This is a genomic window from Amycolatopsis thermalba, assembly GCF_003385215.1.
Lineage (GTDB): Bacteria > Actinomycetota > Actinomycetes > Mycobacteriales > Pseudonocardiaceae > Amycolatopsis_E > Amycolatopsis_E thermalba.
In genome coordinates, this window is the sequence record NZ_PQHW01000041.1 from 1 (window position 1) to 54,578 (window position 54,578).

General features: G+C 73.1%; 52 protein-coding genes and 1 pseudogene. 24 read left to right on the plus strand and 29 right to left on the minus strand.

Going from position 1 to position 54,578, the window contains the following annotated elements; all coding sequences use genetic code 11:
* The first annotated feature begins 11 nt into the window (after positions 1–11).
* The gene (locus D0D15_RS17860; RefSeq protein ID WP_244214967.1) at positions 12–1,235 is read left to right on the plus strand and encodes a glycoside hydrolase family 3 C-terminal domain-containing protein; all 1,224 of its coding nucleotides are present in this window, start codon (positions 12–14) and stop codon (positions 1,233–1,235) included.
* Positions 1,236–1,282: 47 nt separating this feature from the next.
* On the opposite strand, the gene D0D15_RS17865 is transcribed toward D0D15_RS17860, so the two are convergent.
* From D0D15_RS17865 to D0D15_RS17885, 5 genes are all read right to left on the minus strand, one after another.
* Positions 1,283–2,407 (minus strand): NDMA-dependent alcohol dehydrogenase, encoded by a 1,125-nt coding sequence (locus D0D15_RS17865; protein WP_094005177.1) that lies wholly within the window; start codon positions 2,405–2,407, stop codon positions 1,283–1,285.
* Between the two features lie 29 nt (positions 2,408–2,436).
* The gene (gene styD / locus D0D15_RS17870; RefSeq protein ID WP_094005178.1) at positions 2,437–3,891 is read right to left on the minus strand and encodes a phenylacetaldehyde dehydrogenase StyD; all 1,455 of its coding nucleotides are present in this window, start codon (positions 3,889–3,891) and stop codon (positions 2,437–2,439) included.
* A 126-nt stretch (positions 3,892–4,017) separates the two neighbouring features.
* On the minus strand, positions 4,018–4,761 hold the full coding sequence (locus D0D15_RS17875) for an AAA family ATPase (protein WP_115944591.1): 744 nt from the start codon (positions 4,759–4,761) through the stop codon (positions 4,018–4,020).
* Positions 4,762–4,770: 9 nt separating this feature from the next.
* The gene (locus tag D0D15_RS17880) at positions 4,771–5,700 is read right to left on the minus strand and encodes an AraC-like ligand-binding domain-containing protein (protein ID WP_094005180.1); all 930 of its coding nucleotides are present in this window, start codon (positions 5,698–5,700) and stop codon (positions 4,771–4,773) included.
* 73 nt (positions 5,701–5,773) lie between these two features.
* Complete coding sequence (locus tag D0D15_RS17885) at positions 5,774–7,081, minus strand: MFS transporter (protein WP_094005181.1); 1,308 nt, start codon at positions 7,079–7,081, stop codon at positions 5,774–5,776.
* A gap of 110 nt (positions 7,082–7,191) precedes the next feature.
* Here D0D15_RS17885 and D0D15_RS17890 point away from each other — a divergent pair, with 110 nt between their 5' ends.
* The 6 genes from D0D15_RS17890 (at position 7,192) to D0D15_RS17915 (ending at position 13,934) form a co-directional block, all read left to right on the plus strand.
* Complete coding sequence (locus D0D15_RS17890; protein WP_094005182.1) at positions 7,192–8,097, plus strand: DUF6772 family protein; 906 nt, start codon at positions 7,192–7,194, stop codon at positions 8,095–8,097.
* A gap of 20 nt (positions 8,098–8,117) precedes the next feature.
* Complete coding sequence (locus D0D15_RS17895; RefSeq protein ID WP_233157227.1) at positions 8,118–8,429, plus strand: hypothetical protein; 312 nt, start codon at positions 8,118–8,120, stop codon at positions 8,427–8,429.
* 15 nt (positions 8,430–8,444) lie between these two features.
* Entirely contained in the window at positions 8,445–9,467 is a 1,023-nt protein-coding gene (locus D0D15_RS17900) for a LacI family DNA-binding transcriptional regulator (RefSeq protein WP_094005184.1), read from the plus strand.
* 63 nt (positions 9,468–9,530) lie between these two features.
* A complete protein-coding gene (locus D0D15_RS17905; protein ID WP_094005185.1) occupies positions 9,531–11,342 on the plus strand; it encodes a glycerophosphodiester phosphodiesterase in 1,812 nt (603 codons plus the stop codon).
* A gap of 60 nt (positions 11,343–11,402) precedes the next feature.
* Positions 11,403–12,200: a crotonase/enoyl-CoA hydratase family protein gene (locus D0D15_RS17910; RefSeq protein ID WP_115944592.1), complete on the plus strand. Its 798-nt coding sequence runs from the start codon at positions 11,403–11,405 to the stop codon at positions 12,198–12,200.
* Between the two features lie 138 nt (positions 12,201–12,338).
* Positions 12,339–13,934, plus strand: a complete 1,596-nt coding sequence (locus tag D0D15_RS17915) for a tannase/feruloyl esterase family alpha/beta hydrolase (protein WP_198958201.1) — start codon at positions 12,339–12,341, stop codon at positions 13,932–13,934.
* A gap of 729 nt (positions 13,935–14,663) precedes the next feature.
* On the opposite strand, the gene D0D15_RS17920 is transcribed toward D0D15_RS17915, so the two are convergent.
* The 6 genes from D0D15_RS17920 to glnT are packed head-to-tail and all read right to left on the minus strand — an operon-like array spanning position 14,664 to position 20,691.
* The gene (locus D0D15_RS17920; protein WP_094005206.1) at positions 14,664–15,308 is read right to left on the minus strand and encodes a helix-turn-helix domain-containing protein; all 645 of its coding nucleotides are present in this window, start codon (positions 15,306–15,308) and stop codon (positions 14,664–14,666) included.
* 27 nt (positions 15,309–15,335) lie between these two features.
* On the minus strand, positions 15,336–16,517 hold the full coding sequence (locus D0D15_RS17925) for an NAD(P)/FAD-dependent oxidoreductase (RefSeq protein WP_233157230.1): 1,182 nt from the start codon (positions 16,515–16,517) through the stop codon (positions 15,336–15,338).
* A complete protein-coding gene (locus D0D15_RS17930) occupies positions 16,514–17,827 on the minus strand; it encodes an FMN-binding glutamate synthase family protein (protein ID WP_094005207.1) in 1,314 nt (437 codons plus the stop codon). The genes D0D15_RS17925 and D0D15_RS17930 overlap by 4 nt, the downstream gene beginning before the upstream one ends.
* Positions 17,828–17,840: 13 nt before the next feature.
* Complete coding sequence (locus D0D15_RS17935) at positions 17,841–18,509, minus strand: GltB/FmdC/FwdC-like GXGXG domain-containing protein (RefSeq protein ID WP_094005208.1); 669 nt, start codon at positions 18,507–18,509, stop codon at positions 17,841–17,843.
* On the minus strand, positions 18,497–19,360 hold the full coding sequence (locus D0D15_RS17940) for a class II glutamine amidotransferase domain-containing protein (RefSeq protein ID WP_115944593.1): 864 nt from the start codon (positions 19,358–19,360) through the stop codon (positions 18,497–18,499). Before D0D15_RS17940 ends, D0D15_RS17935 begins: the two co-directional genes overlap by 13 nt.
* A 14-nt stretch (positions 19,361–19,374) precedes the next feature.
* Positions 19,375–20,691, minus strand: a complete 1,317-nt coding sequence (gene glnT, locus D0D15_RS17945) for a type III glutamate--ammonia ligase (RefSeq protein ID WP_094005210.1) — start codon at positions 20,689–20,691, stop codon at positions 19,375–19,377.
* Between the two features lie 151 nt (positions 20,692–20,842).
* On the opposite strand from glnT, the gene D0D15_RS17950 reads away from it, so the two are divergent.
* Genes D0D15_RS17950 through D0D15_RS17960 form a run of 3 tightly spaced genes read left to right on the plus strand, consistent with a single transcriptional unit; the run spans position 20,843 to position 22,541 of the window.
* Positions 20,843–21,298 carry a nuclear transport factor 2 family protein gene (locus D0D15_RS17950; protein WP_094005281.1) on the plus strand — a complete coding sequence of 152 codons (456 nt, stop codon included), beginning with the start codon at positions 20,843–20,845 and terminating at the stop codon, positions 21,296–21,298.
* Positions 21,295–22,101 (plus strand): Rossmann-fold NAD(P)-binding domain-containing protein, encoded by an 807-nt coding sequence (locus tag D0D15_RS17955; RefSeq protein ID WP_094005211.1) that lies wholly within the window; start codon positions 21,295–21,297, stop codon positions 22,099–22,101. The genes D0D15_RS17950 and D0D15_RS17955 overlap by 4 nt, the downstream gene beginning before the upstream one ends.
* 23 nt (positions 22,102–22,124) lie before the next feature.
* Positions 22,125–22,541, plus strand: coding sequence for a DUF6292 family protein (locus D0D15_RS17960; RefSeq protein ID WP_094005212.1), 417 nt, complete (start codon positions 22,125–22,127; stop codon positions 22,539–22,541).
* On the opposite strand, the gene D0D15_RS17965 is transcribed toward D0D15_RS17960, so the two are convergent.
* From D0D15_RS17965 to D0D15_RS17975, 3 genes are all read right to left on the minus strand, one after another.
* Positions 22,538–22,870, minus strand: coding sequence for a DUF5994 family protein (locus D0D15_RS17965; protein ID WP_233157231.1), 333 nt, complete (start codon positions 22,868–22,870; stop codon positions 22,538–22,540). The genes D0D15_RS17960 and D0D15_RS17965 overlap by 4 nt on opposite strands.
* 229 nt (positions 22,871–23,099) lie before the next feature.
* On the minus strand, positions 23,100–23,867 hold the full coding sequence (locus D0D15_RS17970; protein ID WP_115944594.1) for a DivIVA domain-containing protein: 768 nt from the start codon (positions 23,865–23,867) through the stop codon (positions 23,100–23,102).
* A 212-nt stretch (positions 23,868–24,079) separates the two neighbouring features.
* Entirely contained in the window at positions 24,080–24,784 is a 705-nt protein-coding gene (locus D0D15_RS17975) for a DUF998 domain-containing protein (RefSeq protein WP_094005214.1), read from the minus strand.
* A gap of 89 nt (positions 24,785–24,873) precedes the next feature.
* On the opposite strand from D0D15_RS17975, the gene D0D15_RS17980 reads away from it, so the two are divergent.
* Positions 24,874–25,575 carry a TetR/AcrR family transcriptional regulator gene (locus D0D15_RS17980; RefSeq protein ID WP_094005215.1) on the plus strand — a complete coding sequence of 234 codons (702 nt, stop codon included), beginning with the start codon at positions 24,874–24,876 and terminating at the stop codon, positions 25,573–25,575.
* A gap of 100 nt (positions 25,576–25,675) precedes the next feature.
* Here D0D15_RS17980 and D0D15_RS17985 read toward each other — a convergent pair whose 3' ends face one another.
* On the minus strand, positions 25,676–26,995 hold the full coding sequence (locus D0D15_RS17985) for an MFS transporter (protein ID WP_094005216.1): 1,320 nt from the start codon (positions 26,993–26,995) through the stop codon (positions 25,676–25,678).
* A 143-nt stretch (positions 26,996–27,138) separates the two neighbouring features.
* Between D0D15_RS17985 and D0D15_RS17990 the strand changes: the two genes are divergently transcribed.
* The 4 genes from D0D15_RS17990 to D0D15_RS18005 are packed head-to-tail and all read left to right on the plus strand — an operon-like array spanning position 27,139 to position 30,596.
* Positions 27,139–27,876, plus strand: a complete 738-nt coding sequence (locus D0D15_RS17990; RefSeq protein ID WP_094005217.1) for a PIG-L deacetylase family protein — start codon at positions 27,139–27,141, stop codon at positions 27,874–27,876.
* Positions 27,873–28,580 carry a 4-carboxy-4-hydroxy-2-oxoadipate aldolase/oxaloacetate decarboxylase gene (locus D0D15_RS17995; protein WP_094005218.1) on the plus strand — a complete coding sequence of 236 codons (708 nt, stop codon included), beginning with the start codon at positions 27,873–27,875 and terminating at the stop codon, positions 28,578–28,580. The genes D0D15_RS17990 and D0D15_RS17995 overlap by 4 nt, the downstream gene beginning before the upstream one ends.
* Positions 28,577–29,617: a 4-oxalomesaconate tautomerase gene (locus D0D15_RS18000; RefSeq protein ID WP_094005219.1), complete on the plus strand. Its 1,041-nt coding sequence runs from the start codon at positions 28,577–28,579 to the stop codon at positions 29,615–29,617. Before D0D15_RS17995 ends, D0D15_RS18000 begins: the two co-directional genes overlap by 4 nt.
* Before the next feature lie 19 nt (positions 29,618–29,636).
* Complete coding sequence (locus D0D15_RS18005; protein WP_094005220.1) at positions 29,637–30,596, plus strand: catechol 2,3-dioxygenase; 960 nt, start codon at positions 29,637–29,639, stop codon at positions 30,594–30,596.
* A gap of 125 nt (positions 30,597–30,721) precedes the next feature.
* Here the strand turns inward: D0D15_RS18005 and D0D15_RS18010 are convergent, their stop codons facing one another.
* Complete coding sequence (locus D0D15_RS18010) at positions 30,722–31,372, minus strand: TetR/AcrR family transcriptional regulator (RefSeq protein ID WP_094005282.1); 651 nt, start codon at positions 31,370–31,372, stop codon at positions 30,722–30,724.
* A 133-nt stretch (positions 31,373–31,505) separates the two neighbouring features.
* On the opposite strand from D0D15_RS18010, the gene D0D15_RS18015 reads away from it, so the two are divergent.
* Together D0D15_RS18015 and D0D15_RS18020 are read left to right on the plus strand one after the other, a co-directional pair.
* Positions 31,506–33,149 (plus strand): MFS transporter, encoded by a 1,644-nt coding sequence (locus D0D15_RS18015; protein WP_115944595.1) that lies wholly within the window; start codon positions 31,506–31,508, stop codon positions 33,147–33,149.
* The gene (locus D0D15_RS18020) at positions 33,146–33,904 is read left to right on the plus strand and encodes an MSCRAMM family protein (protein ID WP_094005222.1); all 759 of its coding nucleotides are present in this window, start codon (positions 33,146–33,148) and stop codon (positions 33,902–33,904) included. Before D0D15_RS18015 ends, D0D15_RS18020 begins: the two co-directional genes overlap by 4 nt.
* 281 nt (positions 33,905–34,185) lie before the next feature.
* On the opposite strand, the gene aztD is transcribed toward D0D15_RS18020, so the two are convergent.
* From aztD to aztB, 3 genes and pseudogenes are all read right to left on the minus strand, one after another.
* Positions 34,186–35,319 (minus strand): zinc metallochaperone AztD, encoded by a 1,134-nt coding sequence (aztD, locus tag D0D15_RS18025; RefSeq protein WP_369806795.1) that lies wholly within the window; start codon positions 35,317–35,319, stop codon positions 34,186–34,188.
* Positions 35,320–35,333: 14 nt separating this feature from the next.
* Positions 35,334–36,227: a zinc ABC transporter substrate-binding protein AztC gene (aztC, locus tag D0D15_RS18030; protein WP_094005224.1), complete on the minus strand. Its 894-nt coding sequence runs from the start codon at positions 36,225–36,227 to the stop codon at positions 35,334–35,336.
* Between the two features lie 1,079 nt (positions 36,228–37,306).
* A pseudogene (gene aztB / locus D0D15_RS37050) lies at positions 37,307–38,134 on the minus strand (zinc ABC transporter permease AztB); the annotation flags it as partial.
* 264 nt (positions 38,135–38,398) lie between these two features.
* Between aztB and aztA the strand changes: the two are divergent.
* From aztA to D0D15_RS18050, 3 genes are all read left to right on the plus strand, one after another.
* Positions 38,399–39,094, plus strand: a complete 696-nt coding sequence (aztA, locus tag D0D15_RS18040) for a zinc ABC transporter ATP-binding protein AztA (protein ID WP_094005226.1) — start codon at positions 38,399–38,401, stop codon at positions 39,092–39,094.
* A gap of 17 nt (positions 39,095–39,111) precedes the next feature.
* A complete protein-coding gene (locus D0D15_RS18045; RefSeq protein WP_115944597.1) occupies positions 39,112–39,927 on the plus strand; it encodes a class I SAM-dependent methyltransferase in 816 nt (271 codons plus the stop codon).
* Between the two features lie 164 nt (positions 39,928–40,091).
* Entirely contained in the window at positions 40,092–40,400 is a 309-nt protein-coding gene (locus D0D15_RS18050) for an STAS domain-containing protein (protein ID WP_094005228.1), read from the plus strand.
* A gap of 53 nt (positions 40,401–40,453) precedes the next feature.
* Here D0D15_RS18050 and D0D15_RS36345 read toward each other — a convergent pair whose 3' ends face one another.
* The 7 genes from D0D15_RS36345 to D0D15_RS18080 all read right to left on the minus strand — a co-directional run bounded on the left by D0D15_RS36345 (position 40,454) and on the right by D0D15_RS18080 (position 49,500).
* The gene (locus tag D0D15_RS36345; RefSeq protein ID WP_094005229.1) at positions 40,454–40,609 is read right to left on the minus strand and encodes a DUF6131 family protein; all 156 of its coding nucleotides are present in this window, start codon (positions 40,607–40,609) and stop codon (positions 40,454–40,456) included.
* Between the two features lie 164 nt (positions 40,610–40,773).
* Positions 40,774–42,354, minus strand: a complete 1,581-nt coding sequence (locus tag D0D15_RS18055; protein ID WP_115944598.1) for a gamma-glutamyltransferase — start codon at positions 42,352–42,354, stop codon at positions 40,774–40,776.
* The gene (locus tag D0D15_RS18060) at positions 42,354–43,679 is read right to left on the minus strand and encodes an MFS transporter (RefSeq protein WP_094005231.1); all 1,326 of its coding nucleotides are present in this window, start codon (positions 43,677–43,679) and stop codon (positions 42,354–42,356) included. Before D0D15_RS18060 ends, D0D15_RS18055 begins: the two co-directional genes overlap by 1 nt.
* A 16-nt stretch (positions 43,680–43,695) precedes the next feature.
* The gene (locus tag D0D15_RS18065; RefSeq protein ID WP_094005232.1) at positions 43,696–44,787 is read right to left on the minus strand and encodes an NAD(P)/FAD-dependent oxidoreductase; all 1,092 of its coding nucleotides are present in this window, start codon (positions 44,785–44,787) and stop codon (positions 43,696–43,698) included.
* Positions 44,784–45,809, minus strand: a complete 1,026-nt coding sequence (locus tag D0D15_RS18070) for a Gfo/Idh/MocA family protein (RefSeq protein ID WP_115944599.1) — start codon at positions 45,807–45,809, stop codon at positions 44,784–44,786. The genes D0D15_RS18065 and D0D15_RS18070 overlap by 4 nt, the downstream gene beginning before the upstream one ends.
* Complete coding sequence (locus D0D15_RS18075) at positions 45,806–47,458, minus strand: hydantoinase B/oxoprolinase family protein (RefSeq protein WP_094005234.1); 1,653 nt, start codon at positions 47,456–47,458, stop codon at positions 45,806–45,808. Before D0D15_RS18075 ends, D0D15_RS18070 begins: the two co-directional genes overlap by 4 nt.
* Positions 47,455–49,500 carry a hydantoinase/oxoprolinase family protein gene (locus D0D15_RS18080; protein WP_094005235.1) on the minus strand — a complete coding sequence of 682 codons (2,046 nt, stop codon included), beginning with the start codon at positions 49,498–49,500 and terminating at the stop codon, positions 47,455–47,457. The genes D0D15_RS18075 and D0D15_RS18080 overlap by 4 nt, the downstream gene beginning before the upstream one ends.
* A gap of 111 nt (positions 49,501–49,611) precedes the next feature.
* Here D0D15_RS18080 and D0D15_RS18085 point away from each other — a divergent pair, with 111 nt between their 5' ends.
* Positions 49,612–50,682 (plus strand): LacI family DNA-binding transcriptional regulator, encoded by a 1,071-nt coding sequence (locus tag D0D15_RS18085; RefSeq protein WP_244214968.1) that lies wholly within the window; start codon positions 49,612–49,614, stop codon positions 50,680–50,682.
* An 8-nt stretch (positions 50,683–50,690) separates the two neighbouring features.
* On the opposite strand, the gene D0D15_RS37055 is transcribed toward D0D15_RS18085, so the two are convergent.
* Positions 50,691–51,005, minus strand: a complete 315-nt coding sequence (locus tag D0D15_RS37055; protein WP_255407893.1) for a substrate-binding domain-containing protein — start codon at positions 51,003–51,005, stop codon at positions 50,691–50,693.
* Between D0D15_RS37055 and D0D15_RS37060 the strand changes: the two genes are divergently transcribed.
* Positions 50,961–51,155, plus strand: a complete 195-nt coding sequence (locus D0D15_RS37060) for a hypothetical protein (protein WP_233157234.1) — start codon at positions 50,961–50,963, stop codon at positions 51,153–51,155. The two genes, D0D15_RS37055 and D0D15_RS37060, sit on opposite strands and share 45 nt — an antisense overlap.
* Here D0D15_RS37060 and D0D15_RS18095 read toward each other — a convergent pair.
* Positions 51,152–52,690 (minus strand): serine/threonine-protein kinase, encoded by a 1,539-nt coding sequence (locus tag D0D15_RS18095; RefSeq protein WP_279630567.1) that lies wholly within the window; start codon positions 52,688–52,690, stop codon positions 51,152–51,154. The genes D0D15_RS37060 and D0D15_RS18095 overlap by 4 nt on opposite strands.
* A 104-nt stretch (positions 52,691–52,794) precedes the next feature.
* On the opposite strand from D0D15_RS18095, the gene D0D15_RS18100 reads away from it, so the two are divergent.
* The gene (locus D0D15_RS18100) at positions 52,795–53,331 is read left to right on the plus strand and encodes a MarR family winged helix-turn-helix transcriptional regulator (RefSeq protein WP_094005237.1); all 537 of its coding nucleotides are present in this window, start codon (positions 52,795–52,797) and stop codon (positions 53,329–53,331) included.
* A gap of 62 nt (positions 53,332–53,393) precedes the next feature.
* Entirely contained in the window at positions 53,394–53,918 is a 525-nt protein-coding gene (locus D0D15_RS18105) for a hypothetical protein (protein WP_094005238.1), read from the plus strand.
* 212 nt (positions 53,919–54,130) lie between these two features.
* Here the strand turns inward: D0D15_RS18105 and D0D15_RS18110 are convergent.
* A partial coding sequence (locus D0D15_RS18110; protein ID WP_208646181.1) for an aldehyde dehydrogenase family protein occupies positions 54,131–54,578 on the minus strand: 448 nt, incomplete at its 5' end.

The window sequence follows — 54,578 nt, forward strand, 5'->3', positions numbered from 1 at the left end:
GGTAGCGCGGGGTGCGGGCGAGCCAGTCGCTCGCGGTGCTCGGCGAGTTCGCCCGCACCCCGCGCTACCAGGGCGGTGGCAGCTCGCAGATCACGCCGACGCGGCTCGACGGCGCCCTCACCGCGCTCGCCGGATCGGCGCCGGTGCGCTTCGCCCCCGGCTACGGCGACGTGGACGAGGCGGTCGCGCTCGCCGCGGACAGCGATGTCGCGCTGGTCTTCGTGGGCAGCGAGCACGAAACCGAGGGCGCCGACCGGGAAAGCCTGGACCTGCCCGCGACGCACCGCGAACTGATCGAGCGCGTCGCGGCGGTGAATCCCCGCACGGTCGTGGTGCTGTCCAACGGCACCGTGGTGCTGACCCGCCCGTGGGAGGCCGCGGTGCCGGCGATCGTGGAGGGCTGGCTGCTCGGCCAGGCCGGCGGCAGCGCGATCGCGGACGTCCTCTTCGGACGCGTCAATCCGTCCGGACGGCTCGCCGAGACCATCCCGGTCCGGCTCGCCGACCATCCGTCCTTCCTGGACTTCCCCGGCGAGAACGGGCACGTGCGTTACGGCGAGGGGATCCACGTCGGCTACCGCGGCTTCGACGCCCGCGAGCTGGAGGTGGCCTACCCGTTCGGTTTCGGGCTGTCGTACACCACGTTCGAGTACGGCGAGGCGCGCGCGACCGCGACGGACGCGGGCATCGAGGTGCGGGTGCCGGTGACCAACACCGGCGACCGGGACGGGCGTGAAGTGGTGCAGGTGTACGTGAGCGTGCCGGGCTCGCGCGTGCGCCGCGCACCGCGGGAGCTGAAAGCGTTCGCCAGCGTGCCGATCGCGGCGGGTGAGACGGCCGAGGTGGTGCTGCACATCGCCCGCGAGGACCTGGCCTACTGGGACACGCGCCTGCACCGGTGGATCGTCGAGGGCGGCGAGTACCACTGCGCGGTCGGTTCGTCCTCACGCGACCTGCACACGACGGCGATGGCCGAGGTGACCGGCGACGACGTGCGGGTACCGCTGACCGGGGAGTCCACAGTGGCCGAATGGTTCGCCGACCCACGCGGCGCCGAACTGCTGGGACAGGCCTTCGCCGCGGCCGCGGGCAGCGGCCCGATCGGACGGCTGGTGGCCGACCCCGCGACGATCTCGCTGGTGGGCAGCCTGCCCCTGAGCCGGATGTCCGCCTTCCCGGGCAGCCCGCTGACCGCGGAAGCGCTGGCGAAACTGATCGCCGAAGTCAACGGGTGAACACGGACGGCCCGGCGCCCCCGTCGGGCGCCGGGCCGTCCGCCGTCTCAGTCGAAGACCACCAGGCCGCGGATGTTGCGGCCGGCGTGCATGTCCTCGTACGCCTGCGCCACCTCGTCGAGGCGGTACTCCGTCGTGATCAGCTCGTCGAGCTTGAGCTGGCCCGCCTGGTACATGCGCAGCAGGTTGGGGATGTCGCGGCGCGGGTTGGACTCGCCGAACAGCGAGCCCTGCAGCCGCTTCTGCATGAGCGTCAGGTCGCCCAGCGCGATCGGCGCCCCGGCCTCGGTGATGTTGCCCAGCCCGGTCAGCACGACCGTCCCGGCCTTGCGGATCGACGCCAGCGCCTGGCCCACGTGATCACCCTGCACGACACCGATGGTGACGATGGTGGCGTCCGCGCCCTGCCCGTTGGTCAGCGACCGAGCGAAGTCGGCCGCCTCCTCGATCGTGGCGAACGCGTGCGTCGCGCCGAACACCTTCGCCTTGTCGCGCTTGAACTGCACCGGGTCCACGGCGATGATCGTCTTCGCGCCGGCGTGCGCCGCGCCCTGCAGGGCGTTCGCGCCGATCCCGCCGATGCCCATCACGATCACCGTCGCGCCGGGCTTGATGTTCGCCGAGTTCACCGCCGAACCCCACCCGGTCGGCACGCCGCAGCCGACCAGCGCGGCGGCCTTGAGCGGGATGTCCTTGCCGATCTTGACCACCGAGTCGACCGACGCGGTGGTGTACTCGGCGAACGTCGAGATGCCGCACTGCTGCCCGACCGGGTTGCCGTTCTCGGTCATCCGGAAGCTCGCCGGGTCGTCCGCGCGCGCCCCGGTCAGCAGCGACGCGCCCAGGTCGCACAGGTTGGACAGCCCCTGCGCACAGAACTCGCACTTGCCGCACGCGGGCAGGAACGAGAACACGACGTGGTCGCCGACCTCGTAGCCGGGCGTGTTCGGCCCGACCGCGGTGACGACACCGGCGCCCTCGTGCCCGCCGACGTACGGGTAGACGGCGACCGGCACGTCACCGGTGGCGACGTGGTCGTCGGAGTGGCACAGGCCGGACGCGGCGAGCTTGACGGTGACCTCGCCCTGGCGCGGGTCGTCCAGCTCCACGGTGGCGGTCTCGTAGGTGCCGGGGGCCTGGCGGACCAGGGACACCTTGGTGGTGATGGGCATGCTTCGCTCCTCCTCGAGCCGAAGTGTCCTCAAAGGACTACGGTGACGACCTTTTCCTCGGTGTTGGCGAGGATTCCGCTCCAGCCCAGCTCGCGGCCGACGCCACTGGACTTCATGCCGCCCCACGGCAGGGCCGCGTCGATCGGCGCCCAGCCGTTCACGCCGACCGCACCGGCGCGGACCTGCCCGGCCAGGGTGTGCGCGGCGCTGACGTCACGCGTCCAGATGGTGGCGGCGAGGCCGTAGGTGGTGGTGTTGGCGATGCGGACGGCCTCTTCCGGGTCGTCGAACGGGATCACCGAGCCGACCGGGCCGAAGATCTCCTCGCGCGCGATCGTCATGTCGTTGTGCACGTCGGCGAAGATGGTCGGCTGGACGAAGAAGCCGGGCCGCTCGGGGCGGCCGCCGCCGGCGACGAGCCGGGCGCCCTCGGCGCGGCCCTTCTCGATGTAGCCGAGGACGCGCTCCTGCTGCTTCTTGTTGACCAGCGCGCCCATCGTGGTGGCCGGGTCGAGCGGGTCGCCGAGGACCTGCTGGTTGGCGGCGCCGGCGAGGGCGTCGACCACGTCGGAGTACAGCGAGCGGTGCACGAGCACGCGGGTGCCGGCCGCGCAGACCTGGCCCTGGTTGAAGAACAGGCCCATCGCGGTGCCGCCGATGGCCGCTTCGAGGTCGGCGTCGGCGAGGATGATCTGCGGTGACTTGCCGCCCAGCTCCAGGGTGATGCGCTTGAACGACCGGGCCGCGGCGACGCCGACGTGGCGGCCGACCTCGGGGCTGCCGGTGAAGCTGATCTTGTCGACGTCCGGGTGGTCGACGAGCGCCTGGCCGGTGACCTCGCCCAGGCCGGGCAGGACGCTGACCACGCCGTCGGGCAGGCCGGCCTCCTTCAGCAGCTTGGCCAGGTGCAGGATCGACAGCGGCGCGTCCTCCGGCGGCTTGACCACGACGGTGTTGCCGGCGGCCAGCGCGGGCGCGAGCTTCCACGCGGTGATCATCAGCGGGGTGTTCCACGGGATGATCGCGGCGATCACGCCGACGGGTTCGCGGCGGGTGTAGGAGTGGGTGGGGCGGCCCAGGTAGCCGTCGGTGGGGATGACCTGGCCGGTGATCTTGTCCGCCCAGCCGGCGAAGTGGCGGAACGTGCGGGCGGCGTTGGGCATGTCGAGCACGGCCGGCTGGCCGAGGGGCTTGCCGATGTCGAGGGCTTCGAGGCGGGCCAGCAGCTCGGCGTCGCGGTCGATCAGGTCGGCGACGCGGTTGAGGATCCGGCCGCGCTGCGAGCCGGGCAGGGCGGCCCACTCCCCCGACAGCTGGGCGCGGGCGGCGGCGACGGCGGCGTCCACGTCCTGCGGCGACGCGGCGGCGACGTCGGCCAGCTTCTCCTCGGTCGCCGGGTTGAGGTCGGCGAACGTGCCCCCGGTGCCGTCGCGCCACTGGCCGGCTAGGAAGAGCTGGCTGGGGAAGGTCTCGGTGGTGGTCACGGGCGGTGCTCCTCGGCGATCGGCGTCGATCACGACCCGGACGGGTCGCCTGCCCCGAGGATGCGGCACGTCACACCGGCCGGTCTTGCGTCTGCGCGCACGGCTCTTGTGCCTGCGCGCACCGGCTCACTCCCCGGCGAGGAGATACCGCAGGTACCGCTGCGGCGCGGCGAGGAAATCCCGCGTCAGGCGCACCGGCAGGGCGTCCTCGTAATCGACCTGCTCGATCTCCCCGCTGTCGCCGATCTCGTAGATCGTGGCACCGGGCAGCGCGAGCAGGATCGGGGAATGCGTGGCCGCCACGATCTGGCTGCCCTGCTCGGCGAGTTCCGCCAGCCGCGCCAGCACCGCCAGGCACCCGCGCACCGACAGCGCCGCCTCCGGCTCGTCCAGCAGGTACAGGCCGTGCGGACCGAACCGGTGCGTCACCAGGTCCAGGAACGACTCCCCGTGCGAGCGTTCGTGCGGCGAAACGCCCCCGTAGGCGGGCAGCAGGGGCGGCGATCCCGGGTCGCGGTCGAGGCGCTCGATCTCGGAGGCCACGTTGTAGTAGGACTCGGCGCGCAGGAAGAACCCGGTGCGCGGCTTGACGGCGCCCCAGGTCAGGACCAGGTGGTCGCCCAGGGTGGACTCGCTCGCGCGGGTCGCGAACCGGAAGTTCCGGCTGCCGCCCTCGGGGTTGAAGCCCGCGGCCACCGCCAGCGCCTCGACCAGGGTGGACTTGCCGCTGCCGTTCCCGCCGACCAGGAAGGTCACCCCGGGTGCCAGCGGCAGGCCGCCGGAGCGGGACAGGTGCGCCACCGCGGGCAGGGTGAACGGGTAGCGCCCGCCGTCCGCGTCCGGGGCCAGCCGGACCCGCTGCACGAACACCGGCGTCCGCTACCCCGCCACCAGCTGCGCCCGGTGCTCCCGCGGCGTGCGGCCGTACCGGGCGCGGAAGGTGCGGCTGAACTGCGCCGCGTCGACCAGGCCCCACGACGCCGCGATCGCCGCCACCGGGCGGGTCGCCAGGGCCGGGTCGGCCAGGTCGTGCCAGCACCGCTCCAGCCGGCGGTCCCGGATCCAGCCGGTGATCGTCGCGCCGCGGCGTTCGAACAGCTTCTGCAGCTGGCGCAGCGACACGTGCACCGCGGCGGCCACCTCGGCCGGGCACAGCCCCGGGTCGGACAGGTGCTCCTCGATGTAGCGCTGCGCGGCCGTCACCACCGTGTCCGCCGGTGGCTCGCCCTGCGCGGCGAAACACGCGGCCAGCATGTCCACCGCGGCATCGGACAGGAAAGCCGCCTCCGGCCCGGGCTGGGCCACCCGCGGATCCAGCCCCCGCAGCAACGCCGACGTCAGCGCGCCACTGCCACCCGAGCCGGGGATCGTCACGGCGGTCAGATCGTCCACCCGGGGCGCCCGCGGCTTCAGCCGGCGCCGCGGCACGACCAGCACCAGCATCTCGAAGTCGTCGTCGAAGACCAGGTCGTAGGGCCGGTTCGTGTCGTACACCGTCAGATCGCCGGGCGCCAGCCGCGCGGTGCGGCCGTCCTGCTGGACGACGCCGTGCCCGCGCAGCTGCAGCCCCACCTTGTAGAGGTCGCCGGCCCCGCGCCGGATCAGGCTCCGGGTCCGGCGGGTGACCTGGCGCGTCGAGCTGACGACGGACACCTGCAGGTCGGCCATCGGGCGGGCGGCCACCCGCCCGTGGAACCGGTTCCCGATCGCGACGACGTCCAGCGGCACGAACGCGCGGGCCAGCAGGTCGCGCCAGGACTCCAAGCTCGTCGTGGTGCCGGCGTCCAGCGTCATCGGGAACGCGCCCACCTCGGCCTCCTCGCCTCGAATTACCGAACGTCCGGTCGGGTTGGCGTCATGGTACGTGCCGGCGTGCCGGGCGTCACCCTCCCGCCGCAGTCGGCACCGGCGAGGCGTCGCGGCGGCGCAGGTGCTCCGGCTCGGCGATGAACCGCGCGCCCAGCACCGACAGCAGGCACAACAGCCCGCACACCAGCGCGATCGGCCAGGTCTGCCCGCCGGACGCCGAGGTCAGCGCGGCCGCCACGAACGGGATGCACCCGCCGACGAGCGCGCCCGCGATCTCGCGCGTGAACGTCACGCCGGTGTAGCGGTAGCCGACCGGGAACAGCTCGGACATCATCGTCGCCTGCGAGGCCAGCGTCAGGTCGTTGCACAGGGTGTAGAGCATCACCAGCGCCGCCCAGATCACCACCGGCGTGCCGGTGTCGAGCAGGAAGAAGAACGGGTAGAACAGCAGCGCCGCCGCGGTCGCGCCGGTCATCATCACCGGCCGCCGCCCGAACCGGTCGCACAGCCAGCCCGCGGTGGGCACGGTGACCACCTTGAGCGCGTTGGCGATGACGATGCCGAGCAGCCCCACCCACGCCGCGGTGCCGACCTCCTTCGACAGGTAGCTCAGCGCGTACACCGAGGGCAGGTAGCTGATCACGTTGGGCGCGACGGAGATCAGCATGCCGGGCAGGATCTTCCGCCCGGACGTGGCGAACAGCGCCCGCAGCGGCGCCCGCGTGCTGTGGCCCTCCTTCTTGGCGCGCTCGAACTCGGGGCTGTCCGGCACCTTGAGCCGCACGATCACGCCGGCGACGCCGACCAGGCAGCTGAGCAGGAACGGGATCCGCCAGCCCCAGCCGGTGAAGTCCGCATCGGACATCAGCGCCGAGGTCAGGAAGAACACGCCGGTCGCCACCAGCGAGCCGACCGCGTTGCCCAGCGTGGGCGCGCTGGCGTTGATGCCGCGTGCCCTGGTCTCGGCGTGCTCGGCGGACAGCAGCATCGCCCCCGCGTACTCGCCACCGGCGCCCAGGCCCTGCACCACCCGCAGCAGCACCAGCGCGACCGGCGCGAACACGCCGGCGGTGGCGTAGCTGGGCAGCAGGCCGATCAGCGTGGACGCCACGGCCATCACCATCAGGGTCACGAACAGCATCGTGCGGCGCCCGACGCGGTCGCCGAGGATGCCGATGATCACGCCGCCGACCGGGCGGGCGAAGAAGCCGACGGCGAACGTGGCCAGCGACGACAGGGTCGCGACGACCGGATCACCGGAGGGGAAGAACACCTGCGGCAGCACGAGGGCGGCGGCCGTGCCGTAGAGGGAGAAGTCGTACCACTCGAGTGCCGTGCCCACGGTCGAGCCCACCGTGGCCCGGCTGATCCGGAGTCTCATCGCCGACCCTTCGTTGCGTCTCGCGAACGTCTACATTAACGTTCATGGTGGCGACAGGCTACGAGTTCGCTTTCCCTGCGGTCAAGAGACAAGGAACCGCTTTGACTTACATGAACGTTAATGAGACGGCGCTGGCGAAGTACAACCCGCTGTCCCGGGTGCTGTGCTTCGACCGGTTCGACTCCACCACGCACGGCTGGACCGAGCTGCTCGGCAACTACGACGGGCGCGGCGACCTGGACACCGTGGACGACCACATGCGCGACTTCCGCCCGCCGCAGCTGTCCTCGTGCACGTTCTTCGACGTGGGCACGCACGGGACGCTGAGCGGCAACTACGCGCTCAAGCTCGCGACCCGCCCCTACCCCGGCCACACCGCGACCGGCATCCGCCGCCTGACGATGGCCGGCCGCGGCCGCGTGCGGATCGAGACCCACTTCGCGTTCAAGGCCGAGGCCACCGTGGGGCACGAGGCGCCCGCGTCGGTGCACTGGGACGGCAACCGGCACCCGTCGGAGTCGCAGTTCGGCGCGTTCACCGTCGCCACCGACATCTGCTCGGACGGCGGCCTGCGCTACCACAACGTCATCCGCTACCAGAACACCAACCTGGACGGCGAGATGACGAACCGCTGGATGTACCCGGTGGTGCCGGAGCCGACGCCGCGCGACCACCAGGAGGGCAAGTTCGCCCTGCCCTACGCCGCCGACTTCACCGCGCCGGACCCGGACGACTGGCGCACCTTCGGCGAGCCGCTGGAGATGTGCGTCAACGAGGTGCCGACCAAGATCAACTGGCACTACCTGCGGTGGGACATCGACACCAGCACGCGGTCCAATGTGGAGCTCCAGCTCAACGACCGCGTGATGGACATGCGCGACGTGCCGGTGCCGCCGTACCCGGACCGCTACGGCACGCTGGACAACCTGCTCAACTTCTACTTCTCGGTCCGCACGCACTGCGGCGTGCGCAACTTCCTGTTCCTGGACTCGGTCCTGATCTCGGTGGAGTGGTGAGGCACGACATGCGCTCGACGATGACGGCTGTGCTGGAACGCAACACCGTGGTGCGCGAGGACTTCGCGACCGAACCGTACGAACTCCCGTGGGCGGCCGAGGCCCGGTTCTTCGTGCAGGCGCTGGAGGCGGACGGCCCGCTGGTCTTCCGCACCGAGATCTCCCCGGACGGGCTGCACTGGTGCCCGCTGGACGAGGCCGAGCACCGCATCGACTCCCCCGGCCTGATCACCTGGCCGGTGAGCGGGTTCGGGCAGTGGCTGCGGGTGAGCTGCACCGTGGGTCCCGGCGCGACCGGGAAGCTGCGCATCTATCTTGTTGGCAAGGGTTGATCCGGAGGTCGGCTGGTGGTGCGCGCTCGGCGGGTCACGTTGCGTGACGTCGCGGACAGGGTCGGTCTGTCCGCGAACACGGTGTCGCGCGCGCTGTCGGGCAAGGACCAGGTCAGCGAGGCCACCCGGGAGATGATCGTGGCCGAGGCCCGGCGGCTGGGGTACGTGCCGAACAGCCACGCCCGGTCGCTGGTCTCGGGCACCACGATGGTGCTCGCGCTGGTGATCACCAACCCGTCGAACCCGTTCTACGCCGCGCTGATCTCCGCGGTGGAGCGGCAGTGCCGGGTGGCCGGGTACTCGGTGCTGCTGCTGGTCACCGAGGAGAACGAGGACAACGAGGAACGCGCGGTGCAGCAGCTGCTGCGCTTCGGCGTGGACGGGGTGCTGGCGGTGCCGATCCAGCACCGGCCCGGGGTGTGGGCGGAGCTGTCCGCGGCCGGGCTGCCGGTGGTGCTGCTCAGCCGCGACATCCCGGAGCTGGGGTTCGACTTCGTGGGCATCGACGTCGAGCAGGCGGTGGCGGACGCGGTGTCCCGGGTGGCCGGGCCGGGGCCGGCGTGGCTGTTCGAGGAGGACCTGGAGATCAGCACGGTGGCCGCGCGCATCGCCGGGTTCCGGCGGGCGCTCGGCGGTGATTCGCTGGTGCTGAAGGTGCCCGGGCACCGGACGCGGGACGCGGCGCTGCCGTGGCGCCCGGACGACGCCCACCGGCTCGCGGCCGGGCTGATCACCCGCGAGCACCACCCGGACCTGGTGGTCACCGGCAACGACTACTTCGCGCTCGGGGTCTACAAGGCGGTCCGGGAGTGCGGGCTGACCGTCGGCGAGGACGTGCGCGTGCTCGGCTACGGCGACCACCCGTTCGCCGCCTACCTGGAGCCGGGCCTGACCACGATCCGGCTGCCCGCCGACGACGTCGGCACGGCCGGGGTGGAGCTGCTGCTGCGGCGGATCGCGGACCCGGACCGGCCCCGGGAAACCGTGCGGTTGAGCGCGGAACTCATCGAGCGCGGCTCGGCCCGGGTCGTGCGCTGATCGTCGCCGGACGGCCAGCAAAGATCAACCATCCGGCCACAATCCGGACATAGCGTCCGGCGCATGAGACGCACTCCCCACCGTCCCCTGGCGGCCGCGCTGGCCCTCGGCCTCGCCGCCGCCCTCGTCCCCACGCTCGCTGCCGCCGCTCCCGGCGACGTCGTCGTCCGCGAGTCCTTCGATGGCGCCGCGCTGCCCGCCGGGTGGACCCCGGTCGCCGGCACCTGGCAGGTCAGCGGCGGGAAGCTGACCAACACCGCGCCCGGCACGCTGTCCCGGATCACCTTCGGCACCCACCTGGAGGACTTCCGCGCCGAGGCCACCATCCGGTTCGACGCGGTCACCAACTCCAGCCGCTGGGCCGGCCTCGTCCTCGACACCGCGCCGGACGGGACCGTGCCGTGGAGCCAGGCGATCATGCGGTCGGCCTCCACCGCCACCAACGGCATCGAGTTCGCGCAGCGCACCGAGGCCAGCACCTGGAACGTCACCGACACCGCCGCCGCGCCGCACGACGCCGGCACCGGGCGCGACATCCGCGTCGCGATCGAGGTGCACGGCAGCCGCGCCACCTGGAGCTTCGACGGCAAGACCGTGTTGAGCACCACCAAGCTGCGGCGCAGCGCGTCGGGCGTGTTCGGGTTCATCGCCGACGGCGCGAAGATCAGCGTCGACGACGTGACGGTCACCCGGCTCGACCCGCTGCCGGTGACCCAGCCGGACGGCGCGCTGCCGCTCACGGTCGCCCACCGCGGCTACTCCGCGGTGGCGCCGGAGAACACGCTCGCCGCGGTCGAGGCCGGGGTCCGCGCGGGCGCCGAGTACGTGGAGATCGACGCGCAGACCACGCGCGACGGCGTGCCGGTCGTCATGCACGACAACACCGTCGACCGGACCACCGAGGGCACCGGCGACATCTCGACGCTCACCGCCGCGCAGGTGACCGCGCTGGACGCCGGGGCGTGGTTCTCACCGGCGTTCGCCGGGCAGAAGGTGCCCACGCTCGGGCAGGTGCTGGACCTGATCCGCACCAGCGGATCGACGCTGCTGCTGGAGATCAAGGGCCCGGAGACCCGCGCCGAGACCGCGCGGATCCTGGACGAGGTGCGCAGCCGGGGCATGACGCGGCAGGTGCTGGTGCAGAGCTTCGACGAGCAGGTCCTGCGGGACGCTCGCGCGATCGCGCCGGAGATCCCGCTGGGCCTGCTGCGGGGTGCGGTGGACGCCGATCCGGTGGCGACGGCGAAGGCGTTCGGCGTGGTGACCTACAACCCGTCCGCCGCGGCGCTCCTGACCCGGCCGGACGCGGTGTCCCGGTTGAACGCGGCGGGAATCGCCGTCATGCCCTACACCGTGAACGACGCGGCGACCTGGCGGAAGCTGGCCGACGCCGGGGTGGACGCCATCATCACCGACCGGGCCGGGGAGCTGGCCGGGTGGCGCTCGGGCCAGGCCGCGCCCTCGGTGACGGTCTCGGTGCCGGGCCAGCTGCGGCGGTACGTGCCGGCGCCGGTCGCGGTGTCGGCGCGGGACGCTTCGGCCGTCTCGGTGACGCTGGACGGCGCGCGGATCGACCCGGCGGCGCCGCTGGACCCGCGGTCGCTGGCCGCGGGCACGCACGAACTCGTGGCGACGGCGACCGGTCCGGGTGGGACGGCGTCGGCGTCGGCGAAGTTCGAGGTCGTGGTCGACGTGACGGGGGTGCGGGTGCTGGTCGCGGAGGCCGGGGCGCGCCCCGAGCAAACGGCGACGATCCTGCGGCACCTGGACGCCGGGCACTTCGACCAGGCCGCGGACGCGGTGCGCCGGGCCGGGTTCGCGCCGGAGCTGGAGCGGATCCTGCTGGCGGACCTCGCGCTGATCGCGGGCCGCTGACCGCGGTGGGGTGGCGGGGTGATCTTGTCCCCGCCACCCCCTCCGGGTGAGACTGGCGCCATGGACCGCGTCAGCATCGAGATCAGCCAGGGCGTCGCCGATGTGCGGCTCAACCGTGCCGACAAGCGCAACGCCCTGGACCCCGCCATGTTCGCGGCCCTGGTGCGCGCCGGGGAGCGGCTGAAGTCCGAGCCGGGGCTGCGGGCTGTCGTACTGTCCGGCGAGGGGCCGGACTTCTGCGCGGGCCTGGACTTCGCCGCGTTCCAGGCGATGCGCTCCGGCGACCGGATCAGCGCGGACGTCGACCTGCCGCCGTCGGACGGGCCGGCCAAGGCGACCGGGCAGCGGGCGGCCCACGTGTGGACCGAGCTGCCGGTGCCGGTGATCGCCGCGATCACCGGGCACGCGCTGGGCGGCGGGCTGCAGGTCGCGCTGGGCGCGGACATGCGGATCGTCGCGCCGGACGCGAAGCTGTCGGTCCTGGAGATCAAGTGGGGGCTGATCCCGGACATGACCGGCACGCAGGTGCTGCCCGAGCTGGTCGGCCGGGACGTGGCGAAGGAGCTGACGTTCACCGGCCGCGTGGTGAGCGGGGAGGAGGCGGTCGCGCTGGGCCTGGCGACGCGCGTGGCCGGCGATCCCCGGGCGGAGGCGCTGGAGCTGGCCCGGTCGATCGCCGGACGCAGCCCGGACGCCATCCGCGCGGCCAAGCGCCTGCTGGACCTGCCGCGCGACCCCGAGGCCGGCTTCGCGGCCGAGCAGCGGGAGATCACGGCGCTGATCGGCAGCCCCAACCAGGTCGAGGCGGTGACGGCGTCGTTCGAGAAGCGGGCGCCGCGCTTCACGGATCCGGCCTGACGCGGAGCTACCAGCTCGTGGGCCCGCCGTGTCGATCAAGCACATGACGCCCTGACCGACGGTGTGGTGCGCCGACATGGTGAGTCGTCCCGCCCGCTGCCTACCCTGGCGATCTCGCAACGGTGGGAGGGGTCGTCGATGAGAAGGTCTGTTGCCGTGCTCGTTCCGGCGCTGGCGGCCGCGGCACTAGCGGCGCCGGCGCACGCGGATCCGGTGGCCCGGTGCACGGAGCTGGCCGGGCTGGCGATCCCGGCCGCCGCGATCGGCCTGCCGACCAGCGGCGGCACGGTGACCGCGGCGCAGGTCACCGGCGGGTACTGCCAGGTGGACGCGGCGCTGCACCCGGTGGATCCGGCGGCGCCGGACATCCGGATGCGGGTCGCGTTGCCGGCGGAGTGGAACGGCAAGGCGCTGATGTTCGGGGGCGGCGGGTACAACGGCACGATCCCGAACGTGGCCGGGAACGTCCCCTTTGGACCGGTGGGCGGGGCCACTCCGCTGGCCCGCGGCTACGCGACCTTCGCGAGCGATTCGGGCCACCAGGCCTCGCCCACGCACGTCCCGGCTCCTTCGCTCGACGGCTCGTTCGGGGTGAACGACGAGGCGGTGCGCAACTTCTCCGGCGACGCGCTCAAGAAGACCCGGGACGCGGCCGTGTTCGTGATCGCGCAGCGGTATTCGGCGCGCCCGTCGTACAGTTATTTCGCGGGCGGGTCGACCGGTGGCCGGGAGGCGCTGGCCGTGGCGCAACGGTGGCCGGCCGATTTCGACGGCGTGATCTCGGTGTACCCGGCGTGGAACGCGGCGAGCCTGGATTTGTTCTTCGGCTACCAGGCGCAGGTGTTGTCCCAGCCGGGCGCGTTCCCGAACCCGGCGAAGCAGGCTCTGTTGTACCGCAGCGTGATCCAGGCTTGTGACGGCCAGGATGGCCTGCGCGACGGCGTGGTCTCGGACGAGGCGGGGTGCCGGTTCGACCCGCGGGTGCTGCGTTGCCCCGGCGGGGCGGACACGGGTGACGCGTGTTTGTCGGACGTGCAGATCGGGGCGGTGAAGGCGCTTTCGGAGCCGCTGCGGTGGAAGTACCGCGTGGCGAGCGGCGAGCGCGGCTACCCCGGTTTCCCGTTCCTGTCCGGCGCCGCGATGACGACACCACTGCTCGGCATGGGCACGGTCGCCCCGGCCACCCCGATGCCGGCGGCCGCGGGGTACGGGGTGCAATTCTGGGACCAGTGGGCACGGTACTTCGTGACGCGGAACCCCGGTTTCGACGCGCTGACGCTGGACCCGCGCCGCCCGGGCCCGTGGCGGGAGCGGATCAGCGAGCTGACCGCGCTGCAGGACGTGAACAACGCGGACCTGGGCCCGTTCGCCCGGGCCGGCGGCAAACTCCTGCTGCTGCACGGCACGGCGGACGAGCTGGTGAGCCACCGGTCCACAGTGGACTACTTCCAGCGCGTGGAACGCACGCTGGGCAAGCGGGCAACGGATTCCTTCGCGCGGTTCTACCTCGTCCCCGGCGCGAACCACGCCAATGTGGGAGCCGCGTTCCCAGCCGCCTGGGACTCGCTGACCGCGTTGGAAACCTGGACCGAACACCAGGCGGCGCCCGTGACCCCGGTGGTGACCGACGCGGCAAGGGGCCGGACCCGCCCACTGTGCGAGTACCCGGCCTGGCCCCGCTACCGAGGCGGTGATCCAGCCACAGCGAGCAGCTTCAGCTGCGCCCGGCGCTGACGGCGCGCCAGCGCCGTGCAGTGCACCCACCGAAGCTGGGTGGTCATCCCGTCGCCTGACACTGGACGATCACCTTGAGCCAGGGCCGCAACCCAGGCCGCCAACCGGCGGCCGACGGTGCCAACCTTGCGGCCCTGGCTCAAGGTGATATGCACAAACCGGAAGGCGACGGGATGACCACCAGCGACCACCTGCTCGGGGTGAGACAACAACGGTCCCCCGTCATCCCGGAGCCTGCCTGTCCGGCGAGGACATCTCTTGATCTTTAGAGGTGGCTGGGGGCAGGCGAAGAGCCCGCCCTACGGGCGGGAAACGCCCTTCGGGCGGAAAGCGCCTCACGGCGCCGAACGGTCACCTTCCGACCACCCCCGCCCCCGCCCCTGAATGGTGTTTCAGTCGCCGAGCAGGCGTGTCAAGGCGGGAAAGAGTACCTTGACACGCCTGATCGGCGACCAAAGACCGGCTGTGGATCGGGGGCGGGGGAGGTCTGGTTGGGGTAGTCGGTGCTGTTGCGTTGCCGGCTTGCGGTTCGCAAGGCTGCCGCGCGGCCCCGGGGCGTAGTCGGGCCGCTTGTGTTGCCGGCCGCCGGTTCGCAGGGCTGCCGCACGGCCGGCCGACTGCCGGACCACTACCGTTGCCGGCCGCCGGCACTCGGCTGCCGCACGGCCGGCCGACTGCCGTGCCACTCCCGTTCCCGCCCGCCGGTTGTGTGTCACCACCGGACCGGGCTCACCCCTCCGGTGCCACCTCCCCATACGCCACCACCGACAGGAACCTGATCGGCAGCTTCACCAGCTCCCGCGGTCCGTGCACCCCTTCACCGTCCAGTTGCAGCGCATCGCCGGGGCGCATGGTGTAGCTGGCCTCTCCGTGGCCGTACAACATCTCCCCCTCCAGCATGTACAGCAGCTCCGTTCCGGGGTGCTGGAAGAGCGGGAACTCCTCACTCCGTTCGGTCAGCGTGACGATGTGCGCTTCCATCCGCTTGTGCGGCCCCCGCAGCGCACCGAGCAACGTGTAGTCGTGGCCCACCCGCGTTCCGCGTTGCACGATTCGCGCTCCGGCGCCCGCCGGGGTGTAGACCGCCTCGCGTTGGGTGTCGGCTGCCCGGAACAGCGCGGTGACCGGCACGTCGAACGCGTCGGCCAGGCGGTCGAGCGTCGTCAGGCTACAAGAAATCGTCGCGTTCTCGATTTTGGACAGCATCGCCACCGAGATGCCCGTGCGCGCCGCCAGCTCGGCCAGCGTGAGGCCGTGGGCGTGCCGCAGCTGGCGCACCTGCCCGGCGATCGCCCGCTCCAGCCTGCCCTGCCGCGGCGCCGGCTTGTCGACCTCGCGCGCGGCCGGCCCGGCCGGTGCCTCGTCCTTGCTCACGACTGCCCGCCCATCCACCGATGATACTCAGCGCATCTCCCCCGCCCCCACATACGGGTGCGGGCTGGTCAGCAACGCGCCCTCGGCGAACCGCGACAACCGGAAATCCGTCTCCGGCACGTCCGGGTCCCCGCTCTTCCCGTCCACCACCAGGTCCGCGACCAGCGCCCCCACCGCGGGCGAGATCTTGAACCCGTGCCCGCTGAACCCCGCCGCCACCACCAGCCCGCCGACCGGCGTCAGGGAGATCACCGGGTTGAAGTCCGGCGTCACGTCGTAACACCCCGCGTAGGTGCTCGCGATCGACGCGTCCGCCAGTCCCGGGAACCGCCGTGCCATCTTCTCCACCGCCAGCTCCAGGAAGTCCGCGTCGGCCCGGTTGGCGTAGCTGTCCGGGTCGGCCGGGTGCAGCCGGGCCAGGTCGCTGTTGCCGAACAGGATCTCCCCGGACACCTCGGGCCGCACGTACTGCAACGACACCAGATCGGAGAACACCGGCACCGCCCCCAGGTCCACCCCCGGGTCGACCAGCACGATCTGCTCCCGGTGCACGGTGATCGGCAGCTCGATCCCGTGCGCGGCCAGCAGCGGCACCGACCACGGCCCGGCCGCAACGACCACAGTGGACGCCCCGATCACCGACCCGTCGGCCAGCCGCACCCCCGTCACCCGCTCCCGGGACACCAGCACCTCGGCCACCGCCGCGCCCTGCCGGATCCGCGCACCGGCGGCACGAGCCGCCGCGGCAAACGCTTGCGCCGTCGAGTACGCATCCCCGTACCCGCCGCGCGGCTCCCAGGCGAACGCGGCGAAGTCGTCCAGATCCGCGGCCGGCCACAGCTTCGCGACCTCGTCCCGCCCGATCTCCTCCGTCTCCACCCCGACCGCGCGCTGGTCGGCCAGGCTCGCCCGCAGCGCCTCCACATTGGACTCCCCGACCCCCACGACGTACCCGGTCTGGTGGAACCCGATCTCCGTGCCCAGGACGTCGGAAGCGTTCTCGAACAGCTCCAGCCCCGTGCGCGCCATCGCCGCCAGCGACGACACGCCGTAGTGACAACGCACCACACCGCTGGACTTGCCCGTCCCACCCGACCCGACGGTGTCCCGTTCGCACACCACCACGTCCGTCACCCCGCGCTGCCCCAGCGCCCACGCCGCGGCCGTGCCCTCCAGACCACCGCCGACGATCACCACCTCGGCGTTCACCGCGACATCCCCGGAATCCAGTCGGTGCCGGCCAGCGGCACGCGGGCCATCGCGGCGGCCTCGATCGTGAGCGCGACCAGGTCCTCGGGCTCGAGGTTGCGCAGGTGCGCCTTCCCGCACGCGCGCGCGAGCGTCTGCGCCTCCATCGTGAGCACCCGCAGGTAGTTGGCGATCCGGCGGCCGCCCTCGACCGGGTCCAGGCGCGCGGCCAGCTCCTCGTCCTGGGTCGTGATGCCGGCCGGATCGCGACCGTCCTGGAAGTCGTCGTAGAACCCGGCCGCCGAGCCGATCTTCGCGTACTCCGCCGCGTAGCGCGGGTGGTTGTCGCCCAGCGCGATGAGCGCGGCGGTGCCGATCGCGACCGCGTCCGCCCCCAGGGCCATCGCCTTGGCGACGTCGGCGCCGGTGCGGATGCCGCCGGAGACGATCAGCTGGACCTTCCGGTGCAGCCCGAGTTCCAACAGCGCCTGCACGGCCTGCGGGATCGCGGCCAGCGTGGGGATGCCGACGTGCTCGATGAACACGTCCTGCGTCGCGGCGGTGCCGCCCTGCATGCCGTCCACCACCACGACGTCGGCGCCCGCGGCGACGGCCAGCTTCACGTCGTAGTAGGTGCGGGTGGCGCCGACCTTGACGTAGACCGGCTTCTCCCAGTCGGTGATCTCGCGCAGCTCCAGGATCTTGATGGCGAGGTCGTCCGGACCGGTCCAGTCCGGGTGGCGGCAGGCCGAGCGCTGGTCGATCCCGGCGGGCAGCGTGCGCATCCCGGCGACGCGCTCGGAGATCTTCTGCCCGAGCAGCATCCCGCCGCCGCCCGGTTTCGCCCCCTGGCCGAGCACGATCTCGATGGCGTCGCCCTTGCGCAGGTCGGCCGGGTTCATCCCGTACCGCGAGGGCAGGTACTGGTAGACGAGGTGCTTGGACTGGCCGCGCTCCTCGGGCGTCATGCCGCCGTCGCCGGTGGTGGTGGACGTGCCGACCTCGGACGCGCCGCGCCCGAGCGCCTCCTTCGCCTGCGCGGACAGCGCGCCGAAGCTCATCCCGGCGATGGTGACCGGGATGTCCAGGTGCAGCGGGTACCTGGCGTGGCGGTCGCCGAGGACGACGTCGGTGCCGCAGCGCTCGCGGTAGCCCTCCAGGGGGTAGCGGGACATCGACGCGCCCAGGAACAGCAGGTCGTCGAAGTGCGGCAGCGGGCGTTTCGCGCCCCAGCCGCGGATGTCGTAGACGCCGGTCTCGGCGGCGCGCTGGATGGCGGCGATGGTGGCGCGGTCGAACGTCGCGGACTCGCGCAGGGCGGGGTCGGTCATGTGCTGCTCCTGGTCAGTACGAGTTGTGCGCGGCGAAGTGGTAGAGCTTGCGGGCGGAGCCGTAGCGGCGGAACTCGGACGGGTCGTGCGCCAGGCCGGCGGCGGCGAGCAGGTCCTTCAGCTCGCCGAGGTGCTCCTCCCGCATCGGCTTTTCGACGCAGTCCGCGCCGAGCCCACCGACCGCGCCGCGCACGTAGATCCGGGCCTCGTAGATCGAGTCGCCGAGGCCGTCCCCGGCGTCGCCGCACACGACGAGCCGCCCGGCCTGCGCCATGAACGCGCTCATCGGGCCGATGTCGCCGCCCACCACGATGTCGATGCCCTTCATCGAGATGCCGCAGCGCATCGACGCCGAGCCCTCGATCACCAGCAGCCCGCCGTGCCCGGTCGCCCCGGCCGACTGGGACGCGTCGCCGGTGACCCGGACCAGCCCGGACATCATGTTCTCCGCCACCCCGGTGCCCGCGTTGCCGTGCACGGTGACGGTGCCGCCGTCGTTCATGCCCGCGCAGTAGTAGCCGGCGTGGCCGCGGACGTCGACGGTGATGTCGTCGCGGATCCCGGCGGCCAGCGCGTGCGCGCCCTGCGGGTGCAACACTTCGTACGCGCGCGCGGCCGGGGCGTGCAGCTCGGCGTTCAGCTCCCGCACGGTGGTGCGAGTGAGGTCGATCAGCGCTGCCATGCGTAGACCCTTTCCGGCTCGGGCTCGTAGATGCGGGCGGTCTCGATGCCCGGCAGGTCCGCCAGCGCGCGGAACTCCGAGGCCATCGCGACCCAGGCGGGCGTCTCGGCGATGATCGCGGGCTTGCAGGCGATCGCGTCGCGCACCACGGCGAACCCGTCGGCGCTGGTCACCAGCAGGGTGTAGAAGCCGTCGAAGCGCTCGCACAACGCACGCAGCGCCTTGTCCAGGTCCTCGCCCTGCGCCAGCCGCTGGGCGACGAACCGGGCGCCCACCTCGGAGTCGTTCTCGGAGTCGAACGACACGCCCTGCGCCCGCAGCTCGCGGCGGATGGTGGCGTGGTTGGCGAACGATCCGTTGTGGACCAGGCACTGGCCGGGCCCGACGGAGAACGGGTGGCAGCCCTCGGGCGTGACCGCGGACTCGGTGGCCATCCGGGTGTGCGCGAGGCCCTGCCAGCCCTGCGCGTTCGCCAGGTCGTAGGTGCCGGCCAGCTCCCGGGGGTGGCCGATTCCCTTGTAGACGGTCAGATCCGTGCCCGCGCCGACGATCCGCTCCCCCGGCAGCGCGGCCTCGACCTCGTCGACGGACATGGGCGCGGCGAGCACGGTGGTGTCCCCGGCCTCGGTCACCAGGGCGTCGGGAAAGCGCTTGCGCAGCTCCGCGGCGTCGGCGGACAGCAACGACACCGCGGCGTAGCCCTCGGGGCAGCGGCGGCGGTCCCCGTAGACGGCGACGCCCGCCGAGTCCGGGCCGCGCTCGACCACCTGGCACAGCATCCCCTCCAGCAGCCGCCCGAGCCGGGGGTAGAGCCCGGGGTCGCGCAGGTGCAGCCCCACGATTCCGCACATGGCGGGTCTCCTTCCTAGAACGCGGTCAGGTAGCGGTCGTGCTCCCAGGAGCCGACCGTGCCGTGCCAGTCGAAGAACTCCTCGCGCTTGAGCCCGGCGAAGTACTCGGCCACGCCCGGGCCGGCGGCGTCCAGCGCGGCGGTGACCACCGGGTCCGCGCCCAGCGCGTCGACCGCGTGCAGCAGCGTCGGGGGCAGCTCCGGGTGTCCGGCGGTGTCCGGGTCGAGCGCTCGCTCGATGCCGTCCAGGCCAGCCGCCAGCGCCGCGGCCAGGGCGAGGTAGGGGTTGGCCGAGCCGTCGCCGCCACGCAGCTCGACGCGGTTGCCGTCCGGGATGCGCACGTAGTGGGTGCGGTCGTTGCCGCCGTAGGTCGCGCGCCGCGGTGACCAGGTGGCGCCCGAGCGGGTCGAGGTCGCACCGGTGCGCTTGTAGGAGTTGACGGTCGGCGCGAGCACGGCCTGCAGAGCGGGTGCGTGCGCGAGGATTCCGGCCAGGAAGCGGCGGGCCACAGTGGACAGTCCGTGCGCCTGATCGCCGGGGAACAGCGGCGTGCCCTCGCGCCACAGCGACAGGTGCAGGTGCATGCCGGAGCCGGTCTGGTCGGCGAACGGCTTGGGCATGAACGTGGCGGTCATGCCGCGCCGCTCGGCCAGCGTGGAGATCAGGTACCGGGCGGTGATGACGCGGTCGGCGGTGGTGAGCGCGTCGGCGTAGGCGAAGTTCTGCTCGAACTGGCCGTTGGCGTCCTCGTGGTCGTTGGCGTAGTTGCCCCAGCCGAGGGCGTTCATGGCCGAGGAGACGCCGGTGAGGTGGTCGTACATGCGGGTCAGGCCGCGGGCGTCGTAGCAGGGGCGGGCCGCGTTGTCGTGGGCGTCGGCGGGGACGAGCCGGCCGTCGGAGCCGCGGCTGACCAGGAAGTACTCGACCTCCGCGCCGGCGAACAGCTCCAGCTGCCGGTCCGCGGCCCGCCGCAGGAGTTCCTTGAGGATCACGCGCGGCGCGAACGGCCACGGCCGCCCTTCGACGTGCGGGTCGCAGTGCACCAGCGCCAGGCCCTCGCGCACGGCGGGCAGGAGGGTGTAGCTGGCCGGGTCGGGGATCGCGATCAGGTCCGGGTCGGAGGGCTGCTGGCCCATCGCGCCGACCGCGTATCCGGCGAACCCGACGCCCTCGTCCTGCAGCTCGCGCGCGGCCTCGACCGGCACGAGCTTCGCGCAGGGCTTGCCGGTCAGGTCGACGAAGAGGGCCAACAGGAACCGCACACCGTCGGCACGGGCACGCGCGGCGAGGTCGGGCGCGGCCGCCGGCGCGGGTGGCAGGTCGAGCGTCATCTCGGTCTCCCTGTTCTGCGGTGGCTTATCGTTTCACGAAACTGATTGTCGCCACAAGAAAGGTGCCGATGGTTACCGGCGCGTGAACACGCGTTACAGGACGCGCTACTCTGGACGAGACGGTATCGTCTCGACCATTCGAGGAGTGTTCGTGAACCTCTCGACCGAGGACCGGCGCCGTCGCGCGCACGAGGCCGTGGACCGGCTGCAGGAGCGCGTGCTGGCGCACGACATGAACGGTTTCGCCGACGTCTTCGCGCCCGGCGGCGTGATGGAGTTCCCGTTCGCGCCGCCCGGCTGGCCCACGCTGCGGGGCCGGGAAGCGGTGCGCGAGTACGTGCGCGACTACACCGACCACGTCGACATCCGGGCGATTTCCGCGCAGACGCGGCACGAGACCGCCGACCCGGACGTGCTGATCGTGGAGTGGGAGGTCGACGGCACGGCGCTGCGGACGGGGCGGCCGTACCGGATCCGGTACGTCAACGTGGTCCGGGTGGGCGCCGAGGGCATCGAGTCGCTGCGCGACTACTGGAGCCCCCTGGCCGCCGGGCACGCGCTGGGCCGGCTCGACGAGCTGGTCGCGATGCAGGAGGGGGCGCGGTGAAGGTCCTGGTCACGGGCGCGACCGGGAACACCGGCCATCCCCTCACCCGGCTGCTCGCCGAGGCGGGCGCGACCGTGCGCGCGGCCAGCAGGCGCGCCGGTTTCGACTGGTCGGACCCCGCGACGCACGACGCGGTGCTCGACGGGGTGGAGCGGATGTACCTGGTCGCGCCGGTCGGGGTCGCCGAGCCGGAGCCCGTCGTGCGGCCGTTCCTCGAGCGCGCGCGGGACGCGGGCGTGCGCCGGGTCGTGCTGCTCAGCTCGTCGGCGGTGTCGTCCGGCGATCCGGGGCTGGGGCGGGTGGACCGGGCGGTGCGGGAGATCATGCCGGAGTTCGCCGTGCTGCGGCCGTCGTGGTTCATGCAGAACTTCACCGGTGACCATCCGGTGGCCGACGGCATCCGGACCCGCGGCGAGATCGTGACCGCGACCGGCGAGGGGCGGATCGCGTTCGTCGACGCGGCGGACATCGCGGCTTCGGCCGCGGCGCTGTTGCTGGCGGACGAGTGCGGCGGCGAGGAGCACGTGATCACCGGCCCGGAGGCGATCAGCTACGCCGAGGCGGCGGCGGTCTACACCGAGGTCACCGGCGTGCCGGTACGCCACACCAGTGTCAGTGCCGTGGAGCTGGCGGACCGGTTCGTGGCCGCGGGCTATCCGGCGGACTTCGCCGCCGCGCTGGCCGCCCTGGACGACGGCATCCGCCGTGGCAGCGAGGACCGGGTGACCGGCACGGTGCACCGGCTGACCGGCCGCCCGCCGAAGCCGCTGCGCCGCTTCCTGACCGAGCGGCTCAGGCGCTGAGTGCCTCCAACTAGGCTGGTCGCATGGATCCTCGCGCTGCCGGCCTGACCGAACTGAGCCGCGGGCTCGCCGGATACCTGCGGGCGGTGGCCGAGGCCGTCGGGGTGCCGGCGGAGGCGACCTCGTTCGAGATCAGCGACACGGCCACCGCGTACCTGGGCCTGACCCGGCGGTGGCCGACGCGGCCCGGCGAGGACCTGATGCTCGTGTGGAGCGAACGCAACGGCTGGGCGGTCGCGGTGGAGACCGATCCCGGCGAGACGCCGATGGTGCTGGCCTGGTTCGCCGGCGAGGACGTGGTCCCGGAGCCGGCGGAGGTGGCGCGGTTCGTGAGCGGGGTGATCGAGGCGGAGCGCTCCACCGAGCCGCGGCCGGTGTTCGCGGTGGACGTCGGCCGCACCGAGCTGGCCGCACGGCTGGCGCGGTACGTGGAGAACTAGACGCGGCCCGGCGGCACCACCACGAGGACGAGGCTGTCACCCGCGGTGGTCGTCACGGACACCGTGTCCGAACCCTGCCTCCGGTACCCCACGACGGGCGCCAGCGACCCGCGCTGGTCGAAGTGGCGCACGGCGGGATCCCAGGCGGTCGTGTGATAGGCGATCCGGTCGATCGGCCCGAGACGGGCTGCCAGCACCGCGCGCAGCGCCGGCAGCTCCGCGGACAGGTCTCGCGACCGGGGCCACCAAGCCCCGTCGACGTACCCCGGGGTGGGCGCCGTCGGGTTCTGACTCGCTCGGAGTTTCAGCCGCGGCGGCCCGGCGGCCATAGCGGCCTTCGGGGTGGTGGTTGCGAACGTGCGGGCCCGACGACATGCCGGTGCTCCTGCCCCCGGCCCATCATGAGCCGGCCTCTTCGGCCGGGAAAGGCACCGGCTTGACCACCGGTACGCGGGATGTTCCCGACACCTCCGACGCTACACCCACCCGGGCCGGATAGCGCCGTCCGCGAGCGAATTTTCCCGTGCCGGCAGCGAAAAAGCGCCGCCGGTTCGCTCGTCAGGCTTCGGCCACCGCGTCCTGCTTGGCCTGGCGGCGCGCCTTGGCCGCGAGCATCGCCGGGCTGATCTTGCCCGTCTCGGCGGGTTTGCGCGGCTCCGGCGCGTCCGGGATCTCGTCCGCCGGCTCCGCCGGCGTCTCGTCCACATCGGACTCGGCGGACTCCGCGGACTCAACGGTCTCGTCCGCATCGGACTCCGGCTCCTCGGTGTCCGTTCCGGTGTCCAGCAGGTCCAGCGCCGGCGGCTGAAGGTCCGGGGTGCGCGCGGCCGGCTCGGCCGCGGAGTCGATGATCTCGCCGATCCGCACCAGCTGGGCCAGCAGGGTCTGCCGGGTGGCGCGCAGGCGGTCCACCTCCTCCTCGGCCCGGCGGATCATCTCCTGCGCCTGCTCGTTCGCCTGTTTCGCCAGGTCCTCGCGCTGGCGGCGGGCCTCCTCGGCCTGGTCCTCGTACGCCTTGCGGGTCTCCGCGGCGTCCTGTTCGGCCTGTTCGCGGATCTCGCGCGCCTCCAGCTCGGCCTGGGCGATGATGCGCTCCACCCGGGCGCCGATGTTGCCGGACCCCACGATCTGCAGGGGCACCGACGGATCACCGCCCAGTTCGGACAGCCGCCGCTCCTTCTCCTCCAGCTCGCTCGCCAGGTGCCCGGTCCGCGCGCGCAGCCGGCGGATGTAGGCGTCGACCTCCCGGCGGTCGTAACCACGCAGAGCGGACGAGAACTCGACGTCGCGCTCGGCCAGGATGTCATTGCCACCGCTGTTGACCATGCCCCCGAGTCTCGATCGCGCTGCCGGGCCCCGCAAACGGCAACTCCCCGTTCGGCTGAAGATCGGGTCCGGCACGGCACCCCCGGCAGGCCACCGCACCGTAGCCGTCCGGCGTCACGCGCACTCCGATCGTGCGATCGGACGCCCGCCACCCCCGGAAGCGGCTGCTCGGCGTGAGCAGGAACCGGCGCGGCCCACCGGTACGGGTGATATCACGCCTCCTGGGACACCGCGGCCCGGCGCGGGCCGTCCGGGTGCGGCGTGGCGCGGTAGAGGTGGACCGACACCGCGGCCAGCCAGCCCCAGGCGAGCAGGAGGACCACCCAGAACGCGAGCACCACCGCGGGGCTGGACGAGCCGGACGCCAGCCCGCCGAACCCGGCCAGGAACGCGACCCCCGCGACCCACGAGCCCCAGGCCCAGCCGGTCCGCCCGGCGCGCCGGAAGTGCGTGCCCAGCACGACCATCGCCAGCACCAGCGACAGGAAGCCGAGCCCCGCGGTGACCAGGTGCAGCAGGCCGTGCACGGTCGCCTCGGCCGGTGGGCCGTCGGGCGTGCCGGCCGGGAAGCCGTGCATCGGGTCGGCGACGAACACCCCCGCGCCGATCAGGCCGAGTCCGTAGCCGCCGATCAGCAGTGCGCCCCACCGCCCGGCCGGTCTGCCCCGCAGCGCCCGGCCGACCCCGGTGGCGGCCGCGATCACCATCAGCCCGGTGAGCACCAGGTTGACGATCTGCACCCACCCCCAGGGCCCGTTGGCGAGCAGGCTCAGGTCGTGCCGGGTCAGGTCGAACCCGGGCCGAAGCAGGGCCTGGACCAGGCCGAGGACCACGTAGAACGGGCCGGCCAGGACGCCGTAGCCGAGCAGCGAGCGGGTGATGGCCGCGCCGCGGTCGAAGTCCGGAGAAGTCCCCATGAGTTCTTTCCCTTCACCGTGTAGTACCGCTAGTGCACTGGACAGTACCGGTGCGGTACTGTTGAGGGCAATAGTGAAGGGAGTCCGAAATGACGGAATCCGTCGAGGGGCCCGACGACACCCTGCTGGTGCGGGTGTCGGCACACGGTCCCCGGCGTGCGCCGCGGGAGGGCCGGGCGCTGGACCCCCGTTCGGTGCGCACGCGCGCCGCGGTCGTCGAGGCCGCGACCGCGCTCTTCCTGGCCCAGGGGTACGTAGGCACGAGCGTCGACGACATCGCCGCGGCCGCGCACGTCTCGAAGCGCACCGTCTACAACAACTTCGGGGACAAGGAGAACCTGTTCACCGAGATCGTGCTGGGCGTGACCGCGACCGCGGAGCAGTTCGCGGACAAGCTGGTGGGCGCGCTGCGGGACGCCACCGACGTGGCGGCCGCGCTGCACACCCTGGCCCGCCAGCACGTCGGCGCGGTGTCGAACCCGCAGATCGTGCGGCTGCGGCGGCTGATCATCGCCGAGGCCGCGCGCTTCCCGGAGCTCGCCCGCGAGTACCACCGGCGCGCGCCGGGCCGGGTGATCACCGCGCTCGCGGAGGCCTTCGCCGCCCTGGGCGAGCGTGGCGCGCTGCGGGTGCCCGACCCGCGGCGGGCGGCGGAGCACTTCTCGTTCCTGGTGCTCGGCGCCGTCCTGGACGAGGCCATGTTCGCGCCGGACGCGGCGCCGCCGTCCGAGGCCGAGCGGGACCGGATCGCCGCGGACGCGGTCGAGGTGTTCCTCGCCGCCTACCGCTGAGAAAACGCCTCCGGCCCTACCGCCGGGCCGGGGGCCGGAGGACAGTGGTGCCAGGTCTCGTCCCTGCCCGGGCAGCGACGCCGACCAGGTCCCCGGCGGTTCAGACCACGTGCCCCGGGGACCGCCTCTCCACGGCGTCCACCGCGGCGGCGGGCCGCCGCACCAGCGCCACCATCGCGGCGCTGAGCAGGCCCGCCACGGCGAACACCGCGAAGCCCAGCCCGGACGACCGGCTCGCCACGAGGATGCCGCCCAGCCACGGCCCGAACACCGCCCCGAAGCGCCCGATCCCGGACACCCAGCCCAGCGCGGTGGCCCGCACGCCGGCCGGGTAGTACGCGCCGACGCTGGAATAGATCAGCGTCTGGGCGCTGAACAGCCACCCGCCGGTCAGGAACACCACGACGTAGGTCAGCGGCAGCGGCATCCTGATCGCCAGCAGCCCGACCCCCACCGCGGTGAGCGCGAACCACAGGATCGCCACCGGGCGCGCCCCGAACCGGTCCGCCAGCCGCCCGGCGACGAGCATGCCGGCGATCCCGCCGACGTTGATCACCAGCAGGAAGCTGACCGCCGAGCCGAGGTGGTAGCCGTTGCCGCGCATCATCGTCGGCAGCCAGGTGTTGACGCCGTAGACCAGCAGGAGCCCGCCGAACGAGGCGATCCAGAACAGGATCGTGGTGAGCGCGGCCGACGAGGTGAACAGGGCACGCAGGCTGCCCGGCTTCTGCTCGGTCCGCTCCGGCTCGAACGGCGCGAGCGAGACGCCGTGGCGGCCGGCGATCGCCTGCGCCCGCGCCCGCTTCCCCCGGGCCAGCAGGTAGGTCACCGACTCCGGCAGCATCAGGTAGACCACCGGCAGCACCACGAGCAGCGGCACCGCGCCGAGCCAGTACACCGAGCGCCAGCCCAGCGACTCGACCACCGACATCGCCAGCGCGCCGGCGATCGCGCCGCCGGCCTGGTGCGCGGTCATCACGATGGTCACGCTGAGGTTCTTGCGCCACGGCGGCGCGAACTCCATGACCATCGCGATCGCCGACGGCAGCAGACCGCCGAGGCCGACGCCGGCCACGAACCGGGCGGCCCCGAACACCTCGGCCGACGGCGCCATCGCGCACGCCGCGGAGGCGAGCGAGAAGACGACCACGCCGGTCAGGATGATCTTGCGGCGGCCGATCCGGTCGGTGACGACACCGGATCCGAGCGCGCCGAGCAGCATGCCGAACGTGGTGAGGCTGCCGATCGTCCCGCCGGTGACGGCGGTCAGGCCGAAACCCTCGTCGGCGAGCACGCCGGGCAGGGTCGCGCCGTAGACGAACAGGTCCAGCCCGTCCAGCAGGACGAGCACCCAGCACAGCGCGGTGACCCGGATCGACAGCCTGCCGACCGCCGGATCCCGCTGCTCCCACACGGACATCGGCGTCCCTCTCGTCCTCGGTGCGGGTGAACGAACGACCGCGAAGGTACTGCGCGCCGATCGTGCACACAAGATTGTTGACAATTTTGGCCGCAAATAGGCATCCTGGCTGGAGCACGAGCCGACCCGAGGAGAAGAAACCCATGCCAAACCCGACGACAGGAAGCCTGCTGGTGGTCAGCGCGCACGCGGGCGACTTCGTGTGGCGGGCCGGCGGCGCGATCGCCCTGGCCGCCGAGCGCGGCGAGCGGGCGACGGTCGTCTGCCTGAGCTTCGGCGAGCGCGGCGAGTCCGCCCGCGCCTGGCGCGAGGGCAAGAACCTGGACGAGATCAAGGCCATTCGCCGCGCCGAGGCCGAGAACGCGGCCGCGGCGCTGGGCGCGGAGGTGCGCTTCTTCGACGCGGGCGACTACCCGTTGCGGGAGTCGCCCGAGCTGGTCGACCGGCTGGTGCACGTCTACCGCGAGCTGGCGCCGACCGTGGTCCTCACGCACACCCTGTCCGACCCGTACAACGGCGACCACCCGGCGGCGGCGCGGATGGCGCTGCAGGCGCGGGTGCTGGCGCAGGCCATCGGCTACGACGCGCCCGGCGATCCGCTCGGCGCTCCCCCGGTGTTCTTCTTCGAGCCGCACCAGCCCGAGCAGTGCGACTTCAAGCCGGACGTCCTGCTCGACATCACCCCGGTGTTCGACCGCAAGCGCAAGGCCATGGAGTGCCTGCCCGCGCAGCAGCACATGTGGGACTACTACACGGATCTCGCCAAGCGCCGGGGCGTGCAGCTCAAGCGCAACGCCGGGCCGAACCTGGGCCTGCCGCACCACACCCTGGGCGAGGCCTACGTCCGGGTGTACCCGCAGGTCACGGGGGCGCTGGCATGACCGGGGTGATCGTCACCGACCCGCCGCGCGCCGACGCCGGGGAGGTCGACGCGCTCGCGGAGTTCGGCGTCGCGACCGTGCACGAGGCGCTGGGCCGCACCGGCCTGCTCGGCCCGGACCTGCGGCCGATCCAGGACGGCGCGCGGATCGGCGGCACCGCCGTGACGGCGTTGTGCTGGCCGGGCGACAACCTGATGATCCACGCCGCCGTCGAGCAGTGCCGCCCCGGCGACGTCCTGGTCGTCACCACCACCTCACCGTCGCGGGACGGCCTGTTCGGCGAGCTGTTCGCCACGGCGCTGCAGCACCGCGGGGTCCGCGGCCTGGTCATCAACACCGGGGTGCGGGACGTGGCGGACCTGCGCGCGATGGGGTTCCCGGTGTGGTCGGCCGCGGTGAGCGCGCAGGGCACCGTCAAGGCGACCGCGGGCTCGGTCAACGTGCCGATCGTGATCGGCGGGCAGGCCATCCGCCCCGGCGACGCGATCCTGGCCGACGACGACGGCGTGCTGTGCGTGCCGCGCGAGCTGGTGGGCGACGGCCTGCGCGCGTCGCGGGCCCGCGCGGACAAGGAAGAGGCCACGCGGCAGGCGTTCCGTCGTGGTGAGCTGGGCCTGGACCGCTACGGGTTGCGGGACAAGCTCGCCGAGCTGGGCGTCCGGTACGTGACGGCGGAGGAGTACGCGAAGCTGGAGCGCGGATGAGCGTGCGCTGCATGCTGATGCGCGGCGGCACGTCGAAGGGCGCCTACTTCCTCGCCTCGGACCTGCCCGCCGATCCCGCCGAGCGCGACGACCTGCTGCTGCGGATCATGGGCACGCCCGACCCGCGGCAGATCGACGGGCTCGGCGGCGCGCAGCCGGTCACCAGCAAGGTCGCGATCGTCTCCCCCGCCGCGGGCGACCGGGACGTCGACTACCTGTTCCTGCAGATCGGGATCGGGGAGGCGACCGTGTCCGGCCGGCAGACGTGCGGCAACCTGCTCGCCGCGGTCGGCCAGTTCGCGGTCGAGCGCGGCCTGGTGCCGGCCGGTGGTGACCGCACCAGCGTGCGCGTGCGGATGACCAACACCGACGCGATCGCGGTGTCCACATTCGACACTCCCGGCGGGACGGTCGACTACCGCGGCACGACGGCGATCTCCGGCGTGCCCGGCACCGCCGCCCCGGTCGAACTGGAGTTCACCGGGACCGAAGGATCGGTGTGCGGCACCCTGCTGCCCACCGGCAACGTCGTCGACCACATCGGCGGCATCCCGGTGACCTGTGTGGACAACGGGATGCCCGTGGTCGTGGCGCGCGCGGCCGACTTCGGCCTCACCGGCTACGAACCGGTGGACGAGCTGACCGGGCTGGCCGGGGAGATCCAGGCGCTGCGCCTGGAGGCCGGGACGCTGATGGGCCTCGGCGACGTCCGCGACGCGTCGGTGCCGAAGACGACGCTGGTCGCCGCACCGCGCGACGGCGGCGCCATCTGCACCCGGACGTTCATCCCGCTGCGCCCGCACCCGTCGATCGGCGTGCTGGGCGCGGTGAGCGTGGTGACCGCGCTGATGCTGGACGGCGCGGCCGGGCACGAACTGTTCGCCGCGCCGCCGCCCGGCTCGCCGGTCGGTGTCGAGCACCCGAGCGGCACGCTGGAGGTCGGCGTCGAACTGGCGCCCGGGCCTCGCGTGCGGCGCTCCACCGTCATCCGCACCGCGCGGAAGTTGTTCGACGGCACCGTTTTTCCCCGTCCCTGAGAAAACCCGGAAGGCACCGATGCCCCACCTCGCACCCTCGCCCCGTCACGAGATCGCTCACCTCGGTCACGTCGAGCTGCTCACGCCGGAACCGGAGAAGAGCCTGGACTTCTTCGTGAACGTGCTGGGCCTGACCGGGAACGGCGCGCAGGGCGACTCGGTCTACCTGCGCACGTGGGACGACTACGAGCACCACAGCGTCAAACTCACCGCCGCCAAGACCTCCGGGGTGGGGCGGACCGCGATGCGCGCCTCCAGCGAGGCGGCCCTGAAGCGGCGGGTCGCCGCGATCGAGGAGCGCGGCCTGGGCATCGGCTGGGTGGACGGTGATCCGGGGATCGGGCCCACGTACGCGTTCCGGGACCCGGACGGGCACGAGATGGAGATCTACTGGGAGACCGAGAAGTACGACCCGCCCGGGCACCTGCGGCCGTCGCTGAAGAACCAGGCGCAGGCGTACCCGGCGCGCGGGGTGTGCGTGCGGCGGCTGGACCACGTCAACTACCTGGCCCAGGACGCCGCGGCGAACGGCGGTTTCGTGTGCGACGCACTGGGCGGGCGGGTGACCGAGCAGATCCGGCTCGACAGCGGGGTGATTTCCGGGCAGTGGACGCACTTCGCGCAGAAGTCCTACGATCTGGTCTACACCAATGACTGGACCCGCTCGTCGGGGCGGCTGCACCACATCGCCTTCGCGACGGACACGCGGGAGGACATCCTGCGGGCGGCGGACATCGCGCTGGACAAGGGCGTGTTCATCGAGACGGGGCCGCACAAGCACGCGATCCAGCAGACGTTCTTCCTGTACGTCTACGAGCCCGGCGGCAACCGGATCGAGCTGTGCAACCCGGCCGCGCGGCTGATCTTCGCGCCCGACTGGGAACCGATCACCTGGACCGAGGCCGAGCGGGCGAAGGGCCAGGCGTGGGGCCTGAAGACGATCGAGTCGTTCCACACGCACGGCACGCCGCCCGTGTAGGCCCGGTCGGACAGCCGCCCAGGGAGGCCACGCCCACGGCGCCCCCGCGGCTGCGGCTGCCGATCCCGCCGTGCAGCGCGTGGCCGGCCGCGCGGCGGGTCGGGGCGGGGCGGGGCACCTGACGGTCAGCGCGCCGTCGTCACCGGGGCCATCCACAGCCCCAGCACGGCGTCGATCAGGCCGGTCGCCGCGTCGTGCCAGTTCTTTCGTGGTGTCGGGGTGCCGTCGGCCAGGGCGCGTTCCCGCTCGGCGTTCATGTGCACCATCAGCTGCCGCATCATGGCGCTCCGCTCGGCGCGCACCTCGGCCGGCAGCTTCGGCAGGCAGCGCTTCAGCCCGTCGAGCGTCCGCACCATCGACGGCGACGACAACGCGTCGTCGGCGATGATGTCCCGTAGCGCCGGGTCCGTGGTGACCTGCGCGCTGAACCGCGCGAACCACGTCGGGTTCCCCAGCGCCGCCAGGTGTTCCGTGGCCGGCCGCACGATGCACGCGATCCAGTCGCGCGGGTCGTCCGAATCGCCGGTCTCGGCCACCATCCGGTCGCGGATCCGCTCCATCTCGGCCGTGTGCTTGCGCACGATCGCCCGCACCAGATCGGCCTTCGTGCCGAAGTGGTAGCCCACGGCGGCCGTGTTGCCCTGCCCCGCCGCCTCGCTGATCTGCCGGTTGGACACCGCGTACACGCCGTGCTCGGCGAAGAGCCGTTCGGCCGTCGTGAGGATCGCCTCGCGCGTGGCGGTGACGCGATCGGCTCGTGCCGTCTTCGTCGCCATCGTCACCACCGCGGGAATCAGGGCAGGCCACGCGGCCCGCACCGGGGCATTTTACCGATCACCCGGACATACCCTAACCCGGTCTGCTACGGTAAGTCAATCGATTGATTTAAACTCTCCGGAGGCTTCCGCAATGTCCTCTGCCCGCACCGGCCGCGTGGTGCCGGTCCTGGCGTTCACCGGCATCGTGGTCTCGCTGATGCAGACCCTGATCATCCCGCTGGTCCCCGAACTGCCCGGCCTGCTCGGCGCCTCCTCGGCGGACACCGCGTGGGCCATCACCGCCACGCTGCTGGCCGCCGCGGTCGCGACGCCGACCGTCGGCCGCCTCGGCGACATGTACGGCAAGCGGCGGATGCTGCTGGTCAGCGTCGTCCTGCTGGTGGCGGGGTCGGTGACCTGCGGCCTGTCCAGCAGCCTGGTGCCGATGATCGCCGGCCGCGCGCTGCAGGGCCTGGCCTCGGGCGTGATCCCGCTGGGCATCAGCATCATGCGCGACGAGCTGCCGGCCGAACGGCTCGGCTCGGCGACCGCGATGATGAGCGCCTCCCTCGGCGTCGGCGGCGCGCTTGGCCTGCCCGCCGCGGCGCTGATCGCCGAGAACGCCGACTGGCACGTCCTGTTCTGGACGGCCGCCGGCCTTGGCGTGGTCGCGTTCCTGCTGGTCGTGTCGTTCGTGCCGGAGTCCGCGGTGCGCACCGGCGGGCGGTTCGACCTGCCCGGCGCGCTCGGCCTGTCGGTCGCGCTGCTGTGCCTGCTGCTGGCGATCTCCAAGGGCGCCGACTGGGGCTGGGGCGACGGGCTGACCATCGGGCTGTTCGTCGCCGCCGTCGTGGTGCTGCTGGTGTGGGGCTGGTGGGAGCTGCGTGCGAAGGAACCGCTGGTGGACCTGCGCACCACCGCGCGGCGGCAGGTGCTGCTGACCAACATGGCGTCCGTCGTGTTCGGATTCGCGATGTTCGCGATGTCGCTGGTGCTGCCGCAGCTGCTGCAGCTGCCCACCGCGACCGGGTTCGGGCTGGGCCAGACGATGCTGGTGGCCGGCCTGGTGATGGCGCCGTCCGGCCTGGTCATGATGGCCACCGCCCCGGTGTCGGCGAAGATCTCCCGCACCAGCGGCCCGAAGGTGACGCTGATGCTCGGCGCGCTCGTGGTCGCCGCCGGGTACGGGCTCAACATCGTGCTGATGGGCGAGGTGTGGCAGCTGCTGGTCGCCTCGTGCGTCATCGGCGCCGGGATCGGCCTGTCCTACGGCGCGATGCCCGCGCTGATCATGTCCGCGGTGCCGGTGTCGGAGACCGCGTCCGCCAACAGCCTGAACACGCTGATGCGCTCGATCGGCACCTCGACCTCCAGCGCGGTCGCGGGCGTGGTGCTGGCGCAGATGACCGTCTCGTTCGGACCGGTGACCGTGCCGTCGCAGAACGGGTTCCGGGTGGTGCTGGCGATCGGCGCGGGCGCGGCGCTGGTGGCGCTGTTCGTCGCGGCCTTCCTGCCCGCGCGGCAGCAGGCGCGTGCGGCCGGGCGCTGGGTGTCGGGCACGGTCCGCGGCACGAGCGGCGCGGGCCTGGTCACGGTCACCGCCCACCGGGCCGACGGGAGCGTCGCGGCGAGCATCACGGCCGGCCCGGACGGCGGCTACGCGCTGGCGGCGCTGCCGGAGGAGCCGCTGACCCTGGTGGCGGTCGAGCACCCGGCGGTGCACGAGACGGTTTCGGTCGGCGCCGGGCTCACCTGGCGGCACGACATCGACCTGGTTCGGAAGGAGCGGTCATGACCACGACGGCCGAGGTGACGCTCACCGGCCGGGTGAGCAGCGGGCGGCGACCGCTGCCGGAGGTGACGCTGACGCTGACCGACCGGGTCGGCGCGCAGGTGTCGCGGGCCCGCACCGGCGCGGACGGCTCGTTCCGCCTCGGCGGGCTGGCGCCGGGCACCTACGTGCTGATCGTCTCGCGCGCCGGGTTCCAGCCGCACGCGACGGTCGTCACGCTCGAAGCCGGGCCCGCGGCGCCGCTGGACGTCACGCTCGAACCAGCGACCAGCGTGCGGGGCGTGGTGCGGGACCGGCACAGCGGGCAGCCGGTCGCGACGGCGGCGGTGACCGCGGTCGGGCCGGGCGGGGACGTCATCGCCAGCACGGTGTCCGATCCGGACGGTGGTTACCGGCTCACCGGCCTCGACGCCGGGGAGATCACGCTGGTGGCGGCCGCGCCGGGTGCCGATCCCGCGGCGACGGTGGTGCCGCTCGGCGGCGGGCGGGAGCACGTGGCCGACCTGGTGCTGGACACGCACAGCACCCTGACGGGAACGGTGACCGCGGACGGCCGCCCGGTGGCGGGGCTGGCGCTGGAGCTGCGGGACGCGTCGGGCCGCCGGGTGGCCGGGACGGTCACCGGCGCGGACGGCACGTACCGCTTCGAGCGGGTGACCGGGGGCCGGTACACGCTGACGAGCACCACCGGCCGCCCGGCGGTGACCACGATCGCGGCGGGGGCGGACAGCGCGGACCTGGTGCTGGAACGTCCTTAGTGGAGGCTCGCCGAGCGGCGCGCCCGGTGGGCGGACCGGCCACCACCCGGTGGCCGGACGCGGGAAGCCCGGCCCGACCGCCCGCCCGGCGACCGCATCGCGGGCAGCCGTCCGGGCACTCCCGCGGTGAACCGACCCGCCGCGCAGCCAGAGCGCGAGGCCACCCCCGAAGAAGGCGGCCGCCGAGGAGTGAGAAGGCGGGGCTCGAACCGCCAGCAGGCCGCCCCTGCCCTGGAGGGTCGCCACCGCAGGGGCGGCCACCGGAGTGACCGCCCCTTCCCTCAGTGTCCCGCGACGCCGCTCAGCTCGTTCGGCTCGTGGGGTAGCGTCACGCTCGTCCGCTTCTGGCCCGTTCCCAGGTCGACCAGGTGCACCTGCCGCGTCGCCGGTTCGGTCACGTACACGTCGGCTCCCCGGGTGAAGATCGCCGGGCGGGGTTGCTGCCACTCCAGCGGCTCCTCCCACGCCGCGGTCACCGGGATGGTGCGGGTGACCTGCGCGGTGGCCGGGTCGATCACCCGGATCCCGCCGTCCGTGCCGAGCACCAGCGCCTCACCCCGCGGGCCGCGCGCCAGCGAGCGGAACGTGTAGCTGGTGCCGATGTCGACCAGCCGCAGCGTGCCGGTCGCCGTGTCGATCAGCGAGACCTGCCGCGGGCGCTCCAGTTCGGCGTCCTCGTCCTGCTTGTAGTCACCCAGCACGACCGGCGACGCGTCGGAACCGGCCTGGTTTCCGATACGACCGTATTCCGTCGGGCTGGCCACCTTCGTGATGACACCGTCCCGGTAGACCAGCACCCCGTTCTCACACCCGATCACCACCGCCTCGCCGGCCGCGGTCGCCTCGCCGTGCACGCCCGGGCACTCCTCGCTGCGCGCGATCTCCTTCCGCGCGTCGTCGAGGACGACGATGCCCCGCCGCTCCTCCTCATTACCCAGGGTCACCACGAGCCGCCCGTCGGACAGTTCGATGGCGACCCCGTGGTGCGGTTCGGCCGCGCGGTACACCTCGGTCGCCGGCTGCCCGCCCGACAACGTGCCCGGGTCGAACGCGGTGACCTCGCCGGTGCCGTCGGAGAACAACACGGTCCGCCCGGCGTGCCGGACGACGTGGCCGGGCTTCGCGCCGGGGAACTTCACGTCGGTCAGCTCCGCCGACACCGCGTCCAGCGCCTGGAAGCCCTCCGCGGTGGAGACCATCACGTGCCGGTCGTCGCCGGCCGGGTTGATCCGGTTGAAGCCGGACAGCGGCAGGTCCGCCTTCTGCTCGAGCGTGGTGCCGTCGAGCACCAGGAGCCCGCCGTCGTAGGTGACCACGACCGGGTCGGTGACCTCCGGCGCGGCGGACGGGCTCGTGCCGCACGCGGCCAGCACGGCACAGGCCACAATGGACATCGCCACGGGCGCTTTTCTCATGGGGACAACCTTTCTCATCGGTTCTCGGCAAGTGCGGTGACGATCGCGTCCGTGTTGGACCGCATCATCTCGAGGTAGGTCGCCGCTCCCCCGCCCGGCGCGGTCAGCGATTCGGAGTGCAGCGGGACGACCCGCACGTGCACCCCGGCCTGGTCGGCCAGCACCCGCGCGAGGCGGTCGGGCTGCGAGGAGTCGGCGAAGATCGCCGGCACCCCGGCCGCGCGGATCGCGCCGGCCAGCCCGGCGAGATCCGACGGGCTCGGCGAGGCCAGGGTGGTGCCGCTGGGCACCACGGCGCCGACCACCTCGAAGCCGTAGCGCTGCGCCAGGTATCCGAACACGTGGTGGTTGGTGACCAGCTTGCGGCGCTCGGCGGGGATCGTGGCGAAGCGCTCGGTCATCCACGCGTCGAGCGCGTCCAGTTCGCGCAGGTACCCCTCGGCGTTGGCCCGCACCACCGCCGCGTCGGCCCCGGGCACCCGGGCGACCTCGTCCGCGATCGCCCGCACGACCAGGCCCATCCGTCCCGGGTCGGTCCAGAAGTGCGGGTCGGGCGCGCCCTCCGCGTACGGGATCGGGTCGGCGGCCTCCCCCGCGGCGAGGGTCGGCACCCCCGCTTCAGCGGCCGCCGCCACGTTGCGGGCCACGCCCTCTTCGAGCCCGAGTCCGTTGTGGACGACCAGTCCGGCGTCGGCCAGCAGCGCGGCCTCCTGCGCGGAGAGCGCGAACGAGTGCGGGTCGGCGCCGGGCCGCATCAGCACGGTCACCTCCGCCTGGTCCCCGGCGATCGCGCGGGTGACGTCGCCGAGGATGTTCGTCGTGACGACCACCCCGGCGCGGTCGCCGCCCCCGGCGCAGCCCGCGAGCACCAGCACCGCCGCCAGGACCGCGGCCACGAGGCGGCTCATCGGCCGGTCTCCACGAGCAGCGCCGGCGCGATGCCGACCGGCAGGGTGCGCGCGATCCGCAGGTTGTCGGCGTAGTCGATCTCGTGCACCACCCGCGCGGCGGCGTCGTTGACGTAGGCGCGGCTGGTGTCCACCTGGATCGTGGCGTCCGGGTCGACCGGTCCGCTGATCAGCGGGCGGCGCGCGGTCTCCGCGCCGGTCTCCGGGTTCAGCGCGTGCAGCACGCCGTCGGCGGTCAGGGTGAGCACGGCTCCGCCGGAACCGACCGCGTTGACGGCCACCACCGGCCCGGTGTCGAACCGGCGCCAGGTCTTCGCGGTCACGTCGAGCACCCACACGCCGCGGTCGCCCGCGCGGGCGGTGAGGGTGGTGCTGCCGGGCCGGTGGCTGAACTCCACCGCGCGTTCCTCCGGCGGAACGTCGGCAGGGTACGGGATCTTGGTCGCCGTGAAGTCCTTTTCGGACACCAGAACGGCTCCGCCGGCACAGCCGAACACCGCTCCCCGCCGGGTCAGCGCGGTGCCCCGCGGATCGGCGCAGGCCGGTTCGAGCACCGATTCGGTGGCGCCGTCGCGGCCGCGGACCTCCAGGGTGCCGTCGGCGACCACCAGCCGCTCCCCCAGCGGGACCGCCGCGCCCGCGGTTTCCCCGCCGGCCGTCAGCGTGGTGCGGCCCTCGGACACCAGGGCGGTGACGGCGCTGTCGGCGTGGGCGGCGACGACCGGCCCGCCGGGGCGCGTGCCCGCCGCGGTGGGCGCGGTGCGGTAGTAGTGCACGTGGTCGCCGTGATCGACCATCCACGAACCACTGTCCACCACGTGCACCGTGCCGCCGGAGGACAGGTAGGCGAAGCGGCCGTCGGTGGCGACGCGCTGCACGCCGGGCGCCGGGGCCAGCTCGGTCGTCTGCTCGGTGATCAGGTCGAGCACGTGGACCGCGCCGTTCCGGTCGGCGATCACGAGCCGCGGTTGCGCCTCGGCGGTTTCCTCGGCGCCTTCGACATAACCGTGCGGCGGCTCGGCGGGCGGCGCGGGCTCCGCGGCGCAGGCCGCGAGCGGGAAGGCGGCGAGCAGGGTCAGCGTCCTGCGCGGCACGCGCGCGCCCAGCCGCGCGGCCAGGGCCGACAGCCCGAACAGGGCCACGGCCACCGCGGCGATGGTCGCACCGGCGGCGGTCCCCCAGTGCCAGGAGATCAGCAGGCCGGCCGTCGTGGCGAAGGCGCCGAGCAGCGCGGCCGTGAGCATCACGACCGGCACGCGCCGCGCCCAGTACAGCGCGGCCGCCGGCGGCGCGACCAGCAGGCCGAACACCAGCAGCGTGCCCACGACGTGGAAGGACGCCACGATCGCGAGCGTGACCAGGCCGAGCAGCGCGGCGTGCGCCCGGCGCGGGCGGAGACCGAGGGTGTGCGCGGTGCGTTCGTCGAAGGTCAGCGCGACGAACGAGCGGTGCCCCAGCAGCGCGACGATCGCGGCCACGGCCAGCGCACCGGCCAGGAACAGCAGGTCGCGGTGGCCGACGGCGAGGACGTCGCCGAACAGGAAGCCGGTGAGGTCCACCACGAACGACTGCGAGCGCGAGACGATGATCACGCCGAGGGCGAGCATGCCCACGAACAGCAATCCGATGCTCGTGTCCTGGGAGATCCGGCGCGACCGGCCCAGCGCGGTGACCCCGGCCGCGATCGCGCCCGCGCTCAGGGCCGCGCCGAGCACCGGGCTGCCGCCGAGCAGGGCCGCGATCGCGACCCCGGGCAGCATGCCGTGCGACATCGCGTCGCCGAGGAAAGCCAGTCCCCGCAACACCATCCACGTCCCGGCGAGCGCGCACACGCCCGACACCAGGACCCCTCCCCACCAAGCCCGCTGAACGAAGGACACCTCGAACGGGGCGATCAACCACTCCACAGTGGGTCACCCTATAGTGAAAACGATTATCGTTACAAAGGTGAGGTGGCATGACGCGGAGCACAATCCGGACCGGCGCGGCCCCGACCGGCGGCTTCGGGCGGACGGCTCAGGAAAGGCGAGCCGCGATGGCCGGGAGCACAACCCCCACCGGGACGGCCCTGACCGGCGTGAACACCTCCGGGAAAGGCGAACTGCCATGACTCACAGCACGACCCGCACCGGCACGACCCCGAGCAGTGTCTCCGGGAAAGGCGAACTCCCATGACCTCCACCACCACCCGCACCGGCGCCACCCTCAGCCGGGTCTCCGCCGGATACGCGCGGCAGATCGCGCTCCACGAGGTCTCCGCCGGGTTCCCGGCCGGCGCGGTCACCGCCGTGGTCGGCGCCAACGGCTCCGGGAAGTCGACCGCGCTCGGGGTGCTCGCCGGGATCGTCCGGCCGGTCGCGGGTGAGGTCGAGCGCCCCGCCGGGCGGCCGGCGCTGGTGGTGCAGCACGACACGGTGCCCGCGCTGCTGCCGATCACCGTGCGGGAGACCGTCCGGATGGGACGCTGGGCCGGCCGGCCGTGGCGGCGGCTGTCCCGTCAGGACCGGGCCGTGGTGGACCAGTGCCTGGCGCGGCTCGGCGTGGAGTCGCTCGCCGGGCGCCGGTTGTCCGCGCTGTCCGGCGGGCAGCGGCAGCGGGTGCTGGTCGCGCAGGCCCTCGCGCAGGAGGCGGGCCTTCTCCTGCTGGACGAACCCACGGCAGCCCTCGACGTGCCGGCGCGGGAGACGATCTCCGCAACGCTCCGCGAGGTCGCCGACAGCGGCGTGACGGTGGTGCACGCGGCCCACGACCTCGCCGAGGCGCGGCGCGCGGATCACTGCGTGGTCCTGGGCCGGGGGCGCATCGTCGCGGAAGGGCCACCGGCGGAGGCGCTGAGCCGGGAGAATCTGTTCGACGCGTGGCACTGAACCGAGAAGGAGCAACCATGAATCCCGAGGCCGTCGCGGGTGTGTTCACCGCCGCCCGATCGGAGTTCACCGCCTGGTCGGCCCGCCTGTGGCGGCCGCTCGGCGAAATCCTGACCGCGGTGGCGCGGCCGCGGCCCGGCGAGCGGGTGCTCGACGCCTGCTGCGGCGCGGGAGCCTCCGCCATCCCGGCCGGCCGCGCCGTGGGACCCGAGGGCTCCGTCGACGCCGTCGACATCGCCGAGGGCCTGCTCGACGAGGGCCGCCGGGAAGCGGCCGCCCTCGGCCTGCACTCGCTGCGGTTCACCGCCGCCGACGTCCTCGCCTGGCCGCACGACGGCTACGACGTCGTGCAGAGCTCGTTCGGCGTGTTCTTCTTCCCCGACATGGACGCCGGCAGCCGCCACCTGGCCGGGCTGCTGCGCCCGGGCGGCCGGTTCGCGGTGAGCGCCTGGCGCGCCGACGGCATGGCCCGCATCGTCCCGATCGGCCGCGCCGCCGCGCTGCCCGACAACCCCGGACTCGCGGACGCGCCCGAACGGCCCAACCACAGCCTGCGCATCGACACCGCGGACAAGCTCGGCGACTGGCTCTCGGGCATCGGCCTGCACGACGTCGAGGTGCGGGAGGTCCACTACGTCCAGCCGCTGCACCCGGACGACGCCTGGACGTTCTACCTCGGCTCGGCGATGCGCGGCTTCGTCACCGGCCTGTCCCCCGACGCCCTGGCCCGGGTCCGCGACCGGTTCGCCGAGGGCCTGCGCGAGGCCGGACTGGGCACCCTCGACGCGAGCGCGCTGATCGGCGTGGGTCGAACCGCTCTCCCGGCTCGGTGAAGCCGGGGCGCTTCAAACGCCCTGGCGGGCCGGCTTCCGCGCGGTGACCACCTGACTGATCACCGCCTAAACGCGCCCGCCCATCACTGGATCCGGTGAATCCGCACCGGGATGCCTCCGCGGAGGTTGAACCGTGTTCAGACTGTGCGGGGAGGTGAGGCCGCGTGACGGACTCCGGCCGGGCGGAAGTGGACATCCGGACGGCGGTACTGGACGACGAGGTGGTGCGGGTGCGCGTCGCCGGCGAGGTGGACCTGCTGACGGTCCCGTCGCTGGCCGAGGCGCTCGCGGCGGCCGGGCGGCTGTCGCCCCGGCTCATCGAGGTCGACCTGTCCGCAGTGGACTTCCTGTCGGTGTCCGGCGCCGCGGAGCTGGCCCACACGGCGGCCCGGATCCCGGTGCAGGTGGGGCCGGCCAGCCACGCGTCCCGGGTGGCGCTCGCCGCCGCGGGACTGGGCCACCTGCTGGCCTGACGACGTGCCGGTGCCGGCCCCCGGACGGAGGCCGGCACCGGATGGAGCCCGGATCAGAACCAGTGCGCCCTGCCACCGACCTTCCGGCCGGTGCCGCCGAGAATCGCCAGCACCGCGCCCACGACCAGAAGCACGATTCCGATCGTCCAGATGATGTTGATGCCGGTCAGCAGACCGACGATGAGCAGGATGACGCCAAGAACGATCATGGCAACTCTTTCTGCCGGCAGGACGGGCCGCGCCGCCGGTCCTGTTCCGATGGGGACCGGCCAGCGATACCCGAACGGGTGATGGCGCAAACCCGGAAACCACCCGTGTGGCGCGAAGTTGCTGCGTCGCGACCACAGCGTTGCGCCACGTAGACCAAGACCGGTCAGTAACCCTCCGCCGCGCCGTTCCGGCGAGGGTCCGCACAGGACCGCAGCAGCCCGCCGTCCAGCGTCACGCCCTCGAAGTTGCCGGTGAGCGAGTGCCACGGCCCGAGATCGCGCAGCCACAGCCCGCGTTCGGCGCACCGCCGCCGGAACTCGCCCGCCACCGCGGGCGCGAACCCGTGCTCCAGCGTCACGCCCGGCAGCCACCCGGCCACCGGTTCGTGCGGCCGCACGCCGAACCGCGGGGCCGCCACCGATTCCTCGATGGACATCCCGAAGTCGAGGAGGTTCACCAGGTTCTGCAACACGCACGCGACCAGCGACACCGACGGCGACCCGGACGCCAGCACCGGCACCCCGTCCCGCAGCACCAGGTTCGGTGCGAGGTACACGGTGGCGCGCTCGCCGGGCCACGGCATGCCGCGCTGGAAGAACGACCCGCCGCCGGAGAGCTGGAACCCCTCGGCGAACAACCCGTTCACCCACGGCGACGCCATGTGCGAGTGCGTGACCGACGCGATGTTGCGTTGCTCGTCCACGACCGTGACGTGGATCGTGCAGGGCACCGGCACCGGCCCGGCCGGTGGCGGCCCGCCGAGCCGGTCCAGCCGCCGGGCCGCGAAGTCCTTGGACAGCAGCGTTCCCACGTCGGTGGCGGCCGTGCGCCGCGGGGCGTAGTACACCTCGTTGTGCACGGCCACCAGCAGGTCGAGGGTGTCCACGCAAGCGTGCGCCGGGCCCGGCAGGTCCACCAGCTCCAGCATGTTGAGCGCCTCGATGAGCTGGCACCCGCCGTCGTCGGGCGGCGCGGACGCCACGACCTCCACGTCCCGGTAGGTGCCACGCAGGGGCTCGGACCACTGCGCCTCGTACGCGGCGAAGTCGTCGGTCGTGATCACCCCGCCGCCGCGGCGGCACTCGGCGGCGAACGCCCGCGCGAAGTCGCCCAGGTAGTAGTCCAGGTCCTCGTCCCGCAGCCGTTCCAGCGTGCGCGCGACCCGCTCCTGCCGCAGTGTCTGCCCCGGCGCGACGAGGCTGCCGCCGGGCAGGAACACCTCCCGCGCCTGCTCGTGGCACCCGAGTTCGGCGCGGTGTGCGTACATCTCGCCGAACAGGTAGGGGTTCACCGCGAACCCGTCCCGCGCCAGCTGGATGCCGTCCCGCAGCAACCGGCCCCGCGGCAGCCTGCCGAACCGCTCGTGCGCGGCGCGGAAGGCCGGCCACCAGCCGGGGACCGGAACGCCCCGGCCGGTGGTGAGGTCGGCGCCGGTGAACCCGGGCAGCGGGGCGAGCGGCGCGGCGACGTTGCCGTTGAGGTAACTCGCCTCGCCGCGCGCGCCGTCCCAGTGCAGCATCTCCAGTCCGCCGGTCAGCGCCGTCATGTGCGGTTCGGCCACCAGCTGGGTCGCCGCCGCCGCGAGCGCCGCGTCGGCGGCCGTGCCACCGTCGCGGAGCACGTCGAGCCCGGCCCGCACCGCGAGCGGGTGCGAGGTGACCACCATGCCGCGCTCGGCCTCGACCGGCTCTTTCGGGCCGTACGCGGCCGAGCGGGCCAGCGCGTCGGCGGTGCGGGCGTCCATCAGGCCTCCGCCAGCGTCTTGCGGCGCTGCTCGTCGACGGCGGCCGGCATCGCGAACAACGCCACCAGGATCGAGACGGCGCAGATCGCGGTCATGTACCAGCCGAACGCGGCGTTGGTGCCGGTGAGGTCGAACAACCACACCGCGATCAGGCCGGCGGTCGAGCCCAGCGCGGTGGTGCCGATGTTGTAGTTGAGCGCGGACGCGCTGGCCCGCACCTCGGCCGGGAAGCTCATCACGTAGGCGGTGGTCAGCGGCGCGCCGACGAAGTTGTTGATGAAGGTGAACGCGACCACCGCGACCACCGCCAGCCACAGCGAGCCGGAGCCGATCGCCAGGAACGTCGGCACGGTCAGCACGACGAACAGGCCGTAGCCGACCACGAGCGGGATCCGCGCGCCGTGCTTGTCGGCGAGCTTGCCGCCCCAGATCGCCGGGATCGGGCCGATCGCGTAGGTCAGCAGCGAGGCGAGCAGCGCGTTGTTCTCGGCGAACCCGGCCTTGACCATGGCGGTGACGAAATAGGCCTGGATGACGAACGACCCGACCCGCTGCCCGGCGCCGAGGCCGATGGCGCGCAGCATCGCGCCCCAGTGCTCGCGCACCGCGGTGCGGAACGGCGTCTGCTTGACCTTGCTGCGCTCGGCCAGCTCGGCCATCTCCTTGAACTGCGGGGTCTCCTCGACGTGACGGCGGATGTAGATGCCGACCAGCGCCATCGGGATCGACAGCAGGAACGGGATGCGCCAGCCCCAGTCGTTGAACGCCTGCGCCGGCATCACGGAGATCACCAGGTAGGACACCAGGGTCGCGAGCAGCGGACCGACCGAAGTGGACGCCACGGACAGCCCGGCGAGGTAGTTGCGCCGGTTGCCGCGCTCGTGCTCGAAGATGAAGTTGGCCGCCGTGGTGTACTCGACGCTGGCCCCGATGCCCTGCAGGACCCGGCAGAACAACAGGATCATCGGCGCCGCGATCCCGATCGCCGCGTACGTGGGCAGCAGCCCGATCCCGGCGGTGCCGACGCTCATCACCGCGATCGTCAGCAGCAGCACGAACCGGCGGCCCTTGATATCGGCCAGCGGGCCCAGCACGATCGCCGCCAGCGGCCGCAGCGCGTAGGACAGCACCACACCCGCGTAGGTCGACAGCAGCGCGGCGGTGGCGTTGCCCTCGGGGAAGAACTGGCGGGAGATGATCACGGCCAGCGTTCCGTAGAGGCCGAAGTCGTAGTACTCGACGACGTTGCCGAGCATCGCGGACATGATCACCTTGCGCCGCGAGCGCAGGTCGGTGGCGGGGGCCCGCGTGTCGTGGTCGGTCACGGTTCTCCTTGCGGGGTCAGGGCCGGAAGCGGTCCGGCCGGAAGGGCGCCAGCATCGGGTGGGGCTCGCCGGTGCGGATCTCGCCGGCCAGCAGCTCCCCGGCGATCAGGCCGAGCGTCGCGCCGGAGTGGGTGAAGGCGACGAAACACCGCGGCACGGCGGACAGCTCGCCGAACACCGGCTCGCCGTCGCCCGGGATGGGCTTGCGGCCGAGCTTCCAGGACGCGGCGGTCAGCGTGACCCCGCCGTCCAGGAGCGCGGAAGCCTCGGCGGTGAGTTCCTTGACCACCGACTCGTCGATCACGCACGTGCCGTCGGCCGCCTCGGTGATCCGGTCCTCGTACCAGTGGTGGTCCAGCGCGAACGTGCCGCCCGGGTTGGGGCGCAGCGCGACGCGCGGGGTGTTCAGCACAGCGGTCACCGCGGTGTCGGCGGGTTCGGTGAGCACGAGCATCGACAGCGGCGAGGCGTCCGGAATGGACACCCCCAGCTCCGCGACCACGGACGAGGTGGCGGCGCCACAGGCGACCACGACGGTGTCGGCCGCGAACCGCCGCCCGCCGGTGGTGGTCACCCCGGTGGCCACTCCCCCGGCGGTCGTGACGCTCGCGCGCCCGGCGCCGGTGACGATCTCGCCGCCCAGCGCGGTGAACTCCGCGGCCAGGTGCTCGATCAGGTGCGGCAGCGAAACCCAGCCCTCGCCGGGGTTGTGCACGGCCACCTCGGGGATCGCGTCCGGGGCGAGACCCGGGTGCGCCGAGACCAGTTTCGAGTCGTAGCCGTGCGCGACCTCGGCGCGGTGCCGCTCCCGCATCGCGTCCTGGTCGAGACTCCAGTGCAGGCCGCCGTCGAAGCGGAGCCACTCGCGGGCCGGGTCTTGCGCGAAGAGCGTGCGGTAGCGGTCGATGCCGGCCATCCGCAGCGCGTGGTAGGCCGCCGAGCGGGTCCCGGCCGAGTTGAGCCAGGACAGCGACCGCCCCGACGCGCCGTCGGCCAGTTCGCCCTCGGTCACGAGCGTCACGGCCACGCCGTCGCGCTGCAGGTGCGTGGCCGTGGAGACGCCGAGAACGCCCCCGCCCACCACGACGACGTGCTTGGCTGCGGTCATCGGGAAAGATCCCCCTTCCGGGCGTGTGCCCGCTCGATGATGCGAAGAACGTCCACCGCGTCGCGCGGGTCGACCGGTGGCTGCCCGCCGCGGTCGATCGCGGTGGCGAGCAGCCGGTAGAACTCGCCGTAGTTCCCGGGTTCCGGCTCGATGCGCCGGGTGTTCCCGCGGACGCCGAGCGTGCCCCAGTGGTCTTCCGGTTCCCGGCCGAAACCGGCGTCGCCGGGACGGGCGCCGCTCTTGAGCGCGTCCTCCTGCGGGTCCAGGCCGTGCTTGGTGTAGCCGGCCCGGTCGCCGAGGACGTGGAACCGCGGCCCGGGCAGGGCGGCGAGGCCGGACATGAACAGCCGCGACCGGGTGCCGTTCTCGTGGGTCAGGACGACGAACGTGTCGTCGTCGGCGTCACCCGCGCCGCGGCGGGTGAGCTCGGCGTGCACCCGCTCGACCGGGCCGGACAACTGGATGGCCTGGTCGATCAGGTGGGTGCCGAGGTCGTAGAGGATGCCGCCGCCCTGCGCGGCGCTTGCGTGCGCCTTCCAGTCGCGTGGTCCCTGCGGCTTCCACCACTCGAACCGGGACTCGAAGGTGTGCACCCGGCCGAGTTCGCCGTCCTCGACCAGCCGCCGCAGGGTGCGGAAGTCGCCGTCCCAGCGGCGGTTCTGGAACACCGTGAGCACGCGGCCGGCGCGGCGGGCGTGCTCGATCAGCGCCTCGCCCTGCGCGCTGGTGACGGTGAACGGTTTGTCCACCACCACGTGCAGGCCGTGGTCGAGCGCGGTGGCCGCGAGTTCGGCGTGCGTGGCCGGCGGGGTGCCGATGACGACCAGATCGAGGTCCCGGGTGAACAGCTCGCCGGGTGTGGCGAGGACGGTCGCCTGTGGATACTCGGCCTCGGCGTGCGCTGCCCGCTCAGGGTTCCCGGTGACGATGAAGTCGAGCGAGAAGTTCTCGTCGGCGGCGAGGAACGGGGCGTGGAAGATCCGCCCGGACACGCCGAAGCCGATCACCGCGGTGCGGATCATGCTTCCACCCCGTAGGTCGTGCGGGCGCGTTCCGCGGAGATGCGGCCTTCGGCGACGTCGCGGCGGACCTGGTCCGGGTCGCGTTCGGACGGTGGCCCGTAGCCACCGGCGCCCGCGGTCAGGATCGACACCCGGTCGCCGGGCTGCAGCCGGGTGTAGCCGTGCTCGACGGGTTGCGCGCCTTCGGACAGCTCGACCCCGGCGCTCGCGCCCGGGCCGCCACCGAACAGGCCCCACGGCCGCGACCGCTGCCGCGAGGTGTCGAGCCAGAAGTGCACGTCGGACTCCTCGACGCGGACCGTGCGCCGGATGCCCATGCCGCCGCGGGTGCGGCCGTTGCCGCCGGAGTCGTCGATGAGCGCGTACTCCTCCACCACCAGCGGGTACTCGGTCTCCAGCGCCTCGACCGGCAGGTTGCTGGTGTTGGTCATGTGCACCTGCACGCCGTCCATGCCGTCCTTGCCCAGCCGCGCGCCGCACCCGCCGCCGATGGTCTCCAGGTAGACGAAGTAGCGGCCGGTGCGGCTGTCCACCCCGGAGAAGTGCACGCCGGTGTTGGCGCCGTTGCTCGCCGCGGTCACGGTCTCCGGCACGGCGGTGGCGAGCGCGCCGTGGATCAGGTCGACCACGCGCTGGCAGGTCTCGCTGCGGCCGTTGACCGCGGCGGGTTCGACGCAGTTGAGCACCGAACCACGCGGGGCGTTGATGGTGACCGGCCGGTGCAGCCCGGCGTTCGGGATGATGTCCGGGTCCACCAGCGTCTTGAGCGAGTAGTAGACCGCCGCGTACAGCGCGGTCCACACGACGTTGACGCTGGCCCGGACCTGCGGCGGCGCGGTGAAGTCGAAGGTGACCTCGTCGCCGTGCACGGTGACGGTGACGCCGAGGTCGAGTTCGTCGTCGAGTTCGGGGCAGTCGAAGCGGTCGGTGAAGGTGTACGTGCCGTCGGGCACCTTCGCGATCGCCGCGCGGGTGCGGCGCTCGGTGTAGTCGAGCAGCGCCGCGGCCGCCGCGACGAGCGTGTCGCGGCCGTAACGCCCGGCCAGCTCGGTGTACCGGGTGACGGCGAGCCGGTTCGCGGCGATCTGGGCACGCAGGTCGGCCCGGCGCTCGTGCGGCACCTGGCAGTTGAGCAGGATCAGCTCGAACAGGTCGGTCTGCAGCTCGCCGCGGCGCATCAGCCGCACCGGCGGGATCCGCAGGCCCTCCTGGAAGATGTGCGCGTGGCCGCGGTCGCCGAAGTCGGCGTGGTGGGCCAGGTTCGCCACCCACGCGGTGATCTCGCCGTCCAGGAATACCGGCGACACCAGCACGATGTCGGGCAGGTGCGAGCCGCCGCCGGTGAACGGGTCGTTGCCGATGAACGTGTCGCCGTCTTCGATCGTGCCCGCCGGGTAGCGGCGGGTGATCTCGTCGACGATGCCCATCAGCGAGCCCAGGTGCAGCGGCGAACCGCCCTCGTCCTGGGCGAGCATCCGGCCGGCGGCGTCGAACAGTGACGCGGTGCAGTCACGGCGTTCCTTGATGTTGGTCGAGTAGGCCGCGCGCACCAGCGTCTCGCCCATCTCCTCCACGATGGACGACAGCGCGGAGCCGATCACCTCGACCAGCACGGGGTCCTGCATGGTCTTCCCTTCCGTGTGGGTCATCGGCCCACCGTCACGACGAGGTTGCGCAGCTCGTCGACGACGGCGGTGTCGCCGGGGAGCAGCAGCGTGGTGGTGTCCATCTGCTCGACGACCGCGGGGCCGTCGATGCGGTGGCCGGGTGCCAGGAGCCTGCGGTCGTACACCGGGCAGGCGGTGAACCCGCCGCTTTCGGGCAGGTAGACCTCGCGGGTGGCGCGGATCGCGGCGCTCGCGTCCGGGTCGCCGAGCGGCGCGCGGTGCAGCTGGGCGCGGGCGACCTCGCCGATGGCGCGCAGGCGGAAGGTGACCACCTGCACCGCGTCCTCGGCCGAGGAGTAGCCGTACATCCGCTCGTGCTCGGCGGCGAACCGCTTGGTCAGCTGCGCGACCGTGTCCGCGGTGATCTCGCCCTCCGGCACCGGCACCGGCAGCTCGTGGTTCTGGCCGGCGTAGCGCATCTCGGCGAACCGCTCGACGCGGCGACGCTCGGCCGGGACGTTCTCCTCCGCCAGCCAGGCCGTCGCTTCGGATTCCAGCTCCGCGAACACCCCGGCGACCACGTCGTGGTCTGGCGGGGAGATGCGGGTGCGCAGGAAATCGGCCCGGATGTCGGTCATCAGCAGACCGGCGGCGCACTGCGCGCCGGGCGTCTCGGGCACCAGCACGGTGCGCATGCCCAGCTCGCGGGCCAGGCGCACGGCGTGCAGCGGACCGGCGCCGCCGAAGGGCACCAGGACGTAGTCGCGCGGGTCGTAGCCGCGCTGCACGGAGATGACGCGGATGGCGCGGGCCATGTTGGCGGTGATGACCCGCACGATCCCCTGCGCCGCGTCGAGCACGTCCATCCCCAGTGGACCGGCCACTGTGGACACCGCGGCGCGGGCCGCTGCGGCGTCGATCTTCATCCGGCCGTCCAGCAGGTACTCCGGGTTGAGCACGCGCAGCACGACGTTGGCGTCGGTGACGGTCGGCTCGGTGCCGCGGCCGTAGCAGGCCGGTCCCGGGTCGGCGCCCGCGCTGCCCGGGCCGACCTTGAGCGCGCCGCCCGCGTCGATCCACGCGATCGAGCCGCCACCGGCGCCGACGGTGTGGATGTCCAGCATCGGCGCGCGCACCGGCCTGCCGTCGATCTCGGTGCCGCTGGACGACTTGGGCACACCGTCCTGCACGAGTGAGACGTCGGAGGAGGTGCCGCCCACGTCGAAGGTGATGATGTCCGGGTATCCGGCGGCGCGGGCGATCTCGGCCGCGCCGACCACCCCGGTGCTGGGGCCGGAGAGGACCATGCGGGAGGGCATCCGCTCGGCCGTCTCGAACGGGATGATGCCACCGTTGGACTGGGTGACGTGCGGGGTGGCGCGCAGGCCGAGTTCGCTCAGCCGGGTGCGCAGCCGGGCCAGGTAGCGGGCGACCACCGGGCCGAGGTAGGCGTTGACGACCACTGTGGACAGACGCTCGTACTCGCGGAACTCCGGCAGCACCGCCGACGACACCGACACGTGCACGCCGGGCAGCTCCTCGGTGAGGATGCGTTCGGCGGTCCGCTCGTGGGCCGGGTCGACGAAGCTGTAGAGGAAGCAGACCGCGACGGCTTCCACGTTCTGCTCCCGCAGCTCGCGCGCGAGCGCGCGGACCTGGTCCTCGTCGAGGGGGCGCTCGACCCGGCCGTCGTGGCGGACCCGCTCGTCCACCTCCAGCCGCAGGTCCCGGGGCACCAGGGCGGCGGGCTTGTCGGCCTGCAGGTCGTACAGCGAAGGACGCCGGCCCCGGCCGAGTTCCAGCAGGTCGCGGAAGCCGGCGGTGGTGAGCAGGCCGGTGCGCGCGCCGCGTTCGGTGAGCAGCGCGTTGGTGCCGACCGTGGTGCCGTGGGCGAAGTAGCCGACGTCGCCGAGGTCGCGTCCGCCGATCTCGTCCAGCAGCTGGGACACCCCGGTCACGATCGCCCGTCCGGGGTCGTCGGGGGTGCTGGACACCTTGCGCACGTACAGGCGTCCGGTCTGCTCGTCGAGGGCGCAGACGTCGGTGAACGTGCCACCGGTGTCGACGCCGATCCGAAGTGTCATGTGCTGGGCCTCGCTTGAGTGAGAACCTTCTCAGTACCTGTTGGGTGAGAACCTTCTCAGCCGGTAGTAGCATCAGTCAAGACTTCTTTTGCCAACGTGCACTGGGGAGGCATGCGGGTGACCACGCACGGGGCGGCCTCGCTGATCGACGTGGCGCGGGCCGCGGGCGTTTCGACGGCGACCGCGGGGCGCGCGCTCGGCGGGTACGGGCAGGTCAGCGAACGGACCCGGGAGCGGGTGCTGGCGGCGGTGGCCGTGCTGGAGCGGCGGCCGAACGGGCTGGCGCGCAGCATGGTCACCGGCAGCACGCAGACGATCGGCGTGGTGGTGACCGACGTGGCGAACCCGTTCTTCGCCACCGCGTTGCGCGGGATCACCGACGTGACGTCCCCGGCCGGGTTCGAGGTGCTGCTGGCCAACACCGGCGGGGTGCTGGAGGCCGAGCAGCGGGCGGTCACGGTGATGTCGGAGAAGCGGGTGGACGGCGTGATCGTCGCGGCCGCGCGGCCCGGCGAGGGGGCGCACCTGCGGCGCGCGATGGACGCCGGGGTGCCGGTCGTGCTCATCGACCGGCAGGTCAACGGGGTGCCGGAGGCGGACAGCGTCACCGTGGACAACGACCACGCCGCGGCCGAGGCCGTCGGGCACCTGGCGGAGCTGGGGCACCGGCGGATCGGGGTGATCACCGAGGCCGGGGACCAGCTGGCGCGCGTGCGGACGGGCAACCGGCGGCGCGGGTTGTTCCCGAGCGCGGTGCGGTTGCGGGGGTATGTGAGCGCGCTGGAGGCGGCGGGGCTGCCGGTGGACGCCGAGCTGGTGGCGTCGGCGCGGTACGACCGCGAGTCGGCCTACGACGCGCTGAACCGGTTGCTGGACCTGCCGGAGCCGCCGACGGCGGTGCTGTGCACGGACAACGTGCTCGCCTCGGGCGCGTACCGGGCGGCGCAGGACCGCGGGCTGCGGATGCCGTCGCAGCTGTCGCTGATCGGCTTCGACGACGAGCCGTGGACGACGCTGGTGCGCCCCGGGCTGACGATCGTCGAGCAGCCGACCTACGACCTGGGCGCCCGCGCGGGACGGCAGCTGCTGGACCGCATCACCGCCGGCGACGCCCCGAGGCGCCCCCAGCACGTGCAGCTCCGGGCGAAGCTGGTCGCCCGCGGCTCGACGGTGCCGCAGTAGCCGCCGGGTCAGCCGCCGAGCGGGCCGGTCGTCCCGCGGACCACCAGGCGGGGCGGGAACACGACCTCGCGCTGCCGCACCGGGGCCGCCTCGATGCGGTCGATCGCGCGGGCCACCGCGAGCGTGGTGAGGGCCGTGGCGTCCTGCGCGACCGTGGTCAGGTCGACGTGGCTGAAGCCGGCGAGGCTGCTGTCGTCGTACCCGATGACGCTGACGTCCCCCGGCACCGCGAGGCCGGACCTGCGCAGCACGTCCAGCACTCCCAGCGCGGCCGGCCGTTGAACACCGTCACCGCGGCCGGCGGGGGCGCGGCGCTCAACCAGACCGCCTCGAACGCCGCGAACAGCATCGGAGCCGGCCTGGGCGGCCGCGCGATCGCCGCCGGGCACGGCTACCTGTCCGCGGCGTGGGCCGGCGCCGGACTCGGCGCGGTGGGGCTTGTTCTGGCCGCCCTCGCGTTCCGGCTGGACTAGTCGCGGTCGCGGTCACGGCCGTGTCCGCGGCCGGGCTTGTCGTCCTTGCGCTCCTCCTCCTCGTCGCCGGGGTCGCTCTGCTTCTGTTCCACCACGGTCGTGGGCGCGGGCGTGGAGGGCGGCGGTGGGGGCGTGCTCGTCTCGCTGGACAGCACGGCGTCGGCGTCGATCAGGGGGAACGGTGTGGACCGGATGAGCTCCAGGCGGTGCGTCTCGGTGATCGTGCGGCCGTCCTCGACGGTGTAGGCGATGCCGACCGACACCGTGTTGGCGGCGACCACCGCGGGCGGCGTGGTGATCGTCAGCCGGGTGATCCGCGACCAGAACGTGCGGTAGGCGTCCTGGCCCTGCGCCTGCATCCGCGGCCCGAGACGCGCCCAGGCGTTGTCCGGCCGCGCGGGCAGCAGGGCGTAGTACTCGCTGACCGCCGCGGTGATCGAGGCGGCGTCGAGCGCGGCGGGCGGTGCGGGCGCCGGGGCCGGTGGGTCCGGCGTGAGCTGCGTCATCAGGACGACCACCGCCAGCACCGCGAGCACCGCCCCCGCCACGGGCAGCAGGAAGCGCCGCCGGTTCGGGGGCGCGGTGGGCCGCGGGTTCAGCAGGGTCCCGCCGCCGACCGGGGCGACCGGGACCGTCGGCGCGGACGGCGTCACCACCGGCTGCGTCCGGGCCCGCGCCGGGTTCAACGCGCGTGGCGGCACCGGCTGCCCGTCGGCGACCGCCTGGAGCGCGGTCACGATCTGCACCGTGCTGGGGCGCTGGGCGGGGTCGGCGTGCAGCACGGCCGTCAGGACCGGGGTGAGCGGGCCGGCCCGCCGCGGCGGCGGGACCTCGCCGGCGGCAACGCGGTGCAGCAGCGCGATCGAGTTCTCGTCCTCCCCGAACGGCGGGACGCCCTCGACCGCGGCGTACAGCGTGGCGCCGAGGGAGAACACGTCGGAGTCGGGGCTGGGTTCCTGTCCGCGCGCGATCTCCGGGGCCAGGTAGGCCGGGGTGCCGGCGACCAGGCCGGCCTGGGTCAGCGCGACGTCGCCGGTGGCGCGGGAGATGCCGAAGTCGGCGATCTTGACCGCGCCGTCGTCGCTCACCAGCAGGTTCCCCGGTTTGACGTCGCGGTGCACGATCCCGGCGGCGTGCGCGGCCGCCAGCGCGGACGCGGCCTGCACCCCGATCCGCGCCACGGCCTCGGGCGCGAGCGGCCCCTGCTCGGCGAGCAGCGCGGCGAGGCTGCGGGCGGGCACGTACTCCATCACCAGCACCGGCTGGCCGTTGTGCTCGGCGACGTCGTGCACGGTGACGACGTGCGGGTGACGCAGCCGCGCGGCGATCCGGCCCTCGCGCATGATGCGCTGCCGCGCCTGCTCGCCCTGCGCCGGTCCGGGCCACAGCTGTTTCACCGCGACCGGGCGCTGGAGGCGCTCGTCGAGCGCGAGCCAGACGACGCCCATCGCCCCGGCGCCCAGGCGGCTCCGCAGCCGGTAGCGGCCGGCCAGGAGTCCGCCGGCGCCGTCCACGGTCAGACCCTCCGTAGTCACCGGAACAGGTTACGGAGTCGGGGGTGGCGGGACGAGGCCGGGCAGGCGGCCCACCTATCTTAGCGGTGATATTCTTACCCTGAAAATACCTTGGAGGGGGTCCGATGCCCAAGCGCGACAAGCCGCAGCCGGACGCGGTCGACGTGATGCTCGCGGAGTGGCGTCGTGAGGCGCCGGAGATCGACGCGTCGCCGCTGGCGGTGTTCGGGCGCCTGCACCGGGCCTTCGACGGCTACACGGTGCAGCTCAACCGCGTGTTCGGGCGGTACGGGATCAACATCTCCGCCTTCGGCATCCTGGCCGCGCTGCGCCGCGTGGGCGCGCCGTACCGCCGGACGGCCGGCGAGCTGGCCGACGCGAACCTGCTCACCACGGGCGGCATCACGCAGCGGGTCGACAAGCTGGAGGCGGCCGGCCTGGTCTACCGCGAACGCGACGCCACCGACCGGCGCATCGTCTACATCGGACTGACCGAGGACGGCCTGGCGCTGACCGACAAGGTCGCCGGAGTCCACTTCGCCAACGAGAACCGCATGCTCGCCGGCCTGACGAAGACCGAGCGGACACAGCTGGCGCAGCTGCTGAGCCGTCTGGAGCACTCGATCCGGCTGGCCGAGATGGCCGACCGGGCCGAGCGCTGAGGGAACCGATCGGGCCGCCGGGGAGTCGGACGGCAAAGATCAACCTCCCGGAAGGCTGCCTGATGACCGACCCCGTGCCGAACCTCGGCAACGACGCCACGGCGACCCTGTTCGACGCGATCGACCACGCGGTGGCCGAGGCGGAGGACACCGCGTCCGGGTTCGTGCCCTTCGTGCTCGCCGTCCTGCCCGACGGCGAGAAGGTCGCGAAGCGCTACGTCGACGACGAGGAGAACTTCACCGTCGAGGGCAGCGTCGCGCTGGCCCGGCAGGACCTCGCCGCGGCCGACCCGGTGCCCCGCCACGTCGCACTGGCCTGGGACGGCTTCCTGACCCTCGACGAGGACCGGACCGAGGCCGTGTTCGTCGACGCCTACGAGCAGGGCAGGCCGGAAGGCGTGCGGTTCGCGCAGCGCTACCTCCGCGGCGGCAACGGGCTGGAGCTGCTCGGGAACCCGTTGCTGCTCAACCACCGCCCCGAGCCGATGCTGCCGCTCCCCACCGGCCCGGCGGGCGAGGCGACGGACGCGCGCGCCGCCGCGATCGCCCGGATCCAGGCCCTGGCCGACCGCCAGAAGCGGCGCTAGGTTCCCGCAGCGTGGGGTGGGCCCGCCCCGGCGCCACCGGCGAGCCGGTGAGCTGTGGTGGTCCAACCGCCAGGGCCCGGGGAGGTCAGTCCCGGGGTCGGTGACGTGGCTCTGGAGCTCGGTGCCCAGGGTGCCCGGCAGGTCGATCTGGTGCTGCCACCGCAGTCCCCGGTCCGCCGGCCGGCTGCGGCGCGGTCCCCGGCGCACTACTCCTAGCCCGCCCAGGGCAGGGGCTCCTCGTCCAGGCCCCAGTACACGCTCTTCTGCCGCAGGTACCCGAGGATCCCCTCGCGGCCCTTGTCGACGCCCAGCCCGCTCTCCTTCCTGCCCGAGAACGGCGTCGAGATGCTGAACTGCTTGTACGTGTTGATCCACACCGTCCCGGCCTCGATGCGCCGCGCCAGGCGCCACGCGCGGCGGTAGTCGGCGGTCCAGATGCCGCACGCCAGGCCGTACACCGTGTCGTTCGCCTGCGCCACCAGGTCCTCCTCGTCCCGGTACGGCAGCAGCACCCCGACCGGGCCGAAGATCTCCTCCTGGCACGTCTTCGACGAGTTCGGCAGCCCCTCCAGCAGCGTCGGCGGGTAGTACGCACCCGCCGACGCTGCTGGAGGGGCTGCCGAACTCGTCGAAGACGTGCCAGGAGGAGATCTTCGGCCC

Bases quoted from the DNA above. Each gene is read 5' to 3' on its own strand.
- D0D15_RS18105 (WP_094005238.1), top strand. From the start codon at position 53,394: ATGACCGACCCCGTGCCGAACCTCGGCAACGACGCCACGGCGACCCTG.
- D0D15_RS18085 (WP_244214968.1), top strand. From the start codon at position 49,612: ATGCGGGTGACCACGCACGGGGCGGCCTCGCTGATCGACGTGGCGCGG.
- D0D15_RS17960 (WP_094005212.1), top strand. From the start codon at position 22,125: ATGGATCCTCGCGCTGCCGGCCTGACCGAACTGAGCCGCGGGCTCGCC.
- D0D15_RS17890 (WP_094005182.1), top strand. From the start codon at position 7,192: ATGAACGTTAATGAGACGGCGCTGGCGAAGTACAACCCGCTGTCCCGG.
- D0D15_RS17965 (WP_233157231.1), bottom strand. From the start codon at position 22,870: ATGGCCGCCGGGCCGCCGCGGCTGAAACTCCGAGCGAGTCAGAACCCG.
- aztA (WP_094005226.1), top strand. From the start codon at position 38,399: ATGACCTCCACCACCACCCGCACCGGCGCCACCCTCAGCCGGGTCTCC.
- D0D15_RS18005 (WP_094005220.1), top strand. From the start codon at position 29,637: ATGCCCCACCTCGCACCCTCGCCCCGTCACGAGATCGCTCACCTCGGT.
- D0D15_RS18020 (WP_094005222.1), top strand. From the start codon at position 33,146: ATGACCACGACGGCCGAGGTGACGCTCACCGGCCGGGTGAGCAGCGGG.
- D0D15_RS18045 (WP_115944597.1), top strand. From the start codon at position 39,112: ATGAATCCCGAGGCCGTCGCGGGTGTGTTCACCGCCGCCCGATCGGAG.
- D0D15_RS18055 (WP_115944598.1), bottom strand. From the start codon at position 42,354: ATGGACGCCCGCACCGCCGACGCGCTGGCCCGCTCGGCCGCGTACGGC.
- D0D15_RS17930 (WP_094005207.1), bottom strand. From the start codon at position 17,827: ATGACCGACCCCGCCCTGCGCGAGTCCGCGACGTTCGACCGCGCCACC.
- D0D15_RS17895 (WP_233157227.1), top strand. From the start codon at position 8,118: ATGACGGCTGTGCTGGAACGCAACACCGTGGTGCGCGAGGACTTCGCG.
- D0D15_RS17885 (WP_094005181.1), bottom strand. From the start codon at position 7,081: ATGAGACTCCGGATCAGCCGGGCCACGGTGGGCTCGACCGTGGGCACG.
- D0D15_RS18000 (WP_094005219.1), top strand. From the start codon at position 28,577: ATGAGCGTGCGCTGCATGCTGATGCGCGGCGGCACGTCGAAGGGCGCC.
- D0D15_RS17985 (WP_094005216.1), bottom strand. From the start codon at position 26,995: ATGTCCGTGTGGGAGCAGCGGGATCCGGCGGTCGGCAGGCTGTCGATC.
- D0D15_RS18080 (WP_094005235.1), bottom strand. From the start codon at position 49,500: ATGACACTTCGGATCGGCGTCGACACCGGTGGCACGTTCACCGACGTC.
- D0D15_RS17935 (WP_094005208.1), bottom strand. From the start codon at position 18,509: ATGGCAGCGCTGATCGACCTCACTCGCACCACCGTGCGGGAGCTGAAC.
- D0D15_RS18010 (WP_094005282.1), bottom strand. From the start codon at position 31,372: ATGGCGACGAAGACGGCACGAGCCGATCGCGTCACCGCCACGCGCGAG.
- aztC (WP_094005224.1), bottom strand. From the start codon at position 36,227: ATGAGCCGCCTCGTGGCCGCGGTCCTGGCGGCGGTGCTGGTGCTCGCG.
- D0D15_RS17865 (WP_094005177.1), bottom strand. From the start codon at position 2,407: ATGCCCATCACCACCAAGGTGTCCCTGGTCCGCCAGGCCCCCGGCACC.
- D0D15_RS17990 (WP_094005217.1), top strand. From the start codon at position 27,139: ATGCCAAACCCGACGACAGGAAGCCTGCTGGTGGTCAGCGCGCACGCG.
- D0D15_RS18070 (WP_115944599.1), bottom strand. From the start codon at position 45,809: ATGATCCGCACCGCGGTGATCGGCTTCGGCGTGTCCGGGCGGATCTTC.
- D0D15_RS17995 (WP_094005218.1), top strand. From the start codon at position 27,873: ATGACCGGGGTGATCGTCACCGACCCGCCGCGCGCCGACGCCGGGGAG.
- D0D15_RS18075 (WP_094005234.1), bottom strand. From the start codon at position 47,458: ATGACCCACACGGAAGGGAAGACCATGCAGGACCCCGTGCTGGTCGAG.
- D0D15_RS18100 (WP_094005237.1), top strand. From the start codon at position 52,795: ATGCCCAAGCGCGACAAGCCGCAGCCGGACGCGGTCGACGTGATGCTC.
- D0D15_RS18065 (WP_094005232.1), bottom strand. From the start codon at position 44,787: ATGACCGCAGCCAAGCACGTCGTCGTGGTGGGCGGGGGCGTTCTCGGC.
- aztD (WP_369806795.1), bottom strand. From the start codon at position 35,319: ATGAGAAAAGCGCCCGTGGCGATGTCCATTGTGGCCTGTGCCGTGCTG.
- D0D15_RS18015 (WP_115944595.1), top strand. From the start codon at position 31,506: ATGTCCTCTGCCCGCACCGGCCGCGTGGTGCCGGTCCTGGCGTTCACC.
- glnT (WP_094005210.1), bottom strand. From the start codon at position 20,691: ATGACGCTCGACCTGCCACCCGCGCCGGCGGCCGCGCCCGACCTCGCC.
- D0D15_RS36345 (WP_094005229.1), bottom strand. From the start codon at position 40,609: ATGATCGTTCTTGGCGTCATCCTGCTCATCGTCGGTCTGCTGACCGGC.
- D0D15_RS17970 (WP_115944594.1), bottom strand. From the start codon at position 23,867: ATGGTCAACAGCGGTGGCAATGACATCCTGGCCGAGCGCGACGTCGAG.
- D0D15_RS17975 (WP_094005214.1), bottom strand. From the start codon at position 24,784: ATGGGGACTTCTCCGGACTTCGACCGCGGCGCGGCCATCACCCGCTCG.
- D0D15_RS17905 (WP_094005185.1), top strand. From the start codon at position 9,531: ATGAGACGCACTCCCCACCGTCCCCTGGCGGCCGCGCTGGCCCTCGGC.
- D0D15_RS17910 (WP_115944592.1), top strand. From the start codon at position 11,403: ATGGACCGCGTCAGCATCGAGATCAGCCAGGGCGTCGCCGATGTGCGG.
- D0D15_RS17980 (WP_094005215.1), top strand. From the start codon at position 24,874: ATGACGGAATCCGTCGAGGGGCCCGACGACACCCTGCTGGTGCGGGTG.
- D0D15_RS17915 (WP_198958201.1), top strand. From the start codon at position 12,339: ATGAGAAGGTCTGTTGCCGTGCTCGTTCCGGCGCTGGCGGCCGCGGCA.
- D0D15_RS17940 (WP_115944593.1), bottom strand. From the start codon at position 19,360: ATGTGCGGAATCGTGGGGCTGCACCTGCGCGACCCCGGGCTCTACCCC.